Source organism: Peptostreptococcus stomatis DSM 17678 (assembly GCF_000147675.1).
In the GTDB taxonomy this organism is placed as follows: domain Bacteria; phylum Bacillota; class Clostridia; order Peptostreptococcales; family Peptostreptococcaceae; genus Peptostreptococcus; species Peptostreptococcus stomatis.
Window position 1 is genome coordinate 1 of the sequence record NZ_ADGQ01000062.1, and the last position, 41,309, is coordinate 41,309.

The window sequence follows — 41,309 nt, forward strand, 5'->3', positions numbered from 1 at the left end:
CTTGTGCTTCTGATCATCACCATTGCTATCATAATCTATATCACTGGCTCCCTCTTCGTATGATATTATTGATCTTATCATAAGAGCCCCTTTTTTATTATCTAGACTATCATAAGACCTGAAATAGCCTCTGTCAACTTGATATGAATATTTCTTCATCTTGCTAGCCGTTCTGTCAAGAGCAACCACAATAGATTTATTCGTATCCTTGTCCGGTTCTATAACAACATAGTACTCTCCGTCTACTTGTATATTATACTTTTCCAAATCAATTTCCGTATCACCAAATACATTCAAATGTCTGACTTTTAATGGCATTAATAATGTTTTAATACGATTATTTTTATCAAATTTCACAACAGAAATCATAGCAGAAGTTCCCGTATTCTCTATATCGCTAGCAAACCTAACCTTAACTTTACTCAAGGTAGCCTTTTTCTTTGGTTTGAATGAAACTGCTACTCCTAAATCACCATTTATGCCAACAACCTGATTTTTTCCATTTTCGTTTTCCTTACCATTATCATAATAAAGTTCAACTTCATCTAAATCATTCTTGTCTTCCAAGTTTATATCAAAATCGCTTGAATTTTCATCAAGTGTTACCTTTTTTTCATAGAATTTATATCCGTGCTTAAAGGCTCTGAGTGTATATTCACCTACTGGAACATCTTTGATGCTAAACCTTCCATCATTTCCTGTTAGTTCAATCTCAGTTGTAGCATCTTCTACTAAATATACATTTACATCAGATAATTTTGTGCCTGATTTGTCACTAACACTCCCCTCCAAATTTTTTGTAGGTTTCTTAACCATATCAAAGTCTACATGAGTAGTATTTTCTTTGTTAATTTTAATTGTTTTGTCTATAGAATTATATCCAAATGCCTTGCAAGATATTTTTATATCCCCCTCTGACGGATATACAAGGAAAAATTCACCACTCGAAGAACTACTCTTAACCTTAATATCTGTACCTTCTACACTTATCTCAGCTTCTACTGGTTTTCCATCAGAGGTTACTTTTCCCCTAATAGTTCCTATTTCTTTATCCATTGCCTTTACGACTGCAGCATAAGCATTGACAATTCCATGCCCGTATCCATTATTAGGTGCTGTCTTGTAGTAGGAATCTGTCTTTGGAGTTGCAGTTTCTTCTAAAATTTTTTGTATCTCTCTATCATTTAGATTTTGTTTTGCAGATTTTACCAAGGCTGCAACACCAGCTACATGTGGGGCTGCCATTGAAGTACCGCTCATATAAGCATAAGTATCTTTGATACTGGACCTTACATTAACCCCAGGTGCAGAGATTTCTGGCTTTGTAAGGCTTGTATCAAATAGAGATGGCCCTCTTTTTGAAAACGAAGCCAAGTTACCCATTATATCAACTGCTCCTACTGCAAAAGACTCAGGGTATGACGCAGGTATAACTATACTACTATCACCAGGTAATGATTCACCAGGCATCTGATTACCAGCTGCAAATACTGGTAAGATGTGGGCCTGTCTCCACCTATCTACAGTGGATTTAAACCAGGTATCTGTCAAATACTGTGAACCACCCCATGAATTGTTGATGATTTGGGGTGCCTTAGAGGGGTCATTTCCAGGAGCCAACATCCATTCAGCTGCCCTTATAAAACTTGATTGTTCTACATTCTTGTAATTACTATCAAATATTCTGGCATTAATCCATTGAGCATCAGGTGCTACACCTATTCTATTAAATTCCTCACCACTTGAATTTAATTCAGAACCCAGTACTATACCAGTACAATGGCTTCCATGAGCCATATCAAGAACACCACTAGTATCCTGCTTACCTTGAATAGCATCAAAATAATTACTATTGTCAAAATTAACTCTATTAGTTGATTGGTCATAACCTTTAAATTTTCTCTTTAAGGCAGGATGGTTAGCGTCTACTGCTGAATCCATTATACCGACCGTCACACCTTGACCTCTAACTCCCTGATTCCAAGCCAAGTCTGCACCGATATTTTTCAAATTCCACTCAATCTCATCTCTGTTAGATTCTAAATTACTTGGTTGCTTGTCAATTGGATTATCAGCTTGAATTTTTTGATTTATATCTATTTTACGTATATTAGGATGAGACGCTAATTTCTCTATTAGATTCGCTTTGGATTTCAAATGTATGGCATTTATGATATAAAAACTTTCATAACTTTTTACATTCCCAGATTCTTTTTCTTGCTCTAACCAATCCAATACGCCATCTTGACTTTCCATAGCAGTCTGAGATAGCTGAGCTATAACAGCCTTCCTGTCTTTATCGTCTTTACTCTCTTCTGTTTTTATGGTCTTACTAAGTTTTTGAATATCCTCATTTGATGTATCATCCTTAAAATATACCATGCTATCTATATAGCCATCAGTTTTATTCAACTTTGCCTTTAACGCATCAGTGATCACATCATCAGACGACATTCCTCTAACCTGAACAATATTTTCTGACGATTTATGAGCTATAATACTACCACTGTAATTTGTTATAATCATACAAGTAGCCAGAATAAGAGTCAGACAAGATTTTTTATTTTTTTTTGCACTTGTAATGCCTCCTAACTTTACCATAGGATACAAAATTGTATCCTATGATAAAATATTTTTTGATTATAATATCAATTTTTCTAATTTTTTACTATTAATGACTTTATAGATTCTCTTACTGACCTACCAATAGAGTTTATTCCACCAAGAATAGTCGCATTACTTATTTTATTATCTTCAATATATTTTCTCTGTCTTGAAGTCATATAATTTGAAACTAACTGTAATGGTGCTTTCTTATAAGCTGCTAACTGAGAACCCGCTAGAGCATCTGTCATTTTATCATTATCACCGGATGCCATAACTATCCCATCGGACTTAGTATATAGCTCCTCTGACAATTTTAATGAAGTCTCATACCTATCGTATCCACTAATCCTCCTAATCTTTTTAGCAGCCATTTCTAGCTTTCTTTCTAAGTCATTTGACACGGATTTATATCCACCAACAATAATTACTTCATCAGCTTTATTTACCAATGACATATCACTATCAGACAAACTCTTACCATTTGTTAAAATCATATTGTAGTCATTCTGAGCACAATAACCGGACATAGAAATAGCATCCGCATAATTAACTCCATTTACTATAACCAACTTCTTAAGATCTGAGTTTGATTTTTTTGCTAATTCTCTAGCTGTATCATACCTATCCTTACCGTAAATTCTTTCAGTGCTGATACCCATAGTTCTTAATTCATCAGTAACCTGTCTGTTGATAGTATTATATCCACCAACTATGCTCACCTCACTGACCCCTAGTCTTTTTAACTCTCTTATAGTCTCACTTGGCAGATAAGAAGTCTTAGTTAGTAGTATTGGTGCCCCTTTCTTCTTTGCAAACAGTGAAGTTGATAGAGCATCTACAGTTACTTGACCGGATGCCAAGACAGCCTTCTTATTTGTATTTGGGTATAATATTTTACTTATTTTACTAGCAGTATCATACCTGTTTTCACCTTCTAGACTGCTAATTTCAGACTTTGTATTTTCATTCTTTACATTAAGTGTTAGCTTGGCAGTCTTTTCCGTATTCATAGCAGGAATAAACATTTTTATGATTATGATTCTCTCAGGTTTACTCTCCCTAGTAAATTTAAAAGTATTTACTCCCTTATCTTCCTTTACAAGATTGGCTTCTTTAAAGTATTCACCATTTTTAACATATAATTTACCTACACTAGGTTTATTCTCATCATACCTTCTGAATGTTAATTCATATGTGGTTTGATCTTTATCCTTGTCATATGTTGTTAGGACCTTATGATCTTTTAAGAAAATATCTGCCATTGATTCCTTATTGTCCTCATCCATTATCTTTGCATCAATACTTTTCTTGTCAGATTTTTCATTTTCCTTTTCTTTCTTTTCATCTGTGTTATCTTTTTTTACATCCTCAGATGATTTAAACTTTTCGATTGCTTTTTCTAGTTTTTCTATCTGTTTATTATAGTCGTCATTATTCTCAGATGTGTTTAATATATTTACAGACTCATTTATCACCTTATTAAGTTCATCGTAGGCTTCTTTAGATTTTTTGCCTTGTTCTATTTTCTTAGCCATATTTACCTTGCTCTCCAAGGATTTCCTTGCCTGGCTAGAACCTTTTTCCTTTTTTTCTATTAGAGACTTGATAGCTTTATCTATTGCCTTAATTAGATCAGACCTTTTGTCCTGTCCATTCTTACTCTTAGCCTCTTTAAGATAATTTTTAGCATCAGTCAATTTGTCCTTTAGATACTCCACTGTTTCATCAGTATATTTGTCAGAATTTAATTTTCCTTCTGCTTCGCTTATTACCTTTTCCAATTCACTAGTATCATATCTTAGTCTATCAGGTGAGTGCTGAATATCATACTTGTAATCATCTATTTTGGAATCTTGTATATCATCTCTTGCAAGATATTCTTTTAGCTCTTTATATCTATCCTCTGCAAATTTCTTCGCTTCTTTGATGCTATCTTGAGTATACTTCCCAGATTCTGATTCTGATTTTAAATCAGCATCTGCCTGTTTTTTGACTATATCTAATTCTATATACAAATTCGGTTTTTTAATAGAATTAAATAGATTTTTATATGCCTGACTTACTTCATCATTAGTGGCATTATTATTATTTCTAACTGATATTGCATTCTTATAAGCAGACATCAAGTTTTCATAAGGTTTTTCAGGTATGATATTCTTATAGACTTCATAATAATCCTTGTTTATTCCATTAATCAAGTTTATTAACTGAGTCTTATCCACTTCACTATCATTGTATCCATCAGTTTTTTTAGCATAATCTATGTCTAAGACTACTGTATGTTCGTGATTTTTATCTCCAAAAACTGGTGTAGCAGAGTCAAGATTCAAATACAGCTTTTGAGTTGAAGCATCTACCGGTATTTCAACTTCTGTTGGATATTCGTATTCCTTGTCCACTGACTGATACTTCATTCTAATTCTAGCTAATTTTTTGTTCTTTCCCTCAAGCTTTTTACCACTCTTTTGATTTCCTTCAAAGTAGTATATTTTTGATATTACTCCTGTAGGGTTTCCACCTTCTCCCAAAAGTGGTCTTAACTTCAGTGTCAATATTTTATCTGAACCCTTAATGCTTAGCTTGGCCCTGTTTATAAGTGCAGATGCAGCATGACTCTCAGAATGACCATTTTCATGTAAAAACTTAACATTTACTGTATAATCCTTAGATTCATTATTACCTGGTATATTTGGCTCTTCATTATTACCATTCCCATTGTCAGGTTTAAGATTTTCATCATCTGTTTTAATCTTTTCATCATAGTTGATGCTTAACTTATTATCAGTAATATAACGTTTTACATCTATATTTCCCTTGGAATCATAATATGTTATATCTATAGGCAGAAGGTCTTGCTTGCCATCTACGTCTAATTCTATTTTTTCTGGACTATACAAGCTTTTTGTTCCGTCTATAAAATCAAATTTAAATTTTTTACTTGTAATTGTGTTAGCTGGTTGAAGTATATTTCTTCTTGAATATTGAAATTCTGTAATTAATTTATCAATTTTATTCCCGTTCATAATAGGTTTTAAATATAAAACTAATTTCTTGTTTTTTCCACCTTCTTTTATAATATACTTTGCATCTTTGTTTATAAATTGAGAAAAGTCAGTATTCACATTTCCATTTGGTTTTTGTAAATTTACCTTAACATCATATATAGCATCTTTTTCTTGATTCTTGTCTTTGTCATCTTCAATTAAATCATCACTGCTTCCATCTTTTCTTTTCAAAGAATTCGCAGCCTTCTTTAATTCATCATAAATTTCTTTGGTATCATTAGGAACCGGCATAGTCTTCTTAGTAGTATTTAGCCATTTTTCTGCCTTAGTAAAAGCCACTAAAAATTTTACATATGAATCAGATTCATAACGATCTCTTAGATCAACTCTATCTTTGACTTTATCATACAAACCCTGCAATTTTTCAGTATTATAACGTAGAACTGTGAAGCTTAAATTAGTGGTCCTAGCCACATCTCCAACAAGATCTGACAAATCCTTATTATCCATACTTCTGTTTATACGTTCAAGTTCACTTTTAAAAGTTTCTAGACTCTCTTTAGTATAGATTTCAGGAGAATAAACAGAACTGTCTAAGCTACTTTTCTGCTGACTAAGTTTTTTTCTCAATATTCCTCTTGCGGTTTCTTTATATTCCGCATAATATATAGGCTTAACAATTTTATATAGACTGGTTAAATCTTCCTCGCCCATATCTCTAAAGTCTCTAATCTCACGTAAAGCATCATCTATCTTCCTACTCTCAGTAAGATCCATTATCTCACGTTTTATGGCTTCGCCTCTCTTCATCCAAGCCTGAATCTTATTTTCAACATAGCCTTGTGGTCTTTTGTCTTTTAGAGACGTATTTACTTTTTTTAATTGACTATATTTTATATCAATACCAAATGGTTCACTTATAGTAATTTCTTGATTATTATTGTTTATGTATTTTAAGCTGTTTACCACTAAATTTTCAGGTCCAACTTCTCCAGGTACTGTGACACTAAACATTGCAATATCACTATCTTCCTCAATTGGTTTTATAGCAGTAATCGGCCTGACAGTTGATATTCCATTAAAGGAAATGTGCTTGATAGACTTAACCATTTCTTTTTTCATGGAGAGCATGATATCATGTTCATTTCCAGATTTAACTACGGCAACAACTCCAAACAGTTTTTTTATTTCCGAATTATTTTCTCCCTTAACATATATATCTTGAGCCGGAGTATAAGAATTTACACTGGTAACTTTATATATGTCAAAATCTGCCTCTCTACCTTCATAGTATCCATCTGCTTTAAGTTCATTAGACAGTGGAAAATACATAGCATTTATTTCAATCATTAAATTATCATAGAGTGATTTAGCTTCTGCATCTGTTAAATTTTCCAATTTTCCATTTATACGATATGCTTCTTGCCACAACTTCCACCATGGTGTATCCTGAATTGCAGTTTCATTCATTCTACTACCATCGCTAAATACATCAAAAGGTGTTCCATTGTCTACTGTTTTGATAAATATGGTACCTAAATATCTATCAAGGATACTCTTATCAGATATAATCTTTTCTACTAGTTTTCTTAACTTGGTTTTGGCTTCACTCTCCTCTTTTCCATTTTGTAAAATGCCAACATTTGCATGGCTTTTAATATGATTGCTTTCAGCAAAACCTGGTACAAGGGTTCCTGTTGACATTATTAAAGACAAGGCAACAGATACCATTTTCTTGCTTATGTTATATTTTTTATTAAGCATAACTTCCTCCTACGTTTTACAACAATATTTAATATGCTTTTTAGCAGAAAACGTTTTTATAATTCTTATAGTAGCGCTACCTTGGTTCTTATTATAAACAGATTTCTACCAAACATATTCTAGCATAGCTTGATAATAAATGCAAGTTATTATTACTATCATCTATTATTTTATATTTTCATTTTATTAAAAATATAGTAATACAAATCATCTTATTTTAGACTAGATAAAAAATTATACTAATAAAGAGAGGTTATGCTTTCATTTACTTATTTCTTGAATGCATAACCTCCATTAATTTGAGATCTACGAATGTGTAATCTCACCTATATTAAATTTACAAATCATCAGATAAACTGAACAAACTACTTAAGTCCAGCTAGTATTGATTCAATCTTTTCCTTAGGCATAAAACCTATTTCTCTGCTAACTTCCTTACCACCCTTGAAGAAAATTACTGTTGGTACAGTACTTACACCAAATTCCTGAGCCAACTCCATACTTTCATCAACATCAACCTTTGCGAAATAAGCTACGTCCTTCTGTTCTTCAGCTACTTGAGCAAAAACTGGTCCTAACATGTTACATGGACCACACCAAGTTGCAAAAAAGTCAACAACAGCTACTCCTTCATTTTCCTTTACGTTCTTTACAAAATCCTGTGCCTTAATTACATTTGCCATTTTTATTTCCTCCTAAATCATATTTATCAAATAACATTTTATCAAATATTTTTGAGTAAGTACACTAATATTCTTATAATACCTGAAAAAAACTTTTAAAACATTTTTCGTACATTTTTCAAGATTCATACAAAAATATTCACTTCAATTTCAAATTGCAAACTTTATTTACTTTGCTTTACTTTCTCAGCCTTTGGCTTAGGTTTTACTGGCTTACCCTTAGGTATGTCAATAGTAAAGCTAGTACCCTGACCTAGTTTTGATTTGACCCTTATGTTTCCATATAGGGTTGTTGCTATCAACTTGGCTATTGATAGGCCTATACCTGAACCTTCTACTTCAGTTGCCCTTACCGAGTCACTCCTAAAGAACCTCTCAAATATTCTCTTTTGGTCCTTTTCAGATATTCCTATACCAGTATCTTCAACCAAAATCAAAACCCTGTCCCTGCCCTTTTCACTGGCTGTGATAGATATTTTATCACCAGCCTCAGTATACTTGAAGGCATTGTCTACAAGTATTCTGATTAATTGGTTAAGTTTAGTCTTGTCAGTATATATAATACTATTCTTCATCTTAATCTGATAGTCAAAAGACTTGTCCTGGTAGTCCGCAATTTCAATGTAGCTTTCAAAGGTCTCCTTGAACAAGGCTTCTATATCTACCCTGCCAATATTGAGCTTGACTATTGACTCCTCCTTAGTCAGAGACAAGAGTTCATTAATCATTTTCTTTAGCTGCCTGGTTTCTCTCATGGCCACTGCTATAGTCTCTGCCTCATCTTCTATGGTAACATCCGGTTGTTTCAATAATGATTCCAGCTTAGACTGGATTATGGCAACTGGAGTCCTTAGTTCATGTGATGCATCCTGGACAAACTTAACCTGGTTGTTCCAAGATGTTTCTATAGGCTTAAGGGCCTTGCTGGATAGATATCTAGCTATTATATATACAAGCAATAAAGATAGTATGTCAACAAGTATCAAAAGAGTCACCATATTGCCCAAACTTAATATTTCTGAGTCAATATTCCTCATTATCTTGTACTTATAACCATTTTCCTCCTTGACCACAAGACTCCTAAAATTATATCCGTTTATATTTTCGTATACAAAGCCCTCCTCTTTACCCAGATTTTCTTTTGGAATGCTAATACCAAAATACCTATTCCTAGTATAGTATAGGAGGGTATCACCCTTATATATGTATAGGATATCCTTTGGGTCTTGAAGGCTTATAGGTTCTAGTATCGAATCCTTACTGTATTGGTCCTTGATAAAGTGAAATTCTTCAGCTAAATTATTATCAATACCACCAATCAAGCTAATACTGAAATAATTGTATATAAAACAACTAACCAAAATCATAAAGACTTCTACTACACACATAATGGTCAAAGTCAGATTTCTTTTGGTCCTATCAAAAACATTATTGTTTATCATCCAATATGTAACCAACCTTTCTCTTTGTCTTTATATATTTATCATAGTCATATTTGGACAATTTTTTTCTTAGATTACTCACATACACCTCTACAATCTCTATAGTAGCATCCGAATCTATACCCCAGATTCTATCATATATCTGCTCCTTTAAGAGGATTGACCCCTTATTCAAGACAAAATACTCTAGGAGTTTAAACTGCTTATTCTGTAACTCTATCTCCTCGTCATTTATATAGACACTATTCTTTTCAGAATCTATTCTCAAGTCCTTGAATTCTAGGTACTTCTTGTCCTTTATTTTCCCATTTGTCCTAAGTATGGCATACACCCTGGCCACTAGCTCATCCATATAAAATGGCTTAGTCAAGTAATCATTGGCACCAAGAGTAAAGGCTTCAACCTTGTCATCAAGGGCCTCCTTGGCTGTCAATATTAGGATTGGTGTATCTATACCATCCTTTCTGGCCTGGTTTAATATTTCTATACCACCCATATTTGGCAACATTAGGTCCAATATAACCAAGTCATATATACCCTGTGAAATTAGGTAAAGACCTTCCTCACCATCTCCGCATGTTTCTGTATCAAAGTGCTTAGATAACTCCTTTTCTATATCCTTTTGTATCGTCTTATTGTCTTCAACTATTAATATTTTCATAACTTCCCCCCATCAATACTCAAGTATAAATAATAATGTCTAGACTTTAACTAGACTTATTCCCATATCATTATCATATACTATTAAAAATTTCAGCATTCAAAACACTATATAAACCTATTTTATCATTAATAGAGCAAAATATCCATACATCCACCCTATAATATATGATATAATAGTCAGGAATATAGATAGGAGGTCAACTATGTCTAATAAGCAAATAACTTTTAATGAGCTACTTGAACCAAAAAAATCCACAAGCAAAAAAGATAGAGTAAAAACTGGAAATACCAAGTCTAAGGAAACTTCAAAAACGACTAAATCAAATGATAAAACTAAGAAGACTTCCACTGATAAGATTCCTAAAAGAGTTACCCTAGGATCAAAAACAAGAGTTGATGGAGTCAAAAAACTTACTGAAGAAAAAACTAAGGCTGTGAATAAGACTAAGCCTAGAAATAAAAATAAGACTGGCAGGGTTACATTCACTCAAGACGAATTGGATAAGCTGTGTGAAGTATATGACTGGTATATGACAATCAAGGACCTAGACCCCCTAAAACAAGTTAAGCAAATAGAAAATACTGATATTAAAATTGAAAAAGATATTATCAAGCAAGCCAAAAAGGTTGCCATTACAATAGATCAGGAGGTTTGGGAAAACTTCTCTACCCTGGCCACCAATATATCACAAAAAAAAGGCCCCTTACTTACTGAAATTATCAAGGAATACTTGCAAAGGCATAGGGACCTATACTAAAAAAATATGGTTCAAAGATATATATTATTCATTATTTAAATAATATAAAAGATCGTTAGCATCCCCCATTTTTGGGGGATTTTTTATGCTAGCGATCTGTAAATTCAAATTATATAGTTTTCATTTAAACTAGAAGTTTATACCATCTTTAGCCAACTTTGCTTCCAGGTCCTTGTCATCTACATCTACCCTCTTACCTATAAATCTTAGACCTATAGCAGAAGCTGCTATAGCTACTGGTAGTACGATATAGAATGGAACTCCTAAACCTGCAGGTATATAACCAAATACTATAGTAATTGCACTAATAAATATAGCATATGGCATCTGCGTATTTACATGGTCAATGTGGTTACAACCGGCTCCCATAGATGATAGGATTGTTGTATCAGATATTGGTGAGCAGTGGTCACCAAATATAGCTCCTGTTAATACTGCTGATGTTGCAACTATTACATAGCTCATTTCTGGAGATAATGAATACGCTAGAGGTATTGCAAGAGGCATCAGGATACCCATAGTACCGTAAGCAGTACCTGTTGAGAATGAAATTACAGCTCCCAATATAAATATAATACTTGGTAGCAGGAATGGTGGTAGTGATCCTGATAGGTACCTTATAAGGAACTTAGCTGTTCCAACTTCCTTGATAACTGAGCTTAGAGACCAAGCAAGTATCAAGATAACACCTGTAATCATCAAAGTCTTCATACCATCTACCCAAACTTCTATAGCTTCTGACATAGTATAGATCTTCTTAATTTTTGCAATAATTATAGATACTATAGATGAGAATATAGCAGACTGGAATAAGGCTACTGAAGCATCAGAAGATGAGAAACACTGTCTTACTGATGAGAATGAAAACGGACTAGCATTGATTGATGCTATTAGGTTTGCATCTTCACCACCCATAATTGTAGAATAACCACTATAATAGAAGGCTATTAGTGAACTGACTATAAGTACTCCTATAGGTATAATAGCATTCCAAACACTTAGAGTAACACCCTCCTTTGGTGCCATATCATCTAATTCTTCAACACCCTGGTCTAGGTCAGTTGTTATATTCTGTCTTCTTCTAGCTATATATTCCGCCTTTCTCATTGGACCAAATTCTCTAGCCATGTAGGCAGTAATTAATATAAAAGCCAAAATAAGTATATTATAGAACCTGTATGGTATAGTGCTTAAAAATACACCAAAGGCATCTATGTCTACATGAATGCTAGTAAAGGCATCATGTATCAAACCTACTTCTAGGCCTATCCAAGTCGATATGATTGCCAGACCAGCTATTGGTGCTGCAGTAGCATCTATTACAAAGGCTAACTTTTCCCTGGAAATATTCATCTTATCAAAGACCGGCCTCATTATTGGACCAACAATTAGTGAATTAGCATAGTCATCGAAGAATACCAATATCCCCAAAAACCAGGAAATAGTCTGTGCTCCCTTTGCTGACTTAGCTCTTCTTGCTAGAGACTCAGCAACGGCCTTGGCTCCTCCCATCTTACCTACAAGGTTGATAACACCACCTATACATAATACCTGTAATACGATACCAGCATTCCATGGATCTGCTAGGGATTTTAGGGCTCTAGATATAAAGTCTAGGAAGGCCAAAACTATTCCTGATACTATACCGCTACCACCTGATAGCTGTAGTATCAGTGATCCAGACATTACTCCTAAAAACAATGATATTACAACGTTTCTTGTTATAAATGCCAAGACAATTGCTAGCAATGGCGGTATAATTGTTATAATTCCTAACTTTAATGAATTTGCCTGTGCAATCTTGTCAATTTCTTCGGCATATGATGGCACTGCCATCATAATCGTCATCATCAGGGTGATGACCAAGACTCTTAAATTCTTTCTGTTCATAATAACCTCCTACAAAATATAAGTCCTTTTTCGTAATATTGTTGATAGAAGATTTCTGACATCAAAGCATATAAAAAGCCTCGGATGGGTATCCGAGGCACAAAAAGCATACTCAAATGATAGCCCAACACAAGATACTTGTGACAGTGATACGCATATTCTACGTACCCCCAGCAATACAAACCTAAAGCTGTTTGTATGCTTCGGCAATTGTTCCTTTCCTTGTGGGTGCTTTACCCCTTTTCTCAAGTACTAATAACAAGTGCGCCTCTATCTTCTATTCAATTACTAATGCAAGTATACACTAAAAGTTAAAGACATGCAAGTCTTTTTTTCTCTTATTTTTAATATTTATTTAATTTTCTTTTAATAAATCTTTAGATTTATCTATACTTAGGTATATTATAACTCATTGCCCCTATATTGCTTGAGTATGAAGCTATATCGGCCATCTTATTAGCTATAGAACTTGGCCACCTTACTTCTGTCGCATACTGGTGGTATATAATACTTGGGTTCCACTTCATGCTATAAAGCGTGTTCTGATGATATTTACTACTATGGATATACCTATTAGTTATCCATGATGCAGCCCCGTCTATTCCAGCAGCTACACTAGTCCAACCATTATTATAGGCTGTAGCACTACCTCCTGCTAGGGCATTTCCATCAACTGCCCCTATACCGAAGAAGTTGTAAACAGTCTTACCATTGTATACGGTACCCTGGGCCAACTTAGATGTACCATAACCGGTTTCTATCATAGAGTGGGCAACTAGATACAATACATTTATATTATTCTTTTTAGCAGCATCTATAAAGGCTTGTCCCTGATTATAGAAAACATTACCTGACCTACAGTATTTTGCTAAATATGCATTTAACTGACTCGCAGTTATATCATCAGTATACCTGTCAAGAAGGGCAAACTGCATAATGTTAGAAGAATCCATATACCTTGATGGGTCCATATAAGATTTTAACTCATTTCTAGTAACCTTTCTCCATCCGCCTACTGTCAAGGTATTTACGGCTTTTGACATCTGCAAATCAACATGTTCGTCCAGAGTCATACCCATATCAACATAGTTAGTATTACCCACTGAGGCTTTTGCCTGACCGTTACTTGTATTTATAGTCAAATCCTCATTACCTACACTGCTATCTTGCCCTGCATTATTATCTTGGCCTACATTTTCTACTTCTTCACCAGTATCCTTAAGGTAATATGAAGATACATAACCTATCTGTCCCTTATAACGTACCTTGTTCCATCCATTAGTACTAGATATATACTCAACAGTATCTCCCCTGCTTAAGTCAGCTAACTTTTCACTTAAGGAATTTGCAGACTTTCTAACACTTAGGTTGTTAGCCATAACCATCATTTTTCTACCTGCACTTGCCGTAGAACCAGTAGATGAAGCAGATAAGAGCCTGCTTGAAAGATAACCTGTCTTACCATTGTATGTTACCTTAGTCCAGGCAGAACCCTCCTCAAGAACTCTAACCCTATCACCCTTTTTCAAGACTTGAATAACAGATGACTTTGTATTAGCTTCTTTCCTTAGGTTTAATGTATTACTAGAAACTGTCTTCGTAATACTTGCAGGTGCAGTCTTTATATTATTTACAGTTTCACTTTTTTCAGCTATAGCTGATTCCTGCACCCAACCATCATTGTTATTGAATTTAATATTTACCCAAGAATCTCTTTTAGAAAGAATTTCCACCTCATCTCCTTTTTTAAGGACGAACTTAACACTTTCATTTGATCCTGGATTTACTCTAATATTTACATATTCGTAATTAATTACTCCGACTTGTCCGGCTGCAAAGGCTGAAGCACCAAATAATGGTAGGACAGCTAAGGCCGATAAACCTATCTTTATATTCAAATAAAACACTCCCTTTCTGAGTACTCTAATTATTATAGCAAATAATTACAAATTTGTAAACATTTTAAGTTACAAAAAAGTAACATATTTAACTTCTTTCATTATTTATTAGTATAAATAATATATTAAATAATATATTATTTTCTGACTTTTTACAATAAACTATATTATAATCTATTTTATTAAAAAAAATATCTTTATTTCACGCTTAAAATATGATACAATTAATCTATGAAATATATTATAAATACTATATTTTATGATATTTCTTTTTAGTACAATATTCATTTATGTATATTTTAATTTTTTATAAGAGGAGGAGACAAAATGGAAGATAGAAGATTAGCACTACTTTTACTAGAGAATTTCAATAGGTTCGATAACCTAATAAAAAATGTCACAAGCACAGGGATGAAGAAAATTCAGAAACTTACTTCAAAGCAGTTCTTTACGTTACAGCAGATTAGTAAGTACGAAAAAATTGAGCTTAAAAACCTGAGCAAGGATCTTTATGTTTCTACATCAAGTCTATGCATACTTCTAAACAAAATGGTTGCAGCCGGGTATGTTTTTAGGGAAGAAGATCCAAGAGACAGAAGAAATACTTTCTATGGCATCACTGAAGATGGTAAAAAGGTATTGAAGGAAGAAGAATTTAGGATTACATCAACTCTAGTTGAAAATATGAGTGGATTTGACGAAAAGTTCAAAAAGAATTTAGAAAAAAGCCTGTCTGTCTTAGTTAAAACAGCAGAAAAGCTATACTAATATTGACACTTGTGTTAGCCTAGTCAACTAGGCTGGTATTTTTAAAAGACACCCTTTCCATCTTGGAAAAAGGTGTCTTTTTATGCTTTATAGGTCTTTTACTGCCATATCTAAAACATTACCTATAGAATCATTTATCACTAGGTCTGATCTCCTGTCATAGGAAGTCTCAGCCTTATTTATCAAAACAATATGCCTACCCTTGAAGTAGTCCAAGAAGCCTGCAGCCGGATATACGACTAGAGATGTTCCACCTACAATCAACATATCAGCTTCAGAAATAGCCTTAATTGTTTTTATAATAGTATCCTCATTAAGTGACTCTTCATATAGGACAACATCCGGCTTTACTGAGCCACCACACTTGGGGCATTTAGGGACTAGACCCTCCAGGTCAAGAAATTCTTTTAAGTCCATATTGTAGCCACATGATTGACAGGTATTCGAGTTAACACTACCATGTAGTTCCAAGACATTTTTACTGCCTGCCATTTGGTGGAGACCATCTATATTTTGTGTTACCACTGCCCTTAACTTACCAATTTTTTCAAGGTAGGCCAAGGCCTTGTGGGCCTTGTTAGGTCTTGCATCTGGGTATATAAGTTTGTCCTTATAAAAGGCATAAAAGTCTTCTGGATAATGGACATAGAAGGTATGGGATACTAACTGCTCCGGACTAAAGTGTTTATTTAATTTCTTGCTGAATAGTCCATCTGAACTTCTGAAGTCAGGTATATCAGATTCCGTAGAAACACCTGCCCCACCAAAAAATACTATATTATCTGAATCCTTAATCATATCCCTCAGTGATATGATCTTTTCTTCTAAATTATCCATACTAATACCTCCTTAACCTTTTTATAAATCTTACTTTTATTCACTGGCCAGTTTTGGCAGGTCATCAAGTGACTCTATTTCAAGTACCTTTAAAAATTCCTGGCTAGTCTTATAAATAATAGGTTTACCAATCTTGTTCAACCTTCCCGCTTCATAGATTAGGTCATTATCCAAAAGGGTTTTTAGGACCTTGTCACACTTAACCCCCCTAATAGCCTCTATATCATTCTTTGTGATGGGTTGCTTGTAGGCAATTATTATCAGGGTTTCTAAGGTAGCCTGACTCAGGGACCTCTTTTTACCAGGTTCAACTAGTTTCTTGATGTAGGGAGCATATTCTTCATTAGAGCACATCTGGTACTTGTCTTCTATCCTTATTATCTGGATGCCCCTGTCATTTTCCTTGTATTCATCTATCAACTTATGGAGCATGATCTCTATCTCCTTAGGTGATAGCTCCTCATTTATGGCCATATTTAGTTCTTCAATACTGACGGGTTTTGCGTATGAGAATAAGATGGCTTCAATTATATTTTTTATCTGACTTCTTCTCAATCGTCCTTGCCCTCCCTCTTAATAATTATTATGTCCTTATTAGGCTTGTCCTGGATAATTTCTATTTCCTTTAGTTTAATGAGTTCTAGCATGGCCAAGAAGCTTGCTATTACCTCCTTCTTATCTGGATTATCAAGACTCTGAATAAAACTAAGCCTCCTAGACTTGTTTATCTTAGACCTAAGCGATACAATCCTATCTTCAACAGATATAGTCTTATTTTCTACTATCCTCTTTAAATTAGAATTTTTTTCAAGATCTTGGTCACCCTGGTTATTTTTTTCAACTTCTTCTAGAATTTTGAACAAGTCAGGAAGGATGGCCTCAATTTCATCAAAGTTGATCTTGGATAGGTCTAGGTTTTCTTCATCATCTTCCATATCATAGTCCTCTTGTTGACGATAAAATTTGTTGTCATACTCCTTGATATTATCCTTTAGGTATTCTGCTATCTGCCTATATTTTTTGTATTCTTCAATTTGGTCTATCAATTCCTGTCTTGGGTCCTGCTTGTCTTCCCCCTTATCCCTTAGATATAGGATATACCTGGACTTTATCTCCAAAAGCCTGGTAGCCATCATGATAAAATCACTAGCCAAGTCCATGTCTATAGACTTAACATGATCTACATACTCCATATACTGGTTGGTTATCTCCACTATTGATATATCCCTAATATCTATTTTATTCCTACTTATTAGGTCAAACAAGAGCTCCATTGGCACCTCATATTTTTTTGTTTGTATGCTATAATCCATACCTACCCCCTACTAGATAAATATCGTTACTAGGTTAAAAAATACTGTATAAATAGGATTCAATATAAAACCTAAAATATTTGTCATTATCAAAACTACAAAAATTATAAAAGTATATCTTGAATATTCATATGCCCTATATACAATCCTTCTTGGTAAGAAGGTAGATATAAGGCTCCAACCGTCAAGTGGTGGTATAGGCAGTATATTAAAGGCTGCAAAACCAACGTTATACATTACCAGAGACCTAGTTACCATCAGCATAGTCTCCTGGTTCACAAAACCTAGTAAATTCCACTCATTAGAAAATTTATATATCATAACAAATATAAAGGCTGATATCAAGTTAAAGCCTATACCAGCTAAAGAAACCGTTATATTACCTAGTTTTTCATTCTTGTAATTATAAGGATTAACTGGAACAGGTTTTGCCCAACCAAAGTGAACTAAAAACATCATCAGCATACCGAATGGGTCTATGTGACTCGTTGGGTTTATATTCATCCTTCCTGCACGCTTGGCTGTATCATCACCATTTAGGTAGGCTACAAATGCGTGTCCAAATTCATGTATAGATATTGCAAATAGTATTCCCAGAATTGATGCAAAAAATTCAGGCACACTATTTAAAAAACTTAAACTCATCTATAAATTTACTCCTCTCTATGAGATGTACAGAACTTCATAATAATCTGGTAAGTAATACTTAATTTAGGTCATTTTTACTAGTTTACTGCACTCTTTCTTATATTATACCATTTTACCTTTAAAAATCCTTACATATATAGAAAAAGTGGGGCAAGACCCCACTTTTATCTTAATTAGCTTGTAAAACTTATACTTCCATAAGTATAGGTAGTATCATAGGATTTCTCTTTGTCTTTATATACAAGTACTCTTTCAATTCATCCTTGATAGTATTCTTGATATAAGCCCATTCCTTAATATTCTTTGCTTCACACTGCTTAAAGATATTTAATACTATCTCCTTGGCCCCATCCATTAAGGTTTCAGATTCTCTTACATAAACAAAACCTCTTGATATAATATCTGGACCAGCAAGAATTCTTCCATCTTCTTTTGAAAGTGTCACTACTATTGTCATTAAACCATCTTCTGATAGGTGCTTCCTGTCTCTTAGGACTATATTACCAACATCTCCTACTCCTAGACCATCTATCAATACTCTACCAGATGGAACACGTCCATTCTTTCTAGCAGACTTCCTATCAACCTCCAAAATATCCCCATTCGATATTATGAATATATTGTCTGGGTCTGTTCCTACTCCCTTGGCCAATTCAGCATGTCTTTTCAACATCTTGTATTCACCGTGGACTGGTAGGAAGAACTTTGGTTTAGCTATAGCATGCATTAATTTCAATTCTTCCTGTCTTGCGTGTCCTGATACGTGTATGTCAGCTATATCGCTTGATACAACATCAGCACCCTTTTCAAGCAAGAAATTTATTACCTTTGATACTGTTTTTTCATTTCCAGGGATCGGATGTGCAGAAATTATTACCAGGTCACCCTTCTTTATTTCTACTTTTTTGTGTTCTGAGTTAGCCATTCTCGCCAAGGCTGACATTGGCTCTCCCTGGGATCCTGTCGTAATTATGACCAATTCATTATCCTTGTACTTATGGATAGAGTTAAGGTCTATAATGTGTTCATCTGTACTTAAATAACCAAGTTCCTTGGCTACACCTAAAATATTTACCATGGACCTACCAGATACGGCTACCTTCCTTCCATATACCTTAGCCACTTCGGCAATCTGCTGAAGCCTGTGTATATTAGAGGCAAAAGTTGCTACTATAATTCTACTATCCTGCGCCCTCTTAAAGAGGTTATCTAGACCCTCTCCTACACTCTTTTCTGACATAGTTGAGCCTGGCTTATCTGCATTAGTAGAATCCGCCATCATCAGAAGAATCCCCTCTTCATCACTTATCTGGCATATTCTGTGTATATCCATCATCTGACCATCAATAGGTGTTAGGTCAATCTTAAAGTCACCTGTATGGAAAATTACACCCTGGTTAGTGTGGACAGCTATTGAATAGGCATCTGGTATAGAGTGGTTTACCCTTATAAATTCAACCTGCATATTCTTTAACTTTATCTGCTGCCTTGGTCCCACTATATTTAACTTAGCATTTGTTATTCTATGTTCTTTTAATTTTACTCTAATCAGCTCTATACTAAGTGGTGAACCATAGACAGGCACATTAATCTTCTTTAGTAAATAAGGGATAGCCCCTATATGGTCCTCATGACCATGCGTTATAAATATACCCTTTACCTTGTTTATATTCCTCATCAGGTAAAGAATATCCGGTATTACTATATCAATACCCAGCAATTCATCTTCTGGAAAGCTCAGTCCAGCATCAATTACTATAATCTCATCCTTATACTCTATGACGGTCATATTTTTCCCGATTTCATTAATACCGCCTAGAGGTATAATTTTTATTATATCATTATTGTTTTTTGCCAAAATTTATCTCCTTTACTTTTATTTTTCACGAACACAAAACATCTATATACTATAATACCACAAAAATCCCCTTTTTAAATACTTTTTTCCAATTATCTACATAGGAGACCTATTTATGGTATAATTTATAAATATATTTATGCTATAGATAAATTAGTATTTTTCATAGAAAGGTTTATTAATGAGAAGTAGAACACACTTAATAGCTGGGACCATGGCAACCCTAGAAATTTCACTCTTATGTGGTTTACCAATCAGTCCCCTAACCATACCCGTGGCTATGGCATGCTCAGTAATGTCTGATATAGACGAGGCCAATTCAAATGTACTAAACAAGTTAATAAGTAAGGATTCGACTAGGAATATACATTCAGTGATACTTTTTTTATTTGCTATTATATCATTTTATATGTATCAAAAGACAGGTTTAAACCTCTATATGGCAACTATTTTTGCCCTGGTATTTACCCTATTGGCATCGAGATGGCTTACTTCCAACCTGGTTCGTTCACTGGTAATATCAGCTGTATTCTTTCTTATAGGGGCAAGCATGTACTTGCATAATTTTAATATTGGTTATACCCTATTTACACTTTTGATAGGTGTTTATCCCCTATTGAAACACAGGGGTATCAGCCATAGCCTACTGGCCCTTGCCATAATATTTCTAATATTCACCTGTATAGAAAAAGGTGGTGGCCCTTCAAATTTGGCCTATCCTGCCAGTATTGCCTATGCCAGCCACCTGGTCTTTGATATGACGACAAAGAGGGGTGTCGCCCTTTTTCTTCCATTTAGTGAGAAATACTACAGGTTTGCTAACCTAAAAGTAGGTTCCCTACTTTCAAACCTTGTTGAAAAGATAGTGATTTTAGCCCTGGCCATCCTATTATTGGTCACTTTAGCCTATAGGTATAAATTTAATTTCTAATACGGACCTTTTATTGGTCATATTTTTATTATTTGCTTTTATATGACATAAAAATTTGTTATAATATATTCATGTATTATTGACTTTAGGTATTTTAAGTGCTATACTAGTTCTTATTTTATACCATATATTTTTTATTTTTAAATATATTAGGTCTAAGCAAGTAAATATAATTTTTAAGGAGATGATAATTAATGGCTTTTTATTTCGATGATCCATCTAGGACATTTAGTGAATATTTGTTAGTACCAGGATTCTCGTCAGTTGATTGTGTACCGGCAAATGTAAGTCTAGAAACACCCGTGGTTAAATTCAAGAAGGGAGAAGAACCTGCAATAAAGATGAATATACCTCTAGTATCTGCCATCATGCAGTCGGTTTCTGATGACAAAATGGCTATAGCCCTTGCTAAGGAAGGTGGAATATCATTCATTTACGGTTCTCAGTCAATCGAAAGCCAGGCAGCAATGGTTGCAAGAGTTAAAATGCATAAGGCTGGTTTTGTAGTCAGTGACTCAAACCTAACACCTGATAATACCCTGGCAGATATCCTAGCCCTAAAGGAAAAGACTGGTCATTCAACAGTTGCAATAACTGATGATGGGACTGCAAATGGAAAACTACTGGGTATAGTTGCAAGTAGGGACTACAGGGTTAGCAGGATGTCACCTGACACTAAGGTTGCAGATTTTATGACACCATTGGAACAAATAGTATCTGCTCCTAAAGACGTGACTTTAAAAGAAGCCAACAATATCATATGGGACAACAAGTTAAACTCTCTTCCAATAGTTGATGAAGAAGGTAAGCTAGTATATATGGTATTCAGAAAGGACTACGATTCACACAAGGAAAATCCTCTTGAGCTACATGATAGCCTAAAGAGGTATGTGGTTGGTGCCGGTATTAATACCAGAGACTATGCTGAAAGAGTTCCTGCCCTATTAGAGGCTGGAGTAGATATCCTATGTATTGACTCTTCTGAAGGTCATTCAGAATGGCAGGCTACAACTATAGCTTGGATAAGAGAAACATATGGAGATAGTGTTAAGATTGGTGCTGGTAATGTAGTTGACAGGGAAGGTTTCAGATTCTTGGCTGAGGCTGGAGCTGACTTTATAAAGATTGGTATCGGTGGTGGTTCTATCTGTATTACAAGAGAACAAAAGGGTATCGGTCGTGGTCAGGCAACTTCAGTTATCGATGTGGCCAAGGCTAGAAATGAGTATTTTGAAGAAACAGGTATATATATCCCTATCTGCTCAGATGGTGGTATAGTTTATGACCATCATATAACTCTTGCCCTTGCTATGGGTTCTGACTTTGTAATGTTGGGTAGGTACTTCTCTAGATTTGATGAATCTCCTACAAACAAGGTAAATATAAATGGTGCCTACATGAAGGAATACTGGGGTGAAGGTTCTGCTAGGGCTAGAAACTGGCAGAGGTATGACCTGGGTGGAGACAAGAAACTTTCATTTGAAGAAGGCGTTGACTCTTATGTTCCATATGCGGGTTCTCTTAAGGATAATGTTGGTCTTACCCTTTCAAAGGTTAGGTCAACAATGTGTAACTGTGGTGCCCTATCAATAGCAGAATTACAAAAGAAGGCTAAGCTAACAGTTGTATCTGCAACTTCTATAGTAGAAGGTGGAGCCCACGACGTCTTGTTAAAGGACAACAGAAACTTATAGTATTAATTCAATTATGAATATATAATGTCTAGGATAAAAATATCCTAATAAGGGGTCAGGTTTTGTTTATTGCAAATAATACCTGGCCCTCTTTATTTTTATTCACCAATAATTCACCCCTTAAAATATAAGACACCAATCATTATGAGATTTTAAAATAAATAAAAAAGCGCTGATAGGACACCAGACTTTTTACTAACTTCATTAAAGCCCTTAATCACTAGCAACGCTATACTATTTATTAATAAAAATGGATCACAAAAACTAGAACTTCATCTGCTCTTCTTCTTTTGAACTAGAGGCAACTTCTACACCATCTATTGGTAGACCGTAGTATTCTCTAACCTTAGCCTCTATTTCAGCTGCTATGTCTTCGTTTTCTTCTAGGAAGTTCTTAGAGTTTTCTCTACCCTGTCCCATTTTTTCATCATTGTAGCTATACCAAGCACCAGCCTTCTTTATTACATCGATTCCTACAGCTACATCTAAAAGATCTCCTGACTTAGATATACCCGTACCATACATAATATCGAACTCAATCTGCTTGAATGGTGGGGCGACCTTGTTCTTTACAATCTTTATCCTTGTCCTATTACCAAGTATCTTGTCACCCTGCTTTATAGAGTCAACCCTTCTAACCTCTATTCTCATTGTAGAGAAGAACTTTAAGGCCCTACCACCTGTAGTAGTTTCAGGATTACCAAACATAACCCCTACCTTTTCTCTCAACTGGTTGATAAAGATAACTACACAGTTAGATTTCTTGATTGAACCAGTCAACTTTCTAAGTGCCTGTGACATCAGTCTGGCCTGTAAGCCAACGTGTGAATCTCCCATATCACCTTCAATTTCAGCCTTTGGTACAAGGGCTGCAACAGAGTCTATAACTAAAATGTCTATTGCCCCAGACCTGATTAAGGATTCTGCTATATCAAGGGCCTGTTCACCGGTATCTGGTTGGGAAATTATTAGATTGTCTACATCTACACCCAAAGACCTGGCATAAACTGGGTCTAAGGCATGTTCTGCATCTATAAAGGCTGCAATACCATTTCTCTTCTGGGCTTCTGCTATACAGTGTAGGGTTACTGTTGTCTTACCTGAAGATTCTGGTCCGTATACTTCTATTATTCTTCCCCTAGGTAGACCTCCAACTCCTGCTGCTATATCCAGGCCTATTACACCTGTAGGTATAGAATCAACATCTAAACCTGTAGTTTCACCTAGCTTCATTACGGAGCCTTTACCGTGTTCTTTTTCAATTTTCTTTAAGGCCTCGTTTAAAGCCTCCATTTTATTATTATCAATAGTCATATTATTACCCTTTCCATCAATTAAACATATGTTCTTGTAGCTTTATTATATAATAAGTGGTTGACATAGTCAAGAACAATTGTTCTTTTTTGTCCATCATAAGTAAAATAATAAAACTATGTCGTATGGCTTACGATATAAGCCTAGTCCTTTCTGTAAGTTTATAGGCAAATTTATAAAAATATGCAAATACCCAGGTTTATTTTCTATATCAATGTATAAGCTTGCTACTAAATTTCTATATCCAATTTGGCCTAAGTATAAACCAGTCATATAAGCCCTTTACTAATTATCTATCTTCAAATAATTCCTTGTTCTTTGAGAAATATTCATATCCAGAATATAGGGTAAGTATAGCTGCTATATATATTAACACTGTTCCTACCTTCAAAATTAGACTTGCATCCATATGGGCTCCCAAAAGTAAGAATACTATGGCTAACATCTGGGTTACAGTCTTTAATTTACCACTATTACCAGCTGCTATAACCTTACCATCAGCTGCTGCTATAGCCCTCATTATGCTTACCGCTAGTTCCCTGGCAACTATAACCACAACTATCCAAGCTGGAACCAGGCCTGGCTTTATCATGCAAGTCAAGGCTGCTATCACAAGGAGCTTGTCTGCCAATGGATCCATAAATTTCCCAAAATCAGTAACTAAGTTATGTTTCCTAGCTATCCTACCATCTAAAGCATCTGTAATAGCTGCTACGGCAAATATAATTAGAGAAATCAAGTACTTGCCCGGTATCTGTAGGTAGATAAATAGCATAAATAGTGGAACCATGCATATTCTGAAAACTGTCAATTTATTAGGTAAATTCATCCCATACCCTCCTTAAAAACTACTGACCTTCTGGACAACCCTTTAGGTCGTATTCAAAGGCTTCTTTTACTACTACATTGACAAAATCTCCTATTTCAAGACTTTGTCTAGAGTCAACATATATGACGCTGTCAATATCTTCTGCATCACATTGAGTCCTCCCTATATATAGGTTATCATCAACCTGGTCTTCAATCAAGACCTTGTAAGTTTTTCCTATCTTTTTACGGTTCAGTTCTTCTGATATGGCCTGCTGAACCATCATTAACCTTTGTAGACGTTCTTCCTTTACCCCCTGACTTAGGTGACCATCTAACCTGTCAGCCGGCGTATCTTCTTCTCTGGAATAGGTAAAGGCCCCCATCCTGTCTAGTTTCATCTCCTTAACAAAGTCTATCAGGTCCTCAAAGTCTTCGTCAGTTTCACCTGGGAAGCCCACTATAAAGGTAGTTCTGATTGTTGCATCAGGCACCCTTGACCTAATCATGTCAACCTTGTCCTTTAGCTCCTGGCGACTAGTCTTCCTATTCATCAACTTAAGTATCCTGTCACTTGCATGCTGCATAGGTATATCAAAATAAGAACATATATTGTCATACTTGGCAACCACATCAACAATTTCCTGGCTAATGCCCTCTGGATAAGAATACATAAACCTTATCCAATCAAAGCCTAACAAGGCCAAACCTTCTAACAAGCCTGCCAAGTCAGGTTTCCCATATATATCCCTACCATAGACACTAGTATCCTGGGCAATTACGACTAGCTCTTTGACACCAGCTTCCTTTAGTTTCTTTGCCTCTTCTAGGAGGTTTTCAAGCTTTCTTGACCTGTACTTACCCCTCAACTTAGGTATAATACAATAGGTACAATGGTTGTCACAGCCCTCCCCTATCTTCAGGTAGGCCAAATGGTCAGGGGTAGATACATACCTAGGCAAGTCTTCATTGAAGGTGAAATTAATATCTTCAATCAACCTTATACCGTCTCTCTCTGTCAGACCATCTACAACATCTGTTATATTTTGGTATGAGCCTGTTCCTACTATAGCATCTATTTCCGGTATTTCTTCCACCAGTTCATCAGGATACCTTTGTGCCAGACATCCTGACACTAGCAGGTAGCTAAGACTACCCTCATTTTTAAGGTTAGCATACTGGACAATAGAGTCTATTGACTCCTGCTTGGCAGATTCAATGAAACCACATGTATTTACAATTACTATATCAGCATCATTATAGTCTCCAACAAGCTGGTGTCCATTTTTATTAAGGAGACCCAACATTATCTCGGCATCTACCAAGTTTTTTGAGCATCCCAAAGATTCTAATGCTATCTTCAAATTACTTCCTCCATATCTCACAATATAGACTAGTAGCAAAAACTTGCTACTAGTCTTCAAAAGCCGAAAGTTCCTCTTGACTAATTAAGACCTTCCTTGGCTTACTTCCTTCACTAGGGCCAACTATGCCCCTTTCTTCCATATTATCAATTAACCTGGCTGCCCTGTTAAAGCCTATCTTATACTTTCTCTGTAGCATAGAAGATGAGGCCTGACCATTGGCTACGACAAAGGTAATGGCATCATATAGGAGTTCATCCTCATCACCACTTCTTTCAGTGTTTACACTTGAGATAGATTCCTCTATATCACCTGCATAAGAAATTTCTCCAGCTTCCTTTTTAACATAATCAATTATATTTTCAGACTCGGCCTCTGATATAAAGGCCCCCTGAAGTCTGACAGGTTTTGCAGCCCCAAGTGGGTAGAATAGCATATCTCCCTTACCCAGAAGCTTCTCTGCCCCACCCATATCAAGTATAGTTCTAGAGTCTGTCTGCGATGAAACAGCAAAGGCAATCCTAGAAGGTATATTCGCCTTTATTACACCAGTTATTACATCAACTGATGGCCTTTGCGTGGCTACAATTAGGTGCATACCTGCTGCCCTAGCCATCTGGGCCAGTCTGCAGATATGGTCTTCTACATCATTTGCACTAACCATCATAAGGTCAGCCAACTCGTCTATAATTATAACTATCTTAGGCAGTGGATCATCAGACTTTTCATTGTAGGAACTGATATCCTTGACCTGATTTTCAGCAAATAACTTGTACCTTCTGTTCATTTCGCTTACAGCCCAACCCAAGGCATTGGCTGCCTTCTTAGCATCTGTTACTACTGGTACCAATAGGTGGGGTATACCGTTGTAATTGGCCAACTCAACAACCTTAGGATCTATCAACATTAGTTTGACCTCATCAGGCTTGGCCTTGTACATGATGCTGGTAATAAGGGTATTTACACAAACTGACTTACCAGACCCGGTAGATCCTGCTATCAAAAGATGGGGCATCTTGCCTATATCACCAACAATTATCCTACCTGCAACATCCTTACCCAATCCCATAACCAGGGGTGACTTGAAGTTCTTAAACTCATCACTATCTATAATTTCCCTAACACTTACCATCTGTGATTCATCATTTGGTACCTCTATACCTATAGCACTCTTGCCTGGTATTGGGGCCTCCATCCTAATACTCTTGGCTGCAAGGCTAAGGGCAATATCATCAGTTAGGTTGACAATCTTGCTGACCTTGACTCCTGGATTAGGCTGAATTTCATATCTTGTAATTGTAGGCCCTACAGTAACCTGGTTGATATTGGCGTCTACACCAAAGTCCCTCAGGGTCTTTTCCAACCTACGTGCATTTTCTAATACCTTATGCTTGGACTTTTTATCTCCACCACCAGCTAGCTTGTTCAAAAGTGAGATTGGTGGCATCTTATAGTTTTTATATTTTTCGTGTTCATTTTCCGGAATTAACTTATCATCCTCTTCCACATAGGTCTTACTAGTTGGAATATGTCCCATCTTAACATCTTCTGTTAGACCAGTCATCTTTCTCTTAGGCAAAGATGACCCACTAATCATAAGATCTGACTCCTGCCCCAGTCCAAGTGTATCTTCTTCATCATCTAACTGTAGTAGCTTGTTAGACCTCTTATTAGATAGGTCCTCATCTTCCTTGGTGACCAAACCATCTATTATAGGTTCTTCCTTTTGCATCTGCTGGAGAATCTCTAAGTCTGATAGGCCCTGGGTACCCTCTAGGATTTCCAGGTAGTCGTCTTCTGCCTTGTTAAAACCTACTATCTTTATAGTCTTGTCATCATCAACTTCTTCTTCGTAGTCTTCAACTTCCTCATTCTTGTGGAACTTGTCCCTAATCCTTTCAAAGAAGCCGGTCTTGTTTAACATAGTCTTGTCATCCACGCCATCAATTTTGGCCTTCTTACCAAACTTAGTCCTAATCTTGTTGATAATATTACTAGAATCTTTAGGATTTTTGATATAGGCAATTATATCCTTAACCGAAATCTCGAAGAAATAAAGTATTGTCAATATAGTTGCAAATATAGTCAAGAGCCAGGCACCAACAAAACCTAATAAATGACTAAGTAGGTAGGTCAATATAGATGGTATCAGGCCGACACCCTCTCTTGATACCCCTATCTTGACTATATCCTGTATCATATCTAGACTAAATGGGCTCTCAGATGGCGTCCTTGCATAGTTGATCAGGCCATAATAGATGACAATAAATAAGACAAATATATAAAAGATCTTAGTCTTCTTTAACCTGTCTATCTTTTCATTACCCTCTAGAATACCTGTAATTCCCATGACCACCATTGTCAATGGTATTAGCATGGCCAGGCCTCCAAACATGCCCTTGCATAATAATTGTATTATCCTCGGTATTAGGGCACTTGATGATGACATCAGACCATAGGCAAAGAAAAGCCCTAGAAAAACCAGTATCAAATATTGGTATTCCCCATTTATCCTAAGACCTGTCTTTCCTTTTTTGTTCTGTTTTCTACTTTTCTTATTTTTAACAGGCTTGGCTGGTGGTCCAGACCTCCTGCCAGGCTGTCTACTATTTTTACTAGGCATTATTTCACCTCTCTTAACTCTTTAATTTGACTAATCAGGGAGGTCGCTGACCTACCTGTTATACCCAGAGACATCTCAGAACCAAATATCCTATCAATCGTCTTCTTCATGTAGTCTAAGTCAATAGAATCAATAATCTCCATTATCTCTTCTATAGACAGGAGCCTCTTATCATTTACCTCGTACTCTCCAATTAGGAGCATCCTGTCTTCAGTATCCTCTATATTCATAAGAACACTACCCTTGTACTGTTCCTTGGCAAAGTCTAGTTCATCTTGGCTGATATAAGACTCTCTCAGGCTGTCAATTTCGTCTATTATCAACTTATATACCTGGTACAAGTTGTCGTCAGCCATACTGGAATAGATACCCAATTCTGCATGATCCACATAGAAGGAATCTGATGAATAAATATTGTAGGTAAGCCCCTTATCTTCTCTTATATTCTGAAATAGTCTAGAACTAGTAGAATTACCCAAAATATTATTTACTAGCTTGACTGCCAGAAAATCCCTATAATTATCATCATTAGGACATGGGAATAGGATACCTATGTTGGATTGTTCGTCATCCCTATCCTCTATATAATTTTGGGACTTAAAGTCTTGCCCCTGCCTTGATATATAAAAGTCCCGAGGCTCCCATTTAGAGAAGATAGACTCAAGTTTATCTACTATATCTTCAAGGACAAAATTTCCACTCATTACTAGGACTGCATTATTAGGTATGTAGTACTTACTAAAAAAATCAAGTGTATCCTTCCTTGAAATTTCAGCAATAGATTCTATAGTCCCTAAGACCGACCTACCTACCCCCCGGTTGGAATAGGTCCTCTTCATTAGTTCTTCATAAAGGTAGTCCTCAGGCGAATCTTCGTACATCTTAATCTCATCCCTGATTACCAACTTTTCTTTTTCTATGTCATGTTCTGAGAATAATGATCCCGTCAGCAAGTCTGCTATAACATCAAGACCTTCTAATATATGGTTGTATGGCATTTTAACATGGTAACATGTATGATCATGGCCAGTAAAGGCATTTAAAAGACCCCCATAATAGTCTATGTCATTAGATATCTTTTTAGAAGACCTTCTTTGGGTTCCCTTAAATAGCATATGCTCTATAAAGTGGGCCAGGCCTCTTGGATAGCCTTCTTCCATTCTAGCTCCAACATTTATCCAGACACCCGCTGATACCGACCTAACATAGGGTATTTCCTCAGCAACTATCCTCATTCCATTTTTCAATGATTTATATTTTATCATCCTATCTCCTTAACGACATATCATAGAGACCAGAAAAGTCTCTTTATACCTAACCTATCTATATGATAGGAAAAAAATATGTCCAACTCCAGTATTATTCTAACATAGTTTTCTTAACTAAAAATGTACTATATAAATAAAGTCTAATAACTAATATAAGACTCTATTTATAGTATAGACCTTACGTTTAAACTTCCTTGCCTAGTTAGATAAACTGGTAAAATCACGGCCTGATGTAACATAGTCTATAAAGGCTGATGATGAAGTTACCAACTTGGCAACATCATTGATTTCATTCCTAAAAACCCCAGTCTTTTTGCCATTTACAAAGGCATAACCATACTGGTGGATCATATTAGGTCTAAAATTGCCATCCCTTCCTAGGTACATCATCACATGACCTTGCATATACATACAAATACCTGGCTTCTGTTTTAAAAGGAATCCTTCCTTGGAAACCCTTGTAGTATATGGACTAAAGTCTATATTTTTACCAACTATATCCTTGGCCTGCTGACCGGCATCTCTAGGAATAATTATACCAAAAGACCTGTAGATGTCCCTAATAAATCCAGAACAATCCCTGGTATTATTACTGTGTCCCCAGCCATATTTTTCACCCTCAAACTTTAGGGCCTGTTTTATTATATTTGCCTGGCTAAAGGCAAGATAGGACTTCACAAGTTCTGACTTGTCTAGGTCAATTGTAGTTGTTTTATAGAATTCTCCTGCTAGTGGCATTGCCAATTTAAATCTACTACTATCCTCAGAAACTATAGGCATCCTCGTACCCATGTCTATAGTATAGCCATCTATATTTTTTTGCCTATTTATGTAAGTTGCAAATTCAAGCTTCCTATTAGACAGAAATTCTTCTTTCGTTACCTTCATAATATTCCTAGTAGGTATCCAACCTAAATAGTCCACACAATATACCTTGGCCCAAGTTTTGTCAGAATTATAGCCTACTATTACTACCTCATCCCAAGGGAAGAGACCTGTCAAGGCCCCCTGGTCCTGACTATTTGAGGAATCCATTATACCAGGTCCTTCCCTTATAACAGTTCTCTTTGCTATAAGACCATATTGGCCCTTTATATCCTCAAGTTTATTAAGGTACTTTGACCTGGATATATTTCTTTTATTAATTTCTTGTATCTGGTCCTGGCTATAGACTAGAGTCTTGTCATAATGGTTATAGTAGTCCCAGTATTCGAATGACGACCTATTAGTTGGTATAGTATTTGGATTTGGTTTCCTATCCCTATCACCACTTGCCTGAGGTTCAAATAGCTTATCAGGAACCCATTTTTGCCCGCCAACTAATTTAATATCCTTGTACTTCTTATTTATATAGGACTCATAAGACCTGTCCATACCCGACTTTTTAGTCAATACTATACCTGCCCCATCCTGGTAGGCAAGTGGCCCCAATGACAGGGCATCAATTATGTTTTGACCACTGGCAATATAGACCTTGTCCCCATCTATCAATTTAGAAATTTGAATAGCCGTATCGTACCTATCCCTACCAGCTATCCTCATTTTAAGTCCAAGCCTGTCATATAAGTCCTGGCTTATAGAATCCCTGCCACCTATGGCAAACTTGTACATTTCTCCATACTTAGAGCTTATATTGTCATTAGCTAGTGACTTGTTTATTAATAGGATTGGTTTTTTACCACCACAATAGGCACATGCTGATATAGCATCCATCTGGTTGGCAACTAGGCACAAGCCCTCAGCACCATATTTTTCTATTATTTCATCAACAACCTTCTGAGAGGTTTCATACCTATCTTGTCCACTAATCCTAACAATTTCATAACCCCTAGTCTTGAGGTCATTTTCTATATCTAATGATACGGATGAATATCCTCCAAGTATATATATCTTACTTGGCTTATTTCTTGCAATTTCATCCATGGTCTGACCAGGCATGGTATCTTTTTCTACTAAGAGTATCCTTCCTTGACTAGCGGATGCCAGGCTTCCTCCAGAAAGGGCATCAACATAGGACCTGGCATTGGCCAAGACTATAGGTTTATTTTCTGAATTTAAATGTTTCGATATTTCTACTGCAGTTGTAAACCTATCCTTGCCAGCCAACCTATCAAGGGCATGGCCAGTAGTTACAAGGCTTGATACCATAAGACCTGCAAGCATGCTACTTGTCAAGTGCCTTCCAAATTTTATATTAAATTGAAATCTGGATTTATTTATATTTTTAATTTTATTTGCAATACTAGTATTATTAGTCTTTCCTGTAGTCATAATTACCTCCCAACTTATCTATTTGACTCTGGTTATGGCTAATATATAAATTAAAGCCCTTAGCCCTAAGCCTTTGGATAAAATATGAAAAAGTCAGTGCAAAATCTATTCACACTGACCTTTAATGAACTGTAATCTAAACTATCTCTTAATAGCCTTTATTGAAAGATTTATCCTGTCCTTGTCATCTATTTCAGTTACTAAAACATCTATCTGGTCACCGATAGCTAGTACGTCTTCAACATTAGCTATCCTTTCCTTAGAAATCTGAGATATATGAAGCAGACCCTGCTTGCCTGGTAGTATCTCAACGAAGGCTCCGAATTTTTCTATTCTTGTAACAGTACCCTTATATATCTTACCTGGTTCAGCCTCTGCAACTATTTCCTCTACCATTTCTAGTGCCCTATTTATCATTTCTGGATCCACACCAACGATAAATACCTCACCAGTCTGTTCTATATCCATCTTGACACCTGTTTCATCAATAATCTTGTTGATCATCTTTCCACCAGGTCCAATTACATCCCTGATCTTGTCTGGATCTATCAACATCTTGACAATCTTTGGAGCATACTGAGATAGCTCTGGTCTAGGCTCAGTAATTACCTTCTTCATTTCACCTAGTATGTGAAGTCTACCCTCTCTAGCCTGCTTTAGGGCCTGCCTAAGTACAGGTTCATCTATACCAGCTATCTTGATATCCATCTGTATTGCAGTTACACCCTTTTCAGTACCTGCAACCTTAAAGTCCATATCACCTAGGTGGTCTTCCATACCCTGGATATCTGACAATACAGCTACCTTACCATGGTGCTTGATTAGACCCATGGCTATACCAGCTACCATATCCTTGATAGGTACACCAGCGTCTAATAGCGAAAGAGTAGATGCACAAACTGACGCCTGTGAAGTAGAACCATTAGAGCTCAATACTTCAGATACCAGCCTGATAGCATATGGGAAGTCCTCCTTGCTAGGTATTACTGGTAGTAGAGCCCTTTCTGCCAAGGCACCATGACCTATTTCTCTTCTACCTGGCCCCCTTGAAGGTCTAGTTTCACCAACAGAATATGCTGGGAAATTGTAGTGGTGCATATATCTCTTATTTTCTTCTTCATCTAGACCATCTAGTCTCTGTACATCTCCAAGAGCACCCAATGTTGTAACATTCAACACCTGAGTCTGACCTCTTGTGAATATTGCAGAACCATGAGTTCTTGGTATCATACCAACTTCACACCAGATAGGTCTTATTTCATCTAGTGACCTATTGTCTGGTCTTACACTGTGGTCAGCTATAAGGCTTCTAACTTCATCCTTAATTATATCATGTAGGACATCTTCTATATCCCCTGCTACTTCTTCAAAGTTGTCCCACTTTTCTTCAAAGTATGCCATAGTCTCTTCACTGACAGCATCCATCTTTTCAGTTCTTTCCATCTTTTCAACTGTCTTAACTGCCTCTCTCATCTTTTCTCTGGCAAATTCATTAACAGCTGCTTCAACTTCCTGACTTGGAACATGTAGTTCAACTGGGCACTTTTCATGGCCAACTTCTGCCACAATACCCTCTATAAATTCAACTATCTTCTTTATTTCTTCATGGGCATAAAGGATACCATCTAAAACAACATTGTCGTCTACTTCATTTGCACCAGCCTCAACCATCATTATAGCTTCCTTAGTACCTGATACTACTAGGTGTAAGTCACTATCTTCCCTCTGCTGCTGGTTAGGATTTAATACAAACTCACCATCAATTAGGCCAACTAAGACTGAAGCAGTTGGACCATTGAAAGGTATATCAGATATTGATAGGGCTATTGAAGATCCCAACATAGCAACTATATCAGGCGTACAGTCCTGTTCTACTGATAAGACAGTAGCAACTACCTGTACATCATTTCTAAACCCTTCTGGGAATAGGGGTCTAATAGGTCTATCTATCAATCTAGATGTCAAGGTAGCCTTCTCAGAAGCCCTACCTTCCCTCTTTAAAAATCCACCTGGTATCTTACCAACTGAATACAATTTTTCCTCAAAATCTACGCTTAGAGGGAAAAAATCAATCCCATCTCTTGGCTGTGCTGATTTAGTCACATTAACCATTAACATAGTATCACCATAGCTGATAATACAGTTACCATTTGTCATTTCGGCAATCTTACCAATTTCAACAGTTAATGTTCTACCGGCGATTTCCGTTTTAAATATTCTATGCTCGAACATAGTTTCCTCCTCTTACTTTTTTATCTTAACAATTTTTACTATCTTACTAATAGACAGCCACTTCAACAAGTTCTGCCCGTCAATTATTTTGAATAACTAATAGCAATTATATCTGGACCTGTGTGAGAACATATACAGGCTCCACCCTTTGCATAGACAATCTTCTTTACCTTGTCCTCTAGCCTCTTTTCTACCTCTTCCTTCAGTTTAGCAAAACTTTCAAGGTTAGACCCATATCCAACTATGACAGTGATCTCACCCAAATACTTTTCGTTCTTTTCCAGTACCATATCTATCAGCTTGCCAACCAACTTTTTAACCCCTCTTACCTTGGATGCAAGGGCAATTTCACCCTTTTCCATGATAAATATTGGCTTTATATTCAGCATATTGCCCAATATAGCAGTTGTTAGGTTTACCCTACCGCTCTTCTTCAAGAAATCAAAAGATGATGGTGCAAACAAGATGCTTACAGTATCTCTAACAATCTCTAGACCTGACAATACCTCGTCATAAGAAAGACCTTCATCTATCATATCGCAAGCTCTAACCACATACTGGCCTGCCCCCAAGGACAGCTGTTCTGTATCAAAGACATGGATAGGTCCATCAGTATCATTTTTAGCCAACAGAGCACTCTGGTAGGTACCACTCTTAGTAGATGAACCAGTAATACAAATAACCTTCTTGCCTTCCTCAATAGCCCTGTCAAACACCTCTTTAAACTGCATATAAGTAGCCTGAGAAGTTTTTGGTACCTGGCTTGACTTCAAAGCTCTTTCATAAAACTCTTCTTTAGTCAGATCTATATTATCTCTATACTCTTTACCATCCAATATCAAAGTTAATGGGACTATTTCCAGATATTCTTTATTATATAAGTCATCAGGAATATCACATAAACTATCACATATTAATTTTATGTCCAAAGTTCTACCTCCTAAAACTTTTTTCTGTTTAAGTCAACACAATCTATTATACCATATTGACACCTATAAATATAGATTTTTATTAATTTCAAAGCTTAATTTCTAGCTAGAAAAACATATTTCAGCTTTTTTAAAATGCAAACCTAGTCTATAAGTAAAAAAGCAGATATGAAACTAATCACACCTGCTTAAAGAAATTATTTTCTTAGTCCTAATCTAGCTATTAAGGCTCTGTAACCTTCTAGATCGTTCTTCTTCAAATATCCTAGTAGATTTCTTCTCCTACCAACCATCTTTAATAGACCTCTTCTTGAGTGGTGGTCCTTCTTATGAACCTTTAAGTGTTCATTAAGTTCATTAATTCTAGCTGTTAGTAAAGCTATCTGTACTTCTGGAGAACCTGTATCTCCTTCTTTTCTACCAAAATCTTTGATTATCTGTTCCTTGTTCATTTCTTTCCTCCTAAAAATTTAAAAATCGCCATTAGCTAAGCAAGGAGTGGAGCCTCGTTTGCCGAGCCATGGTTAAACCTCTATTATTATAACACATCACTTTTTTAAATACAAGTTTTATTTCACCTTATCTATACTTGGCTTCACCTTATCTATACTTGATTTTAGACATGACACATAATTTTCCCTAACATAGGCTACATCTTCCTTGAGCTGGTTCATCAGGTCCTCTTTACTTTTAAATTTCACCTCATCACGCATATGTTCAACAAATTCAACCTTTAGTTCCTTACCATATATCATCTGGTCAAAATCCAGTATATAGGTTTCTATAGTAACTTTTTTTCCATGGACAGTTGGGTTGGTGCCGATATTGGTTGCTCCACAGTAGACATTTCCATCTACAGTGGCCAGGCTGGCATATATGCCCATCCTAGGAATCACCATGGACTTATCATAGTCTATGTTGGCTGTAGGAAAACCTATAGTCCTACCTATCTGCCTCCCCTCCACAACTATACCTTCTATACAATAGTACTGGCCCAAGAGTTTTTTTGCACCAGCCACGTCACCATTGCTTATCAGGGTCCTAATGTCTGTTGAACTGACCCTCTTTCCATCTAATAGGACTGGTGTTACTATTTCAACCTCAAAATTATACTCTTTACCAAAGTCTATTAACTTTTCCGGGTTCCCTTCCTTTTTTCTAGCAAAGGAAAAATCATGACCAACTATAACCTTTTTTATACGCAACTTATCTACCAGAATCTTTTTTACATAATCTCTAGCAGAAATTTGGGTCATAGTTATGTCAAATGGAATGTTTACATAGACATCCACACCTAGCTTTTCTATTAGGGCCTGTTTCTGTTCCTGGCTAATTATATTTTTTACATATCCCGGCTTGAAAAAGTTAACCGGATGGTTTGAAAAAGTGAATACTACACTTTTTAGTCTCTTCTTTTTAGCATATTTGACTGTCTTAGATATTAACTCCTGGTGACCCATATGTACACCATCAAAATTTCCTATGGTTACACATGTATCGGTATCTAAGACTATATCTTCAATACTATTAAAAACTATCATCACATCACCTATCTCTTTATCGTCTATTATAAAGCATCTATATTCTAAGTTTAATTTTCTATCTAATTTGAGAATTTAGGCCAACCTCTCTGCAAGTTAGCCCGTCACTAAAAAAACTTATGACTCTTGACCATCAAAAGACCATCTTGCCTAATGAGCTGACCTGAACCTATAAAGCCATCCTTAGAATAGACCCTGACTAGGTCAGAATCCTCCCCCAGGTTGTGGTCGTCAAACCTTCTGTCCTCGATCTTACCGCCATTGGAATAATACTTTACAGCGTTATCCTTAAGTACTATATAGGGTAGGTCTGACAGGACATCCTCAACTGACCAAGAATTCTCTTCCAACTTATTTTCGTCTCTAAACCTTTCAAGGTCTTCTAAACTAATTGCCTTATCTATTTCAAATATACCCGTCTTGGACCTAATTAATCCTGTCATATGGGCACCTACTCCCAGTAGTTGTCCAAGGTCATGGCAGATACTCCTAACATAAGTCCCCTTACTACATTCAACTTCAAAAGTGACTTTTGGCAGGTCCATGGACAAGATATCTATTTTCTTTATAATTACCCTCCTGGCCACAAGCTTAATCTGGTCACCCTTACCGGCCCTGACTAGGTCACACATCCTCTTTCCATTAACCTTAAGGGCAGAATACTTGGGTGGAAGCTGGTCAATAGGACCGAGTTGACTATTCATAGCCCTTATCAGGTCTTCCTCACCAATTCCTGATGGGTCCCTGACCTCTAGTATCTGGCCTGAAGAATCATATGTGTCTGTTTCTATACCAAGAACCATATCACAAACATATGTCTTGTCCTTATTCAGTATTAGGTCGCACACCTTGGTAGCCCTGCCCACACAAATGGGTAGGACACCTACTGCATCTGGGTCCAGAGTTCCAGTATGACCAACCTTCTTTATACCCAATATTTTTCTAACCTTGTAGACTACATCATGGGATGTCATCCCAGCAGGTTTGTAAATATTAAAAATTCTATCCATTACTTCCTATCCTTCTAAAAAAGTTTTTTTGCTTCCTCAAGAAGCATCTCCCTAACCTCTTCAAGGCTTTTATCCCTAAAAGTACAGCCTGATGCCCTAATATGACCACCACCACCAAAAGTAGCTGCCAACTCTGTACAGTCAATATGTGACTTAGACCTTAGGCTTACCCTAATCTCATCAAGTTCCTTTTGTTTGATAAAGATGCCCAGTTCAACACCATCTATATCCCTGGTATAAGGTATGATTGCATCAATATCACCATACTCTAGTCCATACTTGTCTAACATATCCTTGGTAACTATGGCTAGGCATATTTTCGAGTCAACTATCTCTAGTTTATTTAAGCACTCACCCAAGATCCTATAATAGGCTGGTGAATTTTTCTGGTAAATATTCTCTATAATTTCCTGTTTTCTAGCCCCCCTGGCTATCAGGTCGGCTGCCATCAGTAAAGATGATGGCTCTGTATTTGAATACTGGAAGTTACCAGTATCTGTAACCAGACCGGCATAAAGGGGTGTTGCAATTTCTGATCCTATTATGGGCCTAGACTTTATATCCTCATATCTGGTAATAATATTATAGACCAACTCACATGTTGAAGATGCCTTAGGATCTATATAGTTTATAAAGCCATAATCACCATTAGTATGGTGGTGGTCTATACAAATGATACCCTTGGCAGTCTCAAGCAGGTTCTTGTCTATACATATCCTATCATAAGACCCTGAATCCAGGGCTATTACTGTATATCCCTCTAGGCTGGATACCTGGTCAGAAGTATTTCTTAGGCCTTCTTTGTTCAAAAAAGCCAGGTTACTAGGATAGTCATCATCTAACAAATATATATATTCCTTATTCAAGGCATCTAAAAATCCACACATAGCCAATGATGACCCTATATTGTCACCATCTGGGTTTATGTGAGAAGTCACTACAAATTTATTCTCATTTAATATATAGTCTATTATCTTATTAATTTCTACAAGGAATTCTTCTGACAGACTCCTGTTTTTTATATTGGCCATCCTTCTACCTCCCTTAGTGTAATCCATTATTTATTATACATGAAAAAGTATATTTTGGCTATAGGTTTAAGGACTTGTTGGCTTATGATTCAGGTGGATAAATGATTGTTTCTTAATAGAGATTTTAGACTATATTTAGTATACAAAAAAGGAAGGCATCTAGAAATAAACTAGATTGCCTTCCCCCTTAGGAATAATTAAAAAGTTTCTTTTATATACTTTATATTTAATTTTCCTCAATATTTTCTACATCTTTTATCAATTCTGCTTTAACTAGCAGCCTTTGATAATTTTGAGGGTATGGGTGGCAGGTCATTAAGATTAACCTTGTCTTCCCTTCTTGTCTGGTGAACTTACTCCAGTCAGTTGGTTCAATTATTTCTCGTCCCACTACCTTATAGTGGAGAACCTCTTCTTTTGTAGTAATCTTTATTTCATCACCATCTTTTAATTTGTCGATTTTTAAAAAGGTTTGTTCTTCGTTTCTTCCTCCCCTGTGTCCTGCAAGTACAGTCACAGTATTTTCATTGGAAGAAGGTAAATCTGTACCTTCTAAAACTCCTGCTCCATCTTTTAGGGACTTAATCTTTGTATCTTCAACAATCGGTAAGACAACACCTATCTTGTCAATCCTTATGACTCCTATAGCCGATGAATAAATTTCACCAACTTCTCCTTGTATAGAAGTCTCATCTATTGTTTCAGAACCAGTTTTTTCTCTTCCTGACTGCTTGTCACTTTTTGCCTTATTATTTTTGGCTTGATTTTTGACAAGTAGACTTTCAAGGCTGGTCGCCTTATCTTTCATACTGTGAAGTTTATACTTTTGGTAAAGTAAAAAACTCACAGAGAAAAGAACTAATATAATCCCTATATATATAAAGAGCTTTCCTCTTTTTTTTGTTTGATTTTTTCTTTTTTTACTTCGCATGTTTTCTAAGTCTATAACCTACTAATGACAGACAAGCTCCTAGGGCAAGTATCAACCAAGCAAATGTTGATGGATTTATTCCATCTCCTGTCTTTGGAAGAACTGGTCTTGGATTAGGAGTGTTAGGCTTAGGTGGAGTTGGTTTATTTGGTGTAGGTTTATTTGGTGTAGGCTTATTTGGCGTAGGTGGTTTTGGTGGATCTTCCTTCTTGTTAGTAATTGTTATACCATCCCTCATACTTCCACCATAGATTACCTTATACTGCTTACCATCAAACTTAATAATATTTCCATTTTCTCCAACTTCTTTAATAGTATAGCGGTAGTATTCATCAGAATCTGACTTAGCTTCTAAATCAGTGAATTCTCCAGACCACTTATTAGCCTTGTTAAGTTCAAGTCTCTTACCTGTAGCCTTTCCTTCTCTATACAATTCTACTACTATCTTGTTTGTTGGTTCAGCGATATTATTATCCTTACTATCCTTCCACAACTTTGTCACCTTAAGGTCTATTTTATCTGCTGTTGGTGGTGTCCATGGAGTATATGGTGGTGTGTAGTTATTGGTAATCTTAAAGCCATCCTTCATATCTCCTGTATAGTTTACACTAAACTGCATACCTCCAAATATGATTGAGCCTGCATTCTCTCCAACTTCCTTAACTGTATAATTATAGTAGGTTGTAGAGCCTAGTTTCTCTGCTACTGGAAGTTTCTTGAACTCTCCTGACCAGTTGTTGCCCTTATTAAGTTCAAGTTTATTGCCTGTAGCTACTCCATCCCTATATAGTTCTACTTCTAACTTTTCTACAGGTTTTTCACGACCTAATAGGTTCCAGTTCTTTTCTACCTTTATATTTCTAAAAGGTGGTTCCATTGGTGTCCATGGTCTTTTCTCCTTATTGGTAACTGTAAGGCCATCCTTCATTGTACCTCCATAAGTTACTCCATACCACTTACCAAGTAATTGAATGGCTCCTCCACTTTCTCCTACTTCTTTGACAGTATATTTATAGTAGTTTGTAGATCCAAGACCATCAGCCACATCAAGTTTTTCAAAAGTACCTGTCCAGTTATTAGCCTTTGTTAGATCTAATTTTTACCTGTAGCTACTCCATCCTTGTATAGTTCAACTTCTATCTTTTCTACAGGACCCACTAGGTAATTGTTGTCCTTATCTTTCCAAACCTTAGTAACCTTTAAATCTCTTGTTGGTGGTATCATTGGTG

Annotated in this window: 31 protein-coding genes and 1 riboswitch; of the genes, 4 read left to right on the top strand and 27 right to left on the bottom strand. The window is 36.1% G+C overall.

The genetic code is table 11. The annotated features are described in order from the left end of the window. From HMPREF0634_RS09395 to HMPREF0634_RS06945, 5 genes are all read right to left on the bottom strand, one after another. On the bottom strand, positions 1–2,601 hold a 2,601-nt coding region (locus HMPREF0634_RS09395; RefSeq protein ID WP_007790289.1), incomplete at its 3' end, for a S8 family serine peptidase. A 56-nt stretch (positions 2,602–2,657) separates the two neighbouring features. After that, positions 2,658–7,376, bottom strand: a complete 4,719-nt coding sequence (locus HMPREF0634_RS06930; protein ID WP_007790283.1) for a cell wall-binding repeat-containing protein — start codon at positions 7,374–7,376, stop codon at positions 2,658–2,660. Positions 7,377–7,741: 365 nt separating this feature from the next. Further along, the gene (gene trxA, locus HMPREF0634_RS06935; protein ID WP_007790306.1) at positions 7,742–8,059 is read right to left on the bottom strand and encodes a thioredoxin; all 318 of its coding nucleotides are present in this window, start codon (positions 8,057–8,059) and stop codon (positions 7,742–7,744) included. Between the two features lie 164 nt (positions 8,060–8,223). Further along, a complete protein-coding gene (locus HMPREF0634_RS06940) occupies positions 8,224–9,501 on the bottom strand; it encodes a sensor histidine kinase (protein WP_007790320.1) in 1,278 nt (425 codons plus the stop codon). Further along, positions 9,488–10,162 carry a response regulator transcription factor gene (locus HMPREF0634_RS06945; protein WP_007790322.1) on the bottom strand — a complete coding sequence of 225 codons (675 nt, stop codon included), beginning with the start codon at positions 10,160–10,162 and terminating at the stop codon, positions 9,488–9,490. The genes HMPREF0634_RS06940 and HMPREF0634_RS06945 overlap by 14 nt, the downstream gene beginning before the upstream one ends. A 205-nt stretch (positions 10,163–10,367) precedes the next feature. On the opposite strand from HMPREF0634_RS06945, the gene HMPREF0634_RS06950 reads away from it, so the two are divergent. Continuing rightward, the gene (locus tag HMPREF0634_RS06950; RefSeq protein WP_040565878.1) at positions 10,368–10,922 is read left to right on the top strand and encodes a hypothetical protein; all 555 of its coding nucleotides are present in this window, start codon (positions 10,368–10,370) and stop codon (positions 10,920–10,922) included. Between the two features lie 129 nt (positions 10,923–11,051). On the opposite strand, the gene HMPREF0634_RS06955 is transcribed toward HMPREF0634_RS06950, so the two are convergent. Both HMPREF0634_RS06955 and HMPREF0634_RS06960 read right to left on the bottom strand, forming a co-directional pair. Then, complete coding sequence (locus tag HMPREF0634_RS06955; RefSeq protein ID WP_007790277.1) at positions 11,052–12,812, bottom strand: Na+/H+ antiporter NhaC family protein; 1,761 nt, start codon at positions 12,810–12,812, stop codon at positions 11,052–11,054. 112 nt (positions 12,813–12,924) lie between these two features. Then, a riboswitch (Lysine riboswitch) is annotated at positions 12,925–13,093 on the bottom strand. A 102-nt stretch (positions 13,094–13,195) separates the two neighbouring features. Next, positions 13,196–14,710, bottom strand: coding sequence for an SH3 domain-containing protein (locus tag HMPREF0634_RS06960; protein ID WP_007790279.1), 1,515 nt, complete (start codon positions 14,708–14,710; stop codon positions 13,196–13,198). 327 nt (positions 14,711–15,037) lie between these two features. On the opposite strand from HMPREF0634_RS06960, the gene HMPREF0634_RS06965 reads away from it, so the two are divergent. Then, a complete protein-coding gene (locus HMPREF0634_RS06965) occupies positions 15,038–15,478 on the top strand; it encodes a MarR family winged helix-turn-helix transcriptional regulator (RefSeq protein WP_007790291.1) in 441 nt (146 codons plus the stop codon). An 87-nt stretch (positions 15,479–15,565) separates the two neighbouring features. Here HMPREF0634_RS06965 and HMPREF0634_RS06970 read toward each other — a convergent pair whose 3' ends face one another. The 5 genes from HMPREF0634_RS06970 to HMPREF0634_RS06990 form a co-directional block, all read right to left on the bottom strand. After that, positions 15,566–16,315 (bottom strand): NAD-dependent protein deacylase, encoded by a 750-nt coding sequence (locus HMPREF0634_RS06970; RefSeq protein WP_007790318.1) that lies wholly within the window; start codon positions 16,313–16,315, stop codon positions 15,566–15,568. Positions 16,316–16,351: 36 nt separating this feature from the next. After that, positions 16,352–16,870, bottom strand: a complete 519-nt coding sequence (gene scpB / locus HMPREF0634_RS06975) for an SMC-Scp complex subunit ScpB (protein WP_007790281.1) — start codon at positions 16,868–16,870, stop codon at positions 16,352–16,354. Continuing rightward, the gene (locus HMPREF0634_RS06980; protein ID WP_007790304.1) at positions 16,867–17,628 is read right to left on the bottom strand and encodes a segregation and condensation protein A; all 762 of its coding nucleotides are present in this window, start codon (positions 17,626–17,628) and stop codon (positions 16,867–16,869) included. Before HMPREF0634_RS06980 ends, scpB begins: the two co-directional genes overlap by 4 nt. Before the next feature lie 12 nt (positions 17,629–17,640). Next, on the bottom strand, positions 17,641–18,273 hold the full coding sequence (locus HMPREF0634_RS06985; RefSeq protein WP_007790293.1) for a site-2 protease family protein: 633 nt from the start codon (positions 18,271–18,273) through the stop codon (positions 17,641–17,643). A gap of 190 nt (positions 18,274–18,463) precedes the next feature. Further along, positions 18,464–20,134 (bottom strand): ribonuclease J, encoded by a 1,671-nt coding sequence (locus HMPREF0634_RS06990; RefSeq protein ID WP_007790300.1) that lies wholly within the window; start codon positions 20,132–20,134, stop codon positions 18,464–18,466. 181 nt (positions 20,135–20,315) lie between these two features. Between HMPREF0634_RS06990 and HMPREF0634_RS06995 the strand changes: the two genes are divergently transcribed. Both HMPREF0634_RS06995 and HMPREF0634_RS07000 read left to right on the top strand, forming a co-directional pair. Further along, on the top strand, positions 20,316–21,065 hold the full coding sequence (locus tag HMPREF0634_RS06995) for a metal-dependent hydrolase (RefSeq protein ID WP_040565879.1): 750 nt from the start codon (positions 20,316–20,318) through the stop codon (positions 21,063–21,065). Positions 21,066–21,259: 194 nt separating this feature from the next. Continuing rightward, positions 21,260–22,759 (top strand): IMP dehydrogenase, encoded by a 1,500-nt coding sequence (locus tag HMPREF0634_RS07000; protein ID WP_007790275.1) that lies wholly within the window; start codon positions 21,260–21,262, stop codon positions 22,757–22,759. A 264-nt stretch (positions 22,760–23,023) separates the two neighbouring features. Here the strand turns inward: HMPREF0634_RS07000 and recA are convergent, their stop codons facing one another. The 15 genes from recA to HMPREF0634_RS10185 form a co-directional block, all read right to left on the bottom strand. After that, positions 23,024–24,073, bottom strand: a complete 1,050-nt coding sequence (recA, locus tag HMPREF0634_RS07005) for a recombinase RecA (protein ID WP_007790284.1) — start codon at positions 24,071–24,073, stop codon at positions 23,024–23,026. Positions 24,074–24,362: 289 nt separating this feature from the next. Then, positions 24,363–24,902: a CDP-diacylglycerol--glycerol-3-phosphate 3-phosphatidyltransferase gene (gene pgsA / locus HMPREF0634_RS07010; RefSeq protein WP_007790312.1), complete on the bottom strand. Its 540-nt coding sequence runs from the start codon at positions 24,900–24,902 to the stop codon at positions 24,363–24,365. A gap of 19 nt (positions 24,903–24,921) precedes the next feature. Next, positions 24,922–26,244 carry a 30S ribosomal protein S12 methylthiotransferase RimO gene (gene rimO / locus HMPREF0634_RS07015; RefSeq protein ID WP_007790319.1) on the bottom strand — a complete coding sequence of 441 codons (1,323 nt, stop codon included), beginning with the start codon at positions 26,242–26,244 and terminating at the stop codon, positions 24,922–24,924. Between the two features lie 49 nt (positions 26,245–26,293). Next, on the bottom strand, positions 26,294–28,867 hold the full coding sequence (locus tag HMPREF0634_RS07020; protein ID WP_007790316.1) for an FtsK/SpoIIIE family DNA translocase: 2,574 nt from the start codon (positions 28,865–28,867) through the stop codon (positions 26,294–26,296). Next, a complete protein-coding gene (locus HMPREF0634_RS07025) occupies positions 28,867–30,132 on the bottom strand; it encodes a M16 family metallopeptidase (protein ID WP_007790302.1) in 1,266 nt (421 codons plus the stop codon). Before HMPREF0634_RS07025 ends, HMPREF0634_RS07020 begins: the two co-directional genes overlap by 1 nt. Positions 30,133–30,333: 201 nt before the next feature. Next, positions 30,334–32,406 carry a cell wall-binding repeat-containing protein gene (locus HMPREF0634_RS07030; protein ID WP_007790287.1) on the bottom strand — a complete coding sequence of 691 codons (2,073 nt, stop codon included), beginning with the start codon at positions 32,404–32,406 and terminating at the stop codon, positions 30,334–30,336. A 141-nt stretch (positions 32,407–32,547) separates the two neighbouring features. Beyond that, positions 32,548–34,638 (bottom strand): polyribonucleotide nucleotidyltransferase, encoded by a 2,091-nt coding sequence (gene pnp, locus HMPREF0634_RS07035; RefSeq protein WP_007790309.1) that lies wholly within the window; start codon positions 34,636–34,638, stop codon positions 32,548–32,550. An 83-nt stretch (positions 34,639–34,721) separates the two neighbouring features. Further along, entirely contained in the window at positions 34,722–35,567 is an 846-nt protein-coding gene (locus tag HMPREF0634_RS07040) for a DegV family protein (protein WP_007790314.1), read from the bottom strand. Positions 35,568–35,764: 197 nt separating this feature from the next. After that, positions 35,765–36,019 carry a 30S ribosomal protein S15 gene (gene rpsO, locus HMPREF0634_RS07045; RefSeq protein WP_007790285.1) on the bottom strand — a complete coding sequence of 85 codons (255 nt, stop codon included), beginning with the start codon at positions 36,017–36,019 and terminating at the stop codon, positions 35,765–35,767. A gap of 117 nt (positions 36,020–36,136) precedes the next feature. Further along, on the bottom strand, positions 36,137–37,108 hold the full coding sequence (locus tag HMPREF0634_RS07050; RefSeq protein WP_007790321.1) for a bifunctional riboflavin kinase/FAD synthetase: 972 nt from the start codon (positions 37,106–37,108) through the stop codon (positions 36,137–36,139). Between the two features lie 107 nt (positions 37,109–37,215). Then, on the bottom strand, positions 37,216–38,118 hold the full coding sequence (gene truB, locus HMPREF0634_RS07055; RefSeq protein ID WP_007790292.1) for a tRNA pseudouridine(55) synthase TruB: 903 nt from the start codon (positions 38,116–38,118) through the stop codon (positions 37,216–37,218). Positions 38,119–38,132: 14 nt separating this feature from the next. Next, on the bottom strand, positions 38,133–39,149 hold the full coding sequence (locus HMPREF0634_RS07060) for a DHH family phosphoesterase (protein ID WP_007790317.1): 1,017 nt from the start codon (positions 39,147–39,149) through the stop codon (positions 38,133–38,135). A gap of 226 nt (positions 39,150–39,375) precedes the next feature. Further along, positions 39,376–39,957 carry a class C sortase gene (locus HMPREF0634_RS07065; protein ID WP_207326450.1) on the bottom strand — a complete coding sequence of 194 codons (582 nt, stop codon included), beginning with the start codon at positions 39,955–39,957 and terminating at the stop codon, positions 39,376–39,378. A gap of 112 nt (positions 39,958–40,069) precedes the next feature. Next, positions 40,070–41,125: a Cna B-type domain-containing protein gene (locus HMPREF0634_RS07070; RefSeq protein ID WP_007790294.1), complete on the bottom strand. Its 1,056-nt coding sequence runs from the start codon at positions 41,123–41,125 to the stop codon at positions 40,070–40,072. Between the two features lie 47 nt (positions 41,126–41,172). Further along, positions 41,173–41,304, bottom strand: coding sequence for a Cna B-type domain-containing protein (locus HMPREF0634_RS10185; protein WP_083799400.1), 132 nt, complete (start codon positions 41,302–41,304; stop codon positions 41,173–41,175). Positions 41,305–41,309 lie beyond the last annotated feature (5 nt).

Excerpts from the sequence above, each read along its gene's own strand:
- HMPREF0634_RS06970 (WP_007790318.1), bottom strand. The coding sequence starts at position 16,315 with ATGGATAATTTAGAAGAAAAGATCATATCACTGAGGGATATGATTAAG.
- HMPREF0634_RS06950 (WP_040565878.1), top strand. The coding sequence starts at position 10,368 with ATGTCTAATAAGCAAATAACTTTTAATGAGCTACTTGAACCAAAAAAA.
- pgsA (WP_007790312.1), bottom strand. The coding sequence starts at position 24,902 with ATGAATTTACCTAATAAATTGACAGTTTTCAGAATATGCATGGTTCCA.
- HMPREF0634_RS07050 (WP_007790321.1), bottom strand. The coding sequence starts at position 37,108 with ATGATAGTTTTTAATAGTATTGAAGATATAGTCTTAGATACCGATACA.
- truB (WP_007790292.1), bottom strand. The coding sequence starts at position 38,118 with ATGGATAGAATTTTTAATATTTACAAACCTGCTGGGATGACATCCCAT.
- HMPREF0634_RS07060 (WP_007790317.1), bottom strand. The coding sequence starts at position 39,149 with ATGGCCAATATAAAAAACAGGAGTCTGTCAGAAGAATTCCTTGTAGAA.
- HMPREF0634_RS06995 (WP_040565879.1), top strand. The coding sequence starts at position 20,316 with ATGAGAAGTAGAACACACTTAATAGCTGGGACCATGGCAACCCTAGAA.
- HMPREF0634_RS07020 (WP_007790316.1), bottom strand. The coding sequence starts at position 28,867 with ATGCCTAGTAAAAATAGTAGACAGCCTGGCAGGAGGTCTGGACCACCA.
- HMPREF0634_RS06985 (WP_007790293.1), bottom strand. The coding sequence starts at position 18,273 with ATGAGTTTAAGTTTTTTAAATAGTGTGCCTGAATTTTTTGCATCAATT.
- rpsO (WP_007790285.1), bottom strand. The coding sequence starts at position 36,019 with ATGAACAAGGAACAGATAATCAAAGATTTTGGTAGAAAAGAAGGAGAT.
- pnp (WP_007790309.1), bottom strand. The coding sequence starts at position 34,638 with ATGTTCGAGCATAGAATATTTAAAACGGAAATCGCCGGTAGAACATTA.
- HMPREF0634_RS06965 (WP_007790291.1), top strand. The coding sequence starts at position 15,038 with ATGGAAGATAGAAGATTAGCACTACTTTTACTAGAGAATTTCAATAGG.
- HMPREF0634_RS06930 (WP_007790283.1), bottom strand. The coding sequence starts at position 7,376 with ATGCTTAATAAAAAATATAACATAAGCAAGAAAATGGTATCTGTTGCC.
- HMPREF0634_RS07025 (WP_007790302.1), bottom strand. The coding sequence starts at position 30,132 with ATGATAAAATATAAATCATTGAAAAATGGAATGAGGATAGTTGCTGAG.
- HMPREF0634_RS06980 (WP_007790304.1), bottom strand. The coding sequence starts at position 17,628 with ATGGATTATAGCATACAAACAAAAAAATATGAGGTGCCAATGGAGCTC.
- trxA (WP_007790306.1), bottom strand. The coding sequence starts at position 8,059 with ATGGCAAATGTAATTAAGGCACAGGATTTTGTAAAGAACGTAAAGGAA.
- HMPREF0634_RS06945 (WP_007790322.1), bottom strand. The coding sequence starts at position 10,162 with ATGAAAATATTAATAGTTGAAGACAATAAGACGATACAAAAGGATATA.
- HMPREF0634_RS10185 (WP_083799400.1), bottom strand. The coding sequence starts at position 41,304 with ATGATACCACCAACAAGAGATTTAAAGGTTACTAAGGTTTGGAAAGAT.
- HMPREF0634_RS06940 (WP_007790320.1), bottom strand. The coding sequence starts at position 9,501 with ATGATAAACAATAATGTTTTTGATAGGACCAAAAGAAATCTGACTTTG.
- HMPREF0634_RS07000 (WP_007790275.1), top strand. The coding sequence starts at position 21,260 with ATGGCTTTTTATTTCGATGATCCATCTAGGACATTTAGTGAATATTTG.
- HMPREF0634_RS07030 (WP_007790287.1), bottom strand. The coding sequence starts at position 32,406 with ATGACTACAGGAAAGACTAATAATACTAGTATTGCAAATAAAATTAAA.
- HMPREF0634_RS07065 (WP_207326450.1), bottom strand. The coding sequence starts at position 39,957 with ATGAAAGATAAGGCGACCAGCCTTGAAAGTCTACTTGTCAAAAATCAA.
- recA (WP_007790284.1), bottom strand. The coding sequence starts at position 24,073 with ATGACTATTGATAATAATAAAATGGAGGCTTTAAACGAGGCCTTAAAG.
- HMPREF0634_RS06955 (WP_007790277.1), bottom strand. The coding sequence starts at position 12,812 with ATGAACAGAAAGAATTTAAGAGTCTTGGTCATCACCCTGATGATGACG.